Genomic DNA, 57,671 nt, shown 5'->3' on the forward strand with positions numbered 1-57,671 from the left:
TGGTAGGTATCGAAAAATGCCATACGTGCAATGGGATGATCCACCTCGCTGATCAAGGCATGCCCCTGCTCCCGCAAGGCAGCGGTAATTGCTGCAAACCCGCTTACCGGCAGGCGGAAAGCCATATGCTGCGTGCCCCCCAGCGGATAACGCTGCAGGTAATCGTGAAACATACTGCTGCCGGAAAGCGGTTGTATCAGCTCGATGAACATGCGCCCGTTATAGGCTTGTGTGGTCAGCCAGTCGCCGGGTACTACAGCGCCGTAATAGGTCATCGCCAGGTCTTCGGCACGGACATGCTCCGGCGGCGGAAAAGCGGGAACGCCCAGGGTCTGCCCGAGCAATTTGACAGCGGCTTCGATATCGGGAACCACCCAGCCGATCTGTGCCAGCTCCAGGCTCGCGGTAATGCTCTTGTTATGATCCATCGTTTGCTGTTTTAATACCCCACAAAGTTAAAACAGGCGCCGACTAGGACATGGGGGCATTTACGTCCTGTTACAGGGTGTTTCGCGACGAAATTTACCGCCGGAATTTACTGGCACTGATCATCTAAAGACAGAATGGGTTTATACGTCCTTTAACACCGGCCCCGGCCCATAACGCTCATTCGCTTCTTCGACCAATGCCCGCATCAATTCGGCAGCCTTCCTGTGTTTCAGCACCGGGGCCACCTGTCCGCCCCAGAATAATACTTTATCCCATTGTTGCTTTTCGACAGCGGCCTTCCGCAATGCCGCCATAAACCGGCTTTGTAAGGGGAACGGCATGAGCGAAGCCTCCCGGCTCTGTAACGCTTCAGCCATGTTGTTGCGGATGCCCCGGCCCAAGCGGCCCGTAAAGACCGGGGTAAGCATCGTATGGCGGGCCTGTTCCGAAAACAACATCTGCCGGTGTACCGGCAAGGCATTCGACTCTTCGCAGGCCAGGAAGGCCGTGCCGACCTGTACCGCATCGGCGCCCAGGGTCAATGCTGCAGCTATGCCCCGCCCGGTGGCAATACCACCTGCAGCGATAAGCGGCAGCTTTACCCGCTCCCGGATCAGCTGGAGCAATACGAAAGTACCGGTAACCGAAGCCGCTGCCGGTTGCTGGAAAGAGGGCCGGTGGCCACCGGCTTCAAACCCTGAGGCAACGATCATATCCGTACCCGAGGCCTCGAGCGCTATAGCCTCGTCAGGGGTTGTTGCCGCACCGATGGTTATAATGCCCCTGCTCCGGCATTGTTCCAGCACATCGGGGGGAAGCGTGCCGAATACATAACTGAACACTTTAGGCCGTATATCCAGCACTACCTGTACCTGGTTGGCAAAGCGGCTATGAAAGGGTTCCGGCTTGCCGGGCAGGTCTATGCCGGCTTCCTCGAAATAGGGCCGGAACAGGTTAGCGGCCTGTTCGTAGGCTTCATCGGTTATGGTTCCGTCCTCGCCGGCTATGTCGGTATCCGAAACCCATAGGTTAAGGTTGTAAGGCCTGGCGGTAACTGCCTTTATCTGTTGATCAATGGCTATGATCTCCTGCGGCGTGTGCGTATAAGCGCCGTAACCGCCCAGTCCGCCTGCATTGGATACGGCGGCCACCAGGGCCGGCGACGAAAGGTTGCCCCCGAAAGGGCCCTGCAATACCGGGTAGTCGATGCCCAGCAATTTACTGACGTTTGTCTGATGCCACATGGTTATCGGTTTTTATCGGTTGGTATCGCTCATCATCTTGTTGAAAAGCAGCCATCTTCCCGCTAATTTATGAAAGGAAAGGAACTCATGGTAATGAAAGTCATACATCTTTACCCTGACCTCCGCAACGGCAATCGAGTTCACAACGCGGATATCCAGGATACAGCCTTCCACGGTTTGACCCAGTGCCTCGGGGCTTTGCCGCCCAGCAACGGCATCCAGGTATTCGTCCAGCGTTTTGGCATAGGGCATGCCTTTTACATCGCCGAAGAGCAGGGCGCCCGGGTGATAGATCTTGCGCAGCTGCAGGGTATCGCCATGGTAGATGCCTTTAAAATACTCATTTTCCAATATCCCTGTAATTGTCAGGGTATCATTTGTAGTTTCCATATTCGTTTTGATTTGTGCCCCCGAGCTGTACCAACCGGTAGCTGACAAGGCAAGAAACAATAAAATTTTCATAGTATCAGCTGAGGTTATGGCCCGCGCCCATACCGCCGTCAACGTTGATGATCGCACCGTTGATGAAATTACTTTTGGCTACTGTATACACCATTTCCGCTATATCCTCCACCTCACCTACCCGTTTTACCAGGTGCAGTGCGGCCATATGATCGCTCTCTTCACCGTGCATCGGTGTACGGATCACACCCGGCGCTACGGTATTGACCCGGATATTGCTGCAGCCGAACTCCGCGGCAAGCTGCACCGTTAAAGCATGTAGGGCGCCTTTGCTGGCAATAGGCGCGGCAGCCGGCATACCGCCCAGACCGCGGTTAACCAGTGGTGTACCGATATTGATCACTACACCCTGCCCCTGGTGGAGCATTTGCGGGATAAAGGCCTGTGTCGTGAAGAAAGCGCCTTTAAGATTGGTATCGAGGAAACGGTCGAGGTAAGCCTCATCGACTTCCAGGAAAGGGCGGGTTTCGAATATACCGGCATTGTTGACCAGTACATCGGCCGAACCGAACCGCTGCAGGGCTGTGGTCAACAGGTTACGGCCTGTTTCCGGGTCGGCGACATTGCCCGGAACCGCTGCCAGGGCTGGCCCTGCACCGAGCTCGCGGTAGGCTTGCTCCAGTTTTACCGAATTGGCAGAATTGATCACCACCTGGTCGCCGCGATCAAGAAAGTAGGACGCTATGGCTTTGCCGATACCGGAGGAAGCGCCGGTCACTATAATGGTTTGCTTTTTCATAAGTTTATTTTTTATTGGCGGTTATACCTCGTTCCCGTAATACGGATACCTGTTCTCCTGCATATCCCCAGTTGTCCAGTTCTATTTCCTGGATCGCGATATGGGTCAGTTGCGGATCTTTGTGAAGTACTTCCTCTATGAGATCGGTTATACCTTTGATCAGGCGTTGTTTTTGTTCCCGGGTAACGCCTTCCCGGGTCAGCTCTATTTTTACGAACGGCATGATTGTCTTTTTTGTGCAAAGGCCTATGCAAGGGCTTTTGCGGTGAAGGTTACGTTTAAATCGAAATCGTTGTAGATAAGGGTATCGCCGAGATTTTTGAAGAAATTGCCGGAACGGAACCGGATACCATAACGCGTACGGTCTACCACGATCTTACCGCTAGCGGTGAGGGTATCCTCGTGTAGCGCCAGGGCTGCGCTGAAGCTTACCGGGTGGGTAATGCCCTTAATAGTCAGATCGCCCGTAATGTAGTCCTGGTCTACGGCGGTGATGCGGAAAAAAGCCTCGGGGTACTGTTCGGTAGCAAAGAAGTCACCGGATGCCAGGTGGCCGGCAAATTGGGCATTGGTGGCGGGATCGGTAACATCGAGGATGCGGATCGAGGCCATATCGATTGTAAAACTGCCACCGCTAAGCCTTCCGTTTTCGAGCAGCAACTGGCCCTCCTTCAGGTTAATGGTTCCGTTATGTACGCCGGTTACTTTGCGGCCTTCCCAGTCGATCCTGCTTTGTGTGTTGTCGACCTTAAACTGTTGTGTTTTCATTACGCTGTGTTTTAATTACGACACAAAGTAACGATGGCTTTACAGCCCGGTTGTGTGACCTGGATCACTTTCTTAACGGGTATGGTAAAGCCGGCTCAGGGTTTCGCGCGAAACGCCCAGGTAGGCGGCGATCAGGTGCTTGGGTACCAGGCTATACAGTTCGGGGTACAGTTGCAGCAGCTCTTCATAACGGGTACGGGCATCGTTATTCATCAGGGATAATAAGCGCTTTTGCGCCGCTACATACCCCCTGTTGGTACGCCAGCGAAAGAAATGTTCGACCTGGTGTATTTCCCTGCACAACTTCTCGCGGTCAGCATTGGACAAACTGAGCAAGGTAGCATCGGTAATACAGTCCACATTAATAGTAGCCTTTGTTTGCGTATACAGGGCGTTATAGTCGGAGGTCCACCAGGTGGGCATCGCAAACTGGAGGATATGCATTTTAACTTCGTCGTTGATATAAAAAGCTTTAAGACAACCGGAAAGCACGAAATATTCATGCTCCACCTTATCGCCTTCCCGGATCACCACTTGTCCCTTTTTAAAAGAGAGCGGCTTAAAATGTGACGCCAGGTAACTCAACTCTTCCTCAGTCAGGGAGGCGGTCTTGGAAATATGCTCTTTTAAAACAACGGCTGCTGCTTCCATGCGTTAAAATTAAGGCATATTTACAGATAAAGCGGGCCCGCCGGGTTAAACAAGCCTGGTTTACCGTTGTTATCATGATATGAAAGCAATAAAAATACCGGTAGTGATCAACGGCGAACCACATACCGTAATCGCCCGTTATTTCGAAACTTCGGAATACGGCGCTATGACCGAGCTGAAAACGGAAGGCCATTTGCTATGCCTGGACAAAGACCTGCAGCCCTTTATGGGGTTCTGCGACAGCCTCGCCTGCGGAGCATTACCGCTTCGTCCCCCATCTTCGTGTATGCATACACGCCATAATCAACTGTTCCGGTCGCCGCAGATCTTTCAAAAGCAGGACAACAATCATAAAGATCATTGTCCAAAGTCAGCGAATGCCGGGCAAAACGTTTCTAATTTTGCCCCGTCTTTTTAACGCATGACCACAACATACCCTTATGAAAACGATTATCGTTCCTACCGATTTTTCCGCCGCTGCTACAGATGCAGCGCATTATGCCATCGCAGTAGCGCAGCAGGTACAGGCCCGGATCGTGCTGCTGCACGTATTGCCGCTGCCCCTTATCGTACCGGAAGTGCCGCTGCCGCCCGATAGCTACGAACTGGCACTGACCGATGCCGGTCATACCCTGAAGGAACTTAAAGAAGAACTGGAAAACCGGGGCAACAACCAGGTACCCATTACCTGTAAGACCGTAACCGGCAGCTTCGTCGAAGAGATCCGGAAATGCAATAACGAGCCCGATGTCTTTGCCATGATCATGGGCACGAGCGGGGCCGGCGCCGCAGAAGCCTTTTTCCTGGGCAGTTTCAGCCTTACCGCAGCCGAAAACCTGGAACATCCCGTTATCGTGGTGCCGCCCGGTTACAGCTACAAAGGCATTCATAAAATAGGCCTGGCCTGCGATATGATTAATGTTGCAGAAACGGTACCCTTCGGCAGCATCAGGGCGCTGTTCGATCACTTCGATGCCCGGCTCGAAATTCTGTATGTAAGCGGACCCGGTGAACGTATGTACCCGCAGGTACTGACCGAATCTAAATTTATCCAGAACAACCTGGCCGCATTACGGCCCGAGATCAGGATCACTACGAACGATAATATACGGGAAGGATTAATGCATTTTGTACAACAGCAACAACTGGACCTGCTGCTACTGCTGCCCAAGGAACGTAATTTTGTAGAAAGCCTCTTTCACCGGAGCGTTACGAAAAAAATGGTACTGCATCCCGAAGTACCGGTAATGATCCTGCATGCATAACAAGCATACCGGGTAAGGAGCAACCGGTACTGCAACAGGATTATGCTTGCGTTTTCCGAAGCAGGCCTTAATTTTACGTACCGATCAACACAATCCATTTACAACTATGAAGCACATCCCCTATCAACAGGCAGAACAAGCCCTGCAACTCGTAAAAAGCGGCGACAGGGTATTTATACATGGCAGCGCAGCTACCCCCAGGGTACTGTTCAATAAACTGCTGGACAGGGCCGGCGAGCTTACCGACGTCGAACTGACCAGTATCAGCACCTATGGCGATATCGACTGGAACCGCCCCGAAGTGCTGAACAGCTTTTCGCTGAACTCCCTGTTTGTATCGGGCAATGTACGGGAATGGGCCAATGGCAGTCATGGCAATTACGTACCCGTGTTCCTGAGCGAAATACCGGGGCTCTTCCGGGAGGGCATCCTGCCGCTGGATGTGGCGATCGTACATGTATCGCCGCCGGATCAGCATGGCTATTGTACCCTGGGCACCTCGGTAGATGCTGCACTAAGCGCTGTCAGGAATGCGCCGATCGTGATCGCACAGGTAAACCCGCGTATGCCGCGTGTGCTGGGAGACGGCATTATCCACTATTCGCAGTTTACAGCCATGGTCGAGGTCGATAGCCCGCTGCCGGAAGTAGACTACAGTACCGGCGCCGATGCCGTGGCCGAGCGAATTGGCACCCATGTGGCCGGACTTATCGAAGATGGTTCCACCCTGCAAATGGGTATAGGCAGTATACCCGATGCGGTATTAAAACAACTTACCGGGCACAGGAGCCTGGGCATACATACCGAGATGTTCTCCGATGGCCTGGTACCGCTGGTACAAAAAGGCGTTGTTACCAATGAATTTAAAAAAGTAAGACCCGGGAAGATCGTCAGCAGCTTTATCCTGGGTACACAGAAGGTGTATGACTTCGTACACGACAACCCTTATGTAAGCTGTATGGATGTGGCTTTTGTCAACGACAGCGATATTATCCGCAGGAATCCAAAGGTAATTGCGATCAACAGCGCGATCGAGATCGACCTTACCGGGCAGATTTGCGCCGATTCGATCGGCATTTATCAATATTCGGGCATCGGCGGGCAGATGGACTTTATGCGGGGCGCTTCGCTGTCGGAAGGTGGTAAACCGATTATCGCCATGCCTTCTACCACGAAGAAAGGCATATCCCGTATCGTCCCTTTCCTGAAACAAGGCGCCGGGGTGGTTACCACCAGGGGGCATGTGCATTATGTGGTTACTGAATATGGTGTGGTCAACCTGTATGGCCGTAATATGGACCAACGGGCGCGGCTGCTGATCAGCATTGCCCATCCCGATCATCGCGAGGCCCTGGAACAGGCGTACCACGAGCGTTTCGGGAAATTGTACCGGGAGGTGCGGTAACGCCGATAAAGCCGGCTTACCGATGAGATCCTTCGCTGCGCTCAGGATGACAACGAGCCCTTAGGTGCTTGTGCTTGACATGCCTGGTGAAGCCGGCTAGGGGATGAGATCCTTCGCTATGCTCAGGATGACAATCGTCCTCTTGATGATTGACACGCTGGTAAAGCCGGCTTACTGATGAGATCCTTCGCTGCGCTCAGGATGACAATCGTCCTCTTGATACTTATTACTTGATACCTGATACTAAAAAATGAGATCCTCCGCTGCGCTCAGGATGACAATGAACCCTTGGGTACTTGTGCTTGGCACGTTGGTAAAGCCAGCTAGGGGATGAGATCCTTCGCTGCGCTCAGGATGACAACAACCCTTTAATTATCTAATATCTCATACCTAACATCTCAATACCCAATACCCAATACCCAATACCCAATACCCAATACCGCCTGCCAATAATGATCCCTGTCATAGCTGCCCATGACCGGCGTTATTGTTGCCGCGGCCAACAACAGCTACTTTTGAAGATTACGCAACATGAAACAAGAACTCCTACCGGGCAGCGGCGCTTACACAGCGGAAAGCAAAAAATGGCTGGCAACCCTTCATGAGCTGAAGACGGAGAATATCCGTTTGAAGGATCAGCTTTCACTAAGGATCAGCGGCCCTGTAAGCCCTGAATTTATAGACCTGGCAGAACGCTTCCAACAACACTTCGTCGAAAAGGACCAGGTTATAGACCTGTTGCGGCATGAGATCAATACCCTGATCCCCAGGCTCGCCGCACCGGCACAGGCCGGAGACGCGCTGTTGCAACAATGCAGGATACTGGAAAGGGACATGGAACGGCTGCTCCACGAATTTCAGCAGATGCAACGCGCTTTTGCAGCACTGCATCCGGCCGATGGCCGCGCCTGAGCGCATTAGTTGAACATCTGTTCCAGCCGGGTATAGTCCAGGATCCTGATCTTACCCCCTTCCAGGCTAACCAGGTTTTCCTCTTTCAACTCCCCCAACATCCGGATCAGCGACTCTTTAGCCACACCCGCAATGGCAGCCAGGTTCTCGCGCGACAGGTCGATCTGGAAAGCCGGATCGTTTTTAGCATTGTACTTTTTGTATAAGGTAACCAGGGTATCGGCTACTTTCTTACGCAAGGAATTATAAGCAATGGCCAGCAACTGCTCCTCCCGGTCGTCGACATTACGGGCCAGTATGCCGATAAACTTTCTCATCACCGAAGGATTACTCCCCAGCAGCTCCTCGAACTCGGTACGGGGTATGATGGCCAGTTCCGTATCCTCTAGCGCTTCGGCGGTATCGCGGTAGATACTTCCTTCCAACAAAGGAAGATAACCGATAAAGTCGCCTTCGTTAAACAGCCCTACAATCAGCTCCTTGCCGTCATCATTCCGTTTAAACGTCTTTACCTTGCCCTTTTGCACATAAAACAGGCGCGAGGGATGGTTGCCTTCGGTATAGATAACCTGTTTCTTTTTATAACGGTTGATGCTCCGGCCTTCTTTCAGCGCCTCCAGTTCATCCTTTCCCGAAGCAATACTCATCAGTTCGCTTACGCCCTGCGCGTTGCCTGGGAATTGCTGTTTCAGTTGTTCCGCCTTCTTCAGGCGCACTTCTATGGCATGCAGCAATTCGGTACCGTCGAACGGTTTGGTAATATAGTCGTCGGCGCCCATCTCCATACCCCTCCGTATCTCGCTGCGCTCCGACCGGGCGGTAAGAAAAATAAAAGGTTTCGTTTGCAGATCGTTATGCTTCTGTACCATATGCAATACGCCATAACCATCCAGTACAGGCATCATGATATCGCACAGGATCAGGTCCGGCTTTTCCCGGATGGCCCGGGCCACGCCATCTTTACCATTTTCCGCAGTAAACACGAGGTAACCTGCCAGGTCAAGGATCTCCGCCATATTCTCCCTGATCTCTGCATTATCTTCAATCAGTAATATCTTTTTCATATATACCAGTCGGTTCTTTTAAGGTAAAAATAAGCTCAAAGCGGGTACCGGCGCCCAGGCTGCTGGTACAGGTAATGGTACCGTTCATCAGTTCGGCATACTTGCTTACGATATGCAAGCCCAGGCCCGTGCCCTGGATATGGGTTACGTTGGAACCGCGGAAGAAACGTTCGAACAGGTGTTGCTGGTCTTCTTCCGAGATGCCCATACCCTTATCCGTAACGGTCAGTATAAAATATTGGCCGGTATGCCGGCTGTGCAATCCGATCACCGCGTTTTCGGGTGAGAACTTTATAGCATTGGAGAGCAGGTTCATCACGATATGCTTCATCAGTGAAGGATCCAGCTCGACCATATGACCGCCTTCGCAAACATAATCTATATGCTGCCCGCTTTTCAGCAAGCCGCTCAGTTCGCCTGCAATCTGCTGCAGGTGCTGCTGCATATCGAAAGTGCTGTAGCGCACCTGGATCCTGCCCTCTTCAATCCTACCCACAGACAGGAAATCATTCAGGATATCGGTAAGGGTATTAACTGCCGAAACAATGCGCTGCACGTGCTTTTCCCGTTTCGGGTGCTCTTCTTTGGTTTCGTATTTGGAAACCAGGTAAGCCGAAGACAATACGGTACTGAGCGGCGTGCGGAACTCGTGCGAGGCCATGGATACGAAGCGGGACTTCAGCTCGCTGAGCTCTTTCTCCTTCTCCAAAGCCAGCCGCAGGTCGGTTTCCGCTTTTTTACGTTCAGATATATCCATGGCAATACCCAGGTAGCCTTCGATCTCGTCCTGCGCATTACGCATAGCCGTAAAGGTTTGCGATACCGGTATACGGCGTTCGTCCCTGCGGATATAAACCAGCTCCCTTTCGTTGGGCTGGCCCGTCCTGGCTTTCTCTACCAGGTCGGCAAGACCGGTATCCGACTCCGCCAGGAACAAGGAAGGGCGCTCCTTACCGATCACCTCGGCTGCAGCGTACCCCAGTTGCATTTCTGCCGCGGGGTTAAACATCTTGATTATCCCTTCACTGTCCGTAACATAGATAATAGCCTCTGCATGATCCCAGATATTATTGAGAAAGATATTGATGCGGTTCAGTTCCGCATCCTTGGCTTCGGTCTGCGCGATAACGGCAGCCAGCTGACTAACCGTGCTGGTAAGGGTTTCCGTACGTTCCCCGATCTTTTTTTCCAGTTCTTCGTTCAACTGCTGCAGGGCCAGTTCCGCCTCTTTACGTTTGGATATATCACTCAGGAAAGCGATCACATATTTACCCTGTTCGGTTTCATAATTGCCCAGGCTTACTTCAACAGGGAACTCGCTCCCATCCTTCCGCACAGCATACAGGTCCATACCCATGCCCATAGGCCTGGTTTTGGGATGCTCCTTATACAAGGCCACATGATGTACATGCCGCTGGTGGAAGCGTTGCGGGATCAGCAGCTCGATACCCTGGCCGAGCAATTCTGCTTCGGTATAACCAAACTGTTTCAGCAGGAAAGGATTGACCAGCACGATATGACTCTGTTCGTCCGCTACCATGATACCCATAGAAGCGTTATTGAACAATGCGTCGAACCCGATCCCGGTAACTTTATTCATGACAGGAATTTAATGCCGCAAATATACCAATAACCCCGCTCCTATCCCGGTCTGCACCGGAAAATAACGCGTTACGGGGCCTTGCTGCACAGAAAGTTAAGCTTAGTAAACGTTACCGATGATATAAATCATTGCAGGAGCGGAAGCGGGGTACGAACTTTGTACCCGATCTAAATAATCATGTTATGGAACTGCATATCATTGAAGACGATCTTATCTGCAATATACAGCTGGCCTTCCGGGAACATTATCCCTGCCTGGACCTGTGGTTTTATAAAAACCCTTACCAGACGGGCATTACGCCCCTACAGCCGGAAAAGCTGGATCAACAACTGCCCATCGCCGAGATCACCATGTTTCATAACGGCGGTTATATCGATATCAGCCCGGACCGTTGCCTGGCCGGTGTGGAAGCCGATTTTTTTCATAAGTTCGGCCTCTGCGTACGGGTAATGCGTCTGAGCGGCGAACCGCCTTCGTCCTTGAACGGTAGCCATAACCCCAGCCTGCAACAACTGAATGATAGCGGCTTTAACAAGGCATCATCTTTAACACCGTATAACTCCGGAACGGCCCCCCGGCGGAATATCCCCTCTTCCTCATCCAATATCTGACCCTATGTCATTCGAAAAACCCTGCCGCATCTGCAACCACCTGCCCCTGGCAGCACCGGTATCCCTGCCGGCCGTTACCGCCAACCTGAAAGAAGTAAACGACCGTTACGAGTTGCGGGTAATGATACCGCAGGCCGGGCGGCGCAGTTATTTCGTGATTATTACCGGGGGTACCTTGTATGTTTACGAAGAAAATACAGCTACACCGGACCATAACTTATTGCTGGCCAGCCTAACGTTGCCTGCCAATGTGCTGCAGGCAAGGGTTATCGCCCTATACCGGCCTTACGGGCTAAAGATCCTGATGCCTATCGCCGCGCAGGACGGCGCCACCATCCAGGTGCCACTGATCAGGGGCGGCCTGGTGTAAAAAGCAGGTATTGTCTACATCACCCCAGCCACTGCATAAAATTGTCCCGGCGGGTAAAATACGGTAACTTTAGGTTGTGAATTTCCCGGGTCGCTGCAGGAGCAGCACCGGTGATGTGATATCCAACAGATCGTTTCCCCAAACCCCATACGCAGCAATGAATGCTTTCGCCAATTTAATCAATAGTAAAGAACCGGTACTCGTCGACTTTTTCGCTACCTGGTGCGGCCCCTGTAAAATGATGACCCCCATCCTGGAGCAGGTCAAGAAAAACCTGGGTGAAGCGATCAGGATCGTAAAGGTAGATGTAGACCGCAATACGGCTGTGGCCCAGCAGTTCCAGGTACAAGGCGTGCCTACACTGATCCTGTTCCGGGAGGGCAAAGTACTCTGGCGGCAATCAGGCGTTGTACAAACCCAGCAACTCATCAGTATTATTAAACAATACGGTGCTCCCGTCAACCGCTAAACTATGTCTGCCGAAAGTCTCATTTCTGGAAAAGATTCCTGTTGCGCTCCTTCCTGGTCGGATGCGGATTTTATATCCTCAGCGTATTGGTGCTGCTGCTTTTCCGCGGCCCCTTGCATATGCTGGCTGCCGATGTGTTCCACCTGGACGATGCCTCCTGGTGGAAGATCGTGCTGGCCTTCCTGATCGGGGCCAAGCTGATCCTGGTATTCCTGCTGCTTACCCCCGCCCTGGCCTTGCATTGGTGCGGTAAAACAAAAGAGAACCGGTAACCCTGTTCTCTTTTGCACATTAAAGACCTGGCAGTTCCTGGTAAACAATCAGGGTGTCGCGATCTGCAGCACAATGCGTCCTGCTATCGTACCGCTTTTCATTTGCTCCAATACGGTATTGATATCTTCCAGCCGGGCTGTATGTACCGTTGGCTTTACCTTGCCCTCAACGGCAAAGGCTATCGCCTCCTGCATATCCTTACGCGTACCGACTATAGAACCGCGTATCGTGTACCGGTTGAGCACCGTATCAAAAATGGGCAGGTCGAAGCTACCGGGCGGCAAGCCGTTCAACGAGATCACGCCTTTGCGGCGCAGCGCCGAAAGGCCCTGTGAAAAAGCAATTGGCGATACCGCAGTCACCAATACACCATGCATACCCCCGGTTTCGCGTTTCAGGAAATCGCCCGGGTCCTGCCTGGCGGCATTCACCGTAAGATCGGCGCCCAGTCTCCGTGCCAGCTCCAGTTTATCGTCGGCTATATCGATAGCCGCCACGTGCAGGCCCATAGCCTTGGCATATTGCACCGCCAGGTGCCCCAGGCCCCCTATGCCTGATACCGCCACCCATTCGCCGGGTTGGGCTTCGGTTTCCTTTAGTCCTTTATAGACCGTAACACCGGCGCAGGTGATCGGCGCCATTTCTTCAAAATTGATACCGGCCGGGAAGCGGGCCACATAACGCGCATCGGCTACTACATATTCCGCATAACTCCCGTCCACGCTGTACCCCCCGTTTTGCTGCGCCTCGCAAAGCGTCTCCCAGCCGGTAATACAATATTCGCAACAACCACAGGCACTGAACAGCCAGGGCACACCTACGATATCGCCTTCTTTAACCGGGCCCGCGTTTTTGCCCAGGGCCACGACATACCCCACACCCTCGTGCCCTGGAATCAAAGGCAGGCGGGGTTTTACCGGCCAGTCGCCGTTACAGGCATGCAGATCGGTATGACATACGCCGCTACTGATAAGCTTAACCAGGACCTGGTGCTCGCCCGGTTGTTTTACAGGAACCTCCTCGATTTGCAGGGGCGTTCCGAAAGCATGAAGCACTGCGGCTTTCATCGTTTTTGGTATCATCGGTTAATACTTTAAGGGTAGAAAAAAATACTACCGGCAAAGTAATACCATACGGCAGGCGCGGACAATGATAACGGCCATCTGTGACACTGACAGCTATCATAAATAGTTAAACGCTATGAAGCGGGCGCCATGACGAAGCGGGAGTTATAAGGCAATGTACGGAAAGCAGGTGCAGCAAACGTTTACAGCATGCCGGACCGGCTCAGGTCTTGCGAAAATCGGTAGGCCGGGCATCGGTAAATTCGCGGAAAGCATCGCTGAATGCACTGATGCTCAGATACCCTACTGCCGCTGCTATATCGCCGATGGGCCTGTGGGTCTTAACGATCAGTTCGATAGCCTTAATCATGCGGATGGTTTTAAGGAACTGCAGGAACGACATATGCAGGTTGGCCTGGAATAGCCGCGACATGGACCGTTCGCTGCGGTTAAAATGCCGGCTAATGCCTTTCAGGCTCAGCTTTTCGCCCATATTCCGTTCGAGGTAACGGATAATTTTTTGTACCTGCTCGTCATCTGTAATAGGTATGGCAATAGGTAAGGACCTGCTGTTCTGCTGCGGGAGTATATTTTTGAGCGCCACCAGGAATTCGAAATTGGTATCCCTTTCGGTGACGTGCCGGCCATCCCAGCGCTCGGTAAAATTGATCATCTGGATCAACAGTTCGCTGGCAGGATAGATGCCCAGGGTGGTATAAAAAGGATGGACAATATCGTCGTGGCTGTAAAAATAAAGCGAACGGAGTACCGTAGCCGAGTGACCGATACGGAGCACATGCGTCATTCCCTGCGGGATCCAGAAATAATGCCGGGCCGGTACGACATAGGTATGCGTATCCACCGTAATGTAGGCGATACCCCCTTCTACATAACTAAGCTGTCCTTTGGTATGCTTGTGTTCAGGAATCAGTTTTTCCGATTTTTCATGCATCACGAAAACGGAATACCGTTTCTTATCTATTTCCGGCAATGCTGCGATTAAGCCCATCTCTTCGTTTTTAAAACTGCAAAATAACACCCTGGTTTACCCGAAAATAAGCATTTGGCCGGAATGATGAAAATATTGTCCATTTCTCCTAAAATTCAGATGCTAAGCTGCAATAATTTTGCGGTTCAGAATTTATGAAAACAAAGAAAATGCCCGTCCTGTACGGTTTATGCTTCCTGGGCTGTACAGTTCATGTATACGGGCAACAGTACCCCCGGCAGGAAGACACCCTTACCCTCAGCCTGCCTGAAGCCTGGCAGAGAGCCGAAACCCATAGCCGGTTTATCGACATCAGCAAAAAGACCAGTGCCATCGCCGCCGAATCGGTAAAGGATGCGCGGATGGAGCGTTACCCGGAGCTGGGAATCAAAGGCAGTGTAGAAAAAGCGACCAATATCCCGGTGTATGAAAACGGTTTGTTTTCCCGCCCGGTGCAGCATGAGGTCATCCATACGCTGTACCGCGTCAGTACCGACTTCTACCTGGATCTTTACAACGGCAATAAGCTGAACCTGAAGATCGAAGCCGAGAAAGCCCTGCACCAGATCAGCAGGATCCGCGAAGAACAGGCTGTTTCGGATATCCGTTATAAAACCGCCGCGCGCTACCTCGAGCTCCAGAAAGCCCTGCTGTTCCGCAACCTGGTACGCGAAGACATCATCGACCAGGAAAAACAACTCAAAGAGATCAGGGCTTTTCATAAAAACGGGACCGTACTGAAAAGCGACGTACTGCGGGTAGAACTGGAACTATCGCGCCGGAAAATGGCCCTGGTAACGATAGAAAATGATATCCTGATCGCCACGCAAAAACTCAATATCCTGATCGGCGAACCGGATGAACGTATCCTTGTGCCGGCAGCCCTGGCCACGGGCGCCGACGAAGCTACGGGGTATGAACAATACCTTGCAACGGCCCTGCAGCATGCATTTGCATGGCATATCTCCGAACAGCAAACGGCGCTAAGCAGGATCAACCTACGACAGGTAAAAGCCAATGTACGCCCCAGGCTGGGCATGTACGGCGAATTTTATTACGCCAACCCGCAGATCTTTCTTTACCCCTACAACCCTTACTGGTATTCGCTTGGCGTAGCCGGCCTGAAGGCCTCTTTCCCCCTTTCGGCACTCTATCATAACGTACATAAGGTAAGGGCGGCCAAACTGGAACTGGAAAGAGAAGAGACCCTGCATAAGGATACCGAAGATAAGATACGCCAGCAGGTAAAAGAAGCCTACCTCCGCTATAAAGAGGCCCTGGTACAGATACGCGTGGCCGAGGTAAATGTAGGCCAGGCCGAAGAGAACGCACGCATCATTAAAAATACCTACTTCAGCCAGGCTGCGCTGGTAACCGACCTGCTCGATGCCGATATCCAGGTATTGCAAACCCGCTTCGAGCTGGCCGCTGCACGCATTATGGCCCAAAACAAATATTACTTACTTCAAAACACAACCGGCGTTCTTTAAAAAATCATGAAAAAGAAACACACCGTTACAGACCGGCTGATCACGAAGATCACCGGCTGGATAGCAGGCCTCGTAGTAGTTGCCCTGGGTATATGGGGCATACATACCTTATGGGGTTATTATACCTGCGAACAGACCAATGATGCGCAGGTACAGGAATACGTCAACCCGGTAATTGCAAGGGCCGGCGGCTTTATCGTTGCCGTAAAATTCGAAGAGAACCAGTATGTAAAAAAAGGCGATACCCTGCTCATCATCGACAACCGGGAATACCTGTTGCAACAGGAACAGACCGAGGCCTCGATCCGGAAGGCACAGGCACAATTGGGCGTACTCGAAAGCAATATCCATACCCTGGAAAAAACCGCAGCCTCCTCGCAGGCGCAGATCCAGGCCTCGAAAGCTAAAGTATGGAAACAACAACTGGACTACAACCGTTACCAGCAGCTATTCGCCGAAGAGTCGGCCACGCAACAGCAACTGGAACATATGCAGGCCACACTCGATGTAGACAAAAGTGATTACCGCTCGGCACAGGATAACTATAATGCCGCCAGTTCGCGCACCTTGGATATCCGCGCGGAAAAAGCGGTGGTAGCAGCAGAGATCCTGCGCCTGAAAGCCTTGCTGGACCGGCACAAACTGGATGTGAGTTATACCATAGTTACGGCGGCTTATGATGGCCGGATGGGCCGACGTACCATAGAGGCCGGGCAAATGATCGATGCAGGGGAAACACTCGCCTTTATCGTAAACAACGAAACCGACAAATGGGTAGTTGCGAATTATAAAGAAACACAGATCGCACATATGCGGATCGGCGATGCCGTAACCGTGGAGGCAGATGCCTATCCCGGCCACACGTTCAAAGGGCGGATCATATCGCTCTCCCCGGCCACCGGATCGAGCTTCTCGCTGCTGCCGCCGGACAATGCCACCGGCAACTATGTAAAGATCGTACAACGCCTGCCGGTACGGATCCGGATCGATGGTACGCGGCAGGAGACCGACCTGCTGAAGTCGGGTATGAATGTAAATGTTTATGTGCCCAAAAAGCAACATCATGGATAATGCCCTTCCTGTATTCCGGTCCTGGGCGCCCGAATGGCTGATCCGGGGTACCCTGTTCCTGCTGATCCTGCCCAGTATCGTGCTGTTCTTCCTGCCCCTGGCCAATATCAATGCTGCGGCGGGTTATTATGGCGGCGAGCCTGCCGATATCCAGTTTGCGGTAGCGCTTTTCTATGCGGGTTATGTGGGCTTTTACAGCCTGGAGCGCAGGTTTTTTGCTTACCTCGCCAGCCGCGAGTACTTTATCCTGTTTACCTTCCTGCAGCTGCTTACCAGTTTTACCTGTTATCATAGCCACGAACTGTATCTTCTTTTTCCCATACGGTTTATACAAGGTATGTTATTTGCCTGCACGGTAAACCTGTCCCTGACCCTGATGTTTACCCGCCTGCGTAGCGAACGTGCGCGGGAGGTCAGCTTTTCCGTGTTCTTTGGCCTGCTGCTTTGCGCCATGCCTTTCAATAACCTGGTAACGGCCGACCTCATTGATGCCTATAACTTCAACGTGGTTTATAAAGCCGCACTGTTTGCCTACCTGCCCTGCCTGGTATTGTTGTTATCGGCTATGAATAATGTGCGGCTGAATGTACGTTTCCCCCTGTATCAATTAGACTGGGCCAGCTTTGTACTGTATAGCATTATGCTTTGCCTGGTGGGTTATATCACCATATACGGGCAGGAGTACTACTGGCTGGAAGACCGGCGCATACGCTACAGCGCCCTATGCCTGGCAGGCCTGGCCCTACTCTGCCTGTTGCGCCAACGGGCTATGAAGCGACCCTATGTGGACCTGCGGGTATTCGGTTACCGGAATTTCAAGGTAGGTGTGCTGGTCCTGTTCGTGATGTATATCTGCCGTTTTGCTTCGGGTATCACCAATATTTTTTTTACCGGCGTACTGCGCTTCGATCCCATACACCTTTCCTATATCAACCTGTTTAACATCGCGGGATTGATTGCCGGGGTGCTGGTTGCCTGCGCTATGATCCTGCAGCAGAAAAGGATCCGGTATATCTGGCTGCCGGGATTTCTGTTGTTATTGCTTTTTCATGTGCGTATGTTCTTCCTGTTCGATATACAGGCCGATCCCTATCAATATTTCCTGCCGCTGTTTATACAGGGCTTTGGCGTGGGCCTGATTATGGTGCCTACGATCGTATATGCCATTGCTGCGGTACCCGTTAAACTGGGCGCCTCGGCAGCGGCCGTTTGCCTGGCCTTTCGTTATTTTGGCTTTTGCATAAGTATAGCCCTGATCAATTATTTTGAACTTTTTGAACGGAGCAGGCATTATAATGCATTCCAGGATCACCTGACCCGGGTAGATCCCGCGGTGCGGCAGTTCCTGCACCGGCAAACCCAGGTACTGACCGCCAAAGGCATGGCGCCGGGACGCGCCGCAAAAGCCGCGCATAAGTTACTGACGGGTAACCTGAACGGGCAGGACCAGCTTCGTTTTGCCATGGACTATTACGAGCTTATAGGCGGGCTGATCGTAGTGACCCTCTTGCTGATCGCGCTGTTCCCTTACCTGAACCGGACTACTGCTTACTTAAGATCAAGGAGATTGTCTCCGGCTTAATTTTCACCAAAATAGCATTTATGCAACCACAGATCAAAATCAAACGCGTATACGAACCGCCCCTGAAAAAAGATGGCTACCGGGTACTGATAGACCGGCTATGGCCCCGGGGCCTCGAAAAAGAAGCGGCCGCGCTCGACGAATGGGCCAAGGACCTGGCCCCTACGGCTGCGCTCCGGAAATGGTTTGGCCACGACCCGGAATTATGGGCGCCGTTCCAAAGAAAATACAAGGCCGAATTGGCGAAAAATGCTGCTGTAGCCGATTTCCTGGAACAGCATCGCAACCGGAAACTGCTGACGCTGGTCTATGGCGCCAAAGACGAAGCGCATAACCATGCTATCGTGTTACAACAATACCTGGAGCATTGGTATGCATCATCCTGAAACCACAACCGTCAACTTTACCCTGGTATACCGGGACCGGCATTACCCGGTGCAGGTTGACAGGCATGCCTGTACTTCGTTAATGGTGCTGATTGCCGACAGGCTGGGCATACCGGGCTTCGGCCTTTGCAGCGGTATGGGGAGTTGCGGCACCTGCCAGGTGACTCTTATTGATGCCCGGGGACAGGCACAATACGCTATCCAATCCTGTGCCATGTCCATAAACGAAGCCCTGGCACAGTGCTACATTTTTATTACAGAATGACCTTTTTATGAGCCTGAAAAAATTATGTTTCCTTTTGCTTCTTATTACGGCAGCAGGTTGTGCCAAGAACAACAAAACCTTTACCCTAAAGACCATCCGACTGGATGATTACCGGCACAACACGATACCTGCGCAAGGGCTTTACCTGAAAATATACGGTGACCCGGCAGCCGCAACCCTGGCGCAGACCGCATCTTATCCTTCTGAACTTACCTTGCCCGCGGTGTTTACGGTATCGCCGGCTTTACCGATGACCCTGTATAAAAATGCCTGTACCGTACAGTTGTGGGGCGAGACAACGGGTTATATCAGTTCCTGCAGCGTGGATATGCATGCCTATAAAATCGTATTTCCTATAGATATGGAAGTAAAAAGCGACAGCCTGGATATATCGCTCCAGGGGAGCTGGCAATAAACCGCCCCGCATACCGCATTATCGCGGCAGCCAGGTGATCCGCTATGCCTGGTCTTCGCCGGGCATAGCGCCCGCATATTGGTTGGCATAATCGCGGGGCGACATACCGGTTATCTTTTTGAAGTTGCGGTTAAAGCTTGTCTTTGAATTGAACCCGCATTCGAAAGCCAGGCTAAGCAAGGTATACTGCCCGCTGCCGGGCTGTAACAACAGCTCCTGAAAAGCCGATACCCGTAATGCATTCACATAGTCGTAGAAACTCTTGCCTTCCCTGGTATTGATCACTTGGGAAACCAGGCCGGGCTGCAGGTCCAGGGCTTTAGCCAGGTCCCCCAGGGTAAGTTCGGGATCTTTATACAATTGCTGTTGCTGCATCAGCGCGCCCAGCGCAAGATGGATGCGGCCGGCTTCCGGTTCTGCCAGCCGGTTCTTTTCATATTTTATCTTAATCGTAACCGGTTCCGCAGCGACGGCTGGTCCCGCCTGCTCCTGGTCCGTTAAGAGCGGTTCTTCGCCTGCTTCCTGCATTATAATGCTGGTGCTGGTCTCCACGATAGTATCCGTCGCCGCGGGTTCCGTTAGGGGTACTGCTACCGGTACAAGCTCAATAGCCCTATCCCCGGGTAACTTAGGTGAGCGCGTTTCTTCCGGCAATTGCTGATCGGAAAAGATACCCACCTGCCGGATACCGAAATACCCGATAAAGAAGATGAATAAGGTAACGGCCAGGTATAAGGCCTGTGCCGAGGGGTATAATACGACGACCGTCCATATCAGGCCCATGCCGCCTATAAGGTAGCGCATCCAGTTGAGGGTGATCTTTTCGGTGTTGGAAAACAGGCGCTTTATGTTTTTCCGGTGCCTGCTTAAAAGTACAAGCGACGCGCCCACATATACCAGGCCGGAGAGCGTGATACCATATACGATATACCGGAACAGCGGTTCGAAACGCGATGCGACGGGGTTACCCAGCTTCTCGTTGAGCGACATTTGCGGCAGCACCACAACCAGTATCCCGGCAACGATAACAGCAGGTATAAAATGTAGCGCCCAACGCCGGGGCATACCCGGTCTGCCGGTAAGCGACAAAAGATATAAATAAAGGAAGGGCCCATGCACAAAAGGGAATGGCAGTTCCCAGCCAACCAGGGCAGGTATTGCGGACCACCGGCCCGAAGCATACCAACCGATAAAGGCCTGGTGGATGAGGGCCAATAAAAGCCAGGCGCTCAATACCCGGTCTGCAGCGTTCTTCCGCCTTTTACCCAGCAGGAGCACGAACAGGAAAAAAGAAATAAAAATACCACCCGCATATATCATTTGCCCGTCCGGTGTCATAGCCTGTGTTTAACCTAAAGATAGCGCGCCCCTTCCTTTTACCCAACAGGAAAGGCTTAACGGCCACGGAATTGTCCTTTATTGCCCCCACAGCGCTTTATACCGATACCAAATTCCAGGTAAACAAGGTTATTGAGGGTACCCTGCGGGTAATACCGTATAGGACTGAAGGGCAGGTACAGCCTGGTATCAAAAGTATACCGTTTCCTTCCCAGCGACAGCCCGTACATCAGGCCATAGTCGGGTACCACGGTAGAGGTAACGGTGGTAACCCTGTCCAGGTCGGGGTGGTCCAGGCTTTCTTTAAAGGTTGCATACCGGATACCCCCGAGCAGGAACACCGTATGACGGGCCTTTCCTCCTTTGCCGTATAAAGCGTATCCCAGCCCGAATTTCTGCGTAAGGGAATAGTTATAATGGGTTTGCATATAGGTCTGCGGCTGGTTGCGGAACAGCAATAAGCTGAACAGGGAATGGGAGACTACCGAAAGCCTGTGGTTAAGCGGCAGCCGCAACATGGCCGATACCGTAGGTTTAACGATACTGCCGGTAGCGCCGATAGCAGGACTGAGCTCAAGCCCCGCGGGCGCGGCCTGTTGCGCCCACAGGCAAGGCGCTGCAACCAGGAGACTGATCGTAATAAGGATAAAACGCATAAACGGGTTATAAATGTTGGACATAAAATGCGATCGCTTTTTGCATATTGGGTGCTTTGGAACCCAGGTGATCCAGGCCTTTGGCGTTATGATACTGTTGCGCATAGCCGGTATAATACTGTTGTAACACCTGCCGGAAAGCGGCTATGGGCGCATGCATCACCTCTTCTTCCAACTCGCCCTCAGCCAGGAAAAAGATACCGGTCCGGTCCTGGTTCGCGGCCCTGTTTGCCTTTTCATTTTTAAGCACGACCAGGTCGCCCACCCAGAGTGCCGGACTTAATGCCAGGTAAGTGCCGAACAGGTCGGGGTAATTGGTAAAACAATAGGTAACACATAACCCACCGGCAGAGTGCCCCACAATGCCCCGGCCAGCCCGGCTGGCTTCCGCCTGGTAATCGCGTTCCATTACAGGTATAAGGGTCTCGCGCAGGAACCGTATAAAGTCATCGGCGCGCCCGCTTTTCCCGTACAAGGGTACCGGCAGGTAATCGTCCAGCCGGTCGTTGCCACCGCCTACGCCGATCACCATAATATCGTCGCGCCCGTTTTCCCGGGCTTGTTTCCGGCAGGCCAGGGCTACCAGGTTAAAATCCCATTGGGGATCGAGCACGTATAGTGTTTTATATTGCCGCGAAGCATTATAATTTTCCGGCAGGGCCACTTTAATAGAATAAGTAACGCCATTGTCTGCTGAAGCCAGGGAAAATTCTTTTAGCTGATCTTTTTCGATCTTTTCTTTCCGGCAGGCCGGTAGCAGGAGCAGCAGGCCGAAACAGGCCGCAATCAATATTTTCATGAAATGGATTTTAGATCAACCGGATGGATTACCCGGGTAAAAGAGACGGGTTGTGTTGTGCGCTAAAAAGGGACATATTGCTTCTGAGCAGCGCAAAATTAGGTAGCGGGCGAACCATAAACGCCCCGTCCTGTAAGGTGGCACCTTTTTTCCGGGGGACTCTTTCTATATTACAATCAACCGGTTACAGATCAAAATCAACCTGTACAAGCACACCATGATCAGCGCCTGAAGATCACCCGGGCAAAAAAGGATCAGAATGCCCGGTATACTGCTCCGGGTATCAGGTATTAATACCTGACTTTGTAATCCGGTATTTCAACGCTTACATCCAGGCCTTGCTCAAGAGTACCTTTGAGCTACCAAACATCAACTTACACCGATTATGCCATGGAATCTTGATATATCCACGATAGACGTGGGTCAGGGAGAGAGTGCGCTCGTGACCGCCACTGATGGTCTTCAGACCAGGGTTATGCTTATTGATGGCGGCAAACAGGGACAGGCTGGCACTGTGAATACCTATGTCGCAGGCAGGCTGGTCGCTACCCCGGTAGACCACATCCTCGTTACCCACTACGATGTCGACCATTCGGGCGGGATCATGAGCCTGCTCGAAGCCGATAACTTTTTTGTGATCTGTGATACATTGGCCGCGGCCGGAGCCGCACAAGCCATAGGGGCCAACCCGGGCCAGGTCGCAGCGTCGGTGGGGGCAGCGATCTGCGCCACCATACTGGGTTGCTACAATAACTTCCTGGGGCAGAACTACAGTGCACAGGCGGCTACCATTGCCACCGCTGCCCGTAATGCCTGGAACGGCGTGGGCACCGTACAGAACGCAGCCCGTTTTGGTGTGCTCTATGCCGAACAATACGTCAACTACCCCCTTAACAGGTTCCTGGTACCCACAACGATCAAACGCAGGGATTCCGCATACCTGGGCGCACTGGCCGCAGTAAATGCACTCGCCAATGGTTTGAATGTACCACAGGCGGTGTTTACCGATGTTTTCAATTGTCTGCGTACGGTAGTATCCTCCAAGCCCCAATTCATTACCGGGGGGCGCTTTAGCCGTTCGCAAATGATCGATACCGGTAACCCGGCCCAGATCCCCGGCACGTATACGGACTTCGTTGCCGGGGGTGTGTACATGAGCGATACACTGGTTCAGGCCCCGGGCGTTAACCGCCCCAGGTTGCAGGCGGCTTACGGCAGCGAGGTGCTCTGGAACTCGGGCCCCAATGCTATGCCCGCCCCTGCCGGCGCGCCCGCTATTTACGTTATGGCCCGCAATGGCCGTGTATGGGATGGTACACCCAATGGCAGCGATCCTATAGGCGGTATCGCCATAGACAATAATAAAGACAGCTATGGGCTGATCTTGCGCTTCAACAACTTCTTCTTTTATACAGGCGGCGACCTTACCTCCGCAGGCGAGGACATGGTTGCCGATGCCGTTATGGGGACCGGCCTGCCCAACCCGGCAGGCGGGGCCTATCCTATACCCAACAGGATAGCCGCTTTCAAATGCGGTCACCATGGCGCCGATACCTGTACCAGTGCCTACTTCCTGACCACGATCAACCCGCGTGCCTCTATGATCTCTACCGGGCAGAACGGCTATGGCCATCCGGACCAGGGATTGGTGAACCGGCTCAACGGCAGGAACCCTTTTTATTTCTATCTCACAGGATGTTATTACCAGCGGATGTATATCCCGGCCACTTATAACCCGGCAGGCAACCAATTGCTCGGCGCCAACAGGTCGCGGGTGGCGGGCGGCTTAGCCATACCACCAGGCAATATCCAACTCGTTATCACCCAGGCCAATTCAACAGCGCCTGCGCCCAGCTTCCAGGTAACCTATTACGAATACGATGCGCCGCAAGCCTTCCGTACCGAGATAAATCCTTTCTAAAAAAGCGATCACATGGACATTAATGCACTTTATACCTATTTGCAGGGACTGGGATCGCCGTTATGGCTCAAGACCTCAGACACCAACCTGCCGGTCGAGTTCCAGGCCTTCCTGGCGACCATACCGGGCCGGCAGATCATTATTTATACCGGCAGCGACGGCCTGCAACTGCAGGGTTCCGTTATGACCATACAAGGCGGCTGCGAAGACACCAGCTGGCCGGTACAGGGACTCGAAAACGTAACTGCGACGGTGAGCTCGGCGCTGATCACCGTCGATGCAGGGCCAACGCCCGCAACCATTACCGGTGTGATGCAGGGTACCCTGCCCTTCAGCAGTACCAATACCGTACCCATAACGCTGAGTTCGCAGAGCTCGGTCGACTTTCCCTGGCAGATCACGCTGAATGCAGATGCATCCGGCCTGACGCCGATGGAAGTGATCCTGTTCGGTAATCCCAATCCATTCCCCTTCATGATCCCGCAGGGTATGGACTTCCTGAACAGCGCCCTGGTGGTGGATAAGGACAGCTACTCCATTACGTTCTACCCCAATACCGAACTGGAGTCGATAACCGCCTTTACCTTAAATGCGCCCTCGGCCCAATGGAACCCGGTACCCGGTATCTTTACCTTCAACGGGCTGGATATTGCCGCCAATGTAAGGACCAACTCCTTCAGCGTGGTACTGATCGGGCACCTGACCATAGGCAGCACCGGTGTGGATGTGGGCATCGGCATGTCGGCGGGTCCCAACTGGTACCTGTACATCAAGCCTACCCCGCCTGCCGAAGCTTTTCCCGGCCTGGCCGACCTGGCCACCTGGATCGGCGGAGCTGCACTCAACACCAGTGTAGACAACGGTTTTGCAGGTGTAGACATTTCTACTGCGGGTTTCGATGCTGCAATATCTTATATAAGCGCGGCGATCAATATCAATACCTTCAGCCTGGATTCCCTGCTGATCAAAAGTATACTGACCATAGGCGCTTTACAGCTTGATGTAAATGTAACCCTGCCGCAACTGTATATCAACGGCGGACTGCACAACCAACAACCTTTAAAGGTAACCGACCTGCTGACATCGCTTTCGTTGCCGGCGGCCGGTGTACCGGAAGACCTGCAGGTGTCTACCGCCGACTTCGTGGCCGATCTGACCAACAGCGCTTACTCCATAGAGCTGGTGGTCGATAACATATGGGCCGCAGGTCCTTTTTCTTTCGACCAGGTAAGCCAGTCGCTGCAATACAATAGCGCGCAGGGCTTAACCGGGGCCTTCCGCTGCCAGTTTACCCTGTGGCAAACCGCCGTAGTGGTGCTGAACGCGGAATATGGCGGAACCGAAGCCGGCTGGACCTTTGCCGGCGGCCTGGCGCCGAATACCACGCTGCAGATCGGCGACATTATCAGCATGCTGGCCGCCGACTTTGGCATCAGCAATGTACCCGAGCCCATCAGTTCGCTGGAAATGACCCGGCTCTGGGTTTCTTATTCTTCGGCTAAAAACAGCTTCGTATTTACCTGTTCGGGTCAGTTTACGGTAGAAGAAAAACCCGTAATCATGTCCATCGATATCGAACTGGACCAGGGCCCGGCCCGCGAAAACGGCGTTAGCGGCTCTGCCGGCTACCATGCCTATTTCGGCGGCACCATTACCATCGACAGCTACGAATTCAGCCTGGTATTCGATACCACCGATATGACCACCAATACCTTCATCGCCGCATTCCGCAATACCGAGGAAGGCAATGTACCACTGAAGCAACTGGTGGCCGGCATCTCCGACGTAGTAGCCGGTTTTATACCACCTTCGCTGGTGATCGACCTAGAACAGGTTAAATTTATTTATTTCAAACAGAACAATGTAAGCCAGTTCGCATTTGGCCTGCAGTTCAGCGCATCGATAGACCTGAACGACCTGCCGGTAATCGGCGATAAACTGCCCGAAGGCATGACCCTCGGTATCGACAGCCTGCAGGTATTATTTGCCAATGCCGACTTCACGCCGGCACAGGTGGCCATTATCAACCCGCTGTTGCCCCAGGGCATTATTCCTTTGTTATCCGCCGGTATTGCCCGCGGCCTGATGATATCCGGTAACCTGAACATTATCGGCTACCTCCTGCCCATTAACAGCGGCACCCAGAAAGAAACACCCAAACCCGTCAACAGTATTGCCTTTACCGGCAAACTCGACGCTTCGGCAGCAGAGGCCGTAGCCCCATCGGACATTACCTGGTTCAACGTACAGAAGCAACTGGGACCGATGAACTTCCAGCGTATCGGCGTGGCTTTTGCCAACAATGTATTGTCTTTCGCAATGGATGCGGCATTGACCCTCGGCCCGGCCAACCTGTCGATGCAGGGGCTTACCGTAGGCAGTCCCTTGTCTACCTTCTCGCCGGTATTCGGCATCCAGGGCTTCTTTATGGATATCCAGACCTCGGCCTTCGAACTGGGCGGCGGCTTCCTGCGTGCCAAAACACCCGATGGCGCTACCGCCTATTATGGCGCGGTGATGGCGCGGGTAGGCAGTTTCAGCCTGCAGGCGCTGGGCGGCGATGTGCCCGCGCACGAAGCCGACGATCCGCAACACCCGGGCCAGAAGATACAGATACCGGCCTCCTTCTTTATCTATGCCAATATCGAGGCGCCGATAGGCGGTCCGCCGTACCTGTACATCAACGGCTTTGCCGGTGGCTTTGGTATCAATAACCTGCTGAAGCTCCCGACGCTGGAGAACCTGCCCGGTTATATCCTGTTGCCCGGTCCCGGATCCAAAGCGCCCGAAGCGCAATCATCGCCGGAAGCCACGATCAATAAAGTGCTGCCGCAAATGCAGCGCTACTTTATACCACAGCCCGGGCAATACTGGATGGCTGCGGGCATTGCCTTCTCCTCGTTCGAGATGATCAATGCCTTTGCGTTGCTTACCGTATCGTTTGGCGTAGACTTCCAGATCGCATTGCTGGGTAGCTGTTCGATGAACTTCCCTACCAGTGCGGCCAGCCCGATCGCTTATGTGGAGATCGACATTATGGCCTCTTACTCCACGGCCACCGGCTTGCTGGCAGTAGAAGGCATCCTGTCGCCGGCTTCGTATATCTTCGGCAGCTTTGCCCGCATTACCGGCGGTTTTGCCTTCTATATCTGGATCAACCCACCGGCAGTGTCCAATGGTCCGAAGGCGGGCGACTTCGTGGTAACGATTGGTGGTTATCACCCGGCTTATGTACCACCCGATTATTATCCGACCGTACCCCGGCTGGGCATCAATTTCAGCCTCGGCCCCTTCCAGGTGATCGGCCAGTGTTACTTTGCCCTTACCCCGGGTATGTTTATGGCCGGCGGTTCGCTCAATGCCACCTGGAACCTCGACATCGTCAAAGCCTGGTTTACCCTGGGCTGCGACTTCCTGATCGCCTGGGCGCCCTTCCATTATGAAGCCACCGTGTATGTAAGCATGGGCTGCTCGGTAAACCTGGGACTCTTTACCCTCAACGTTTCTGTAGGCGCCGATGTAGAACTGTGGGGACCGCCATTTGGTGGCGTAGCACATGTGGACCTCGATGTGATCACCTTTACCATATCCTTCGGAGAGGACCGTACACCGCCGCCACCGGTAGGCTGGACCGAATTTAAAAACCAGTTCCTGCCTGCCGACACGACCAGTTCGCAACCGGTAACATTAGCCCTGGCTGCGGCACAGGACAGCACACCGACCACCAATATCCTGAAGGCCAATGTAGCCCAGGGCCTGAACGGCGCCCAGGTTGACGGCCAGGACTGGATCCTCGATCCCGATCATTTCAATATACAGGTGAGCAGCGCCATACCGGCCAATGCACCGCAATGGGCTACCACAAGCAGTACAGACAAAGCGATATCCAACGACCCGGCGCAATACAACGTCCTGCCACCACCGGTAGACTCTGCACAATGGCCTTACCTGGTATTTACCGATACCGACAACCAGATGAGCGCCACCGAAATCTGGAACCCCGTGGTGAACATAAAACCGATGGGCCTGAACGGTGTAACCTCTACCCTGTCCATAGCCGTGGTGCGTATGGATAATGCAGGTAACTACACCAATTACATCACTTCGCTGACCCTGAACCCCGTGGTGGGCGATGTGCCGGCAGCCTTGTGGGAAGCGGATAATAACCGCAAGCCTGCGGTAAATGATCCGGCCTTCCTGGTATCTGCCCTGAACGGCTTCAACATTACCCCGATACCCAGGACGCCCAATGTGGTGAACGATATCCTGCTGATCCAGCTGCTGTACCAGCAAGGCAACAGCTATTACTTCAATTACCAGCAACAGCTTATCGACACCGCTTACCAGGTAAGCGCCGTAGGCGAGGATACCGATACCCTGACCATAACTGTAAGCGGCGCACACAACGCCACACTCGTCAACAACAATTATATACTGAGCTCGCTTGCCGATACCTGGGTAACCGGTCAGCGTAATACCATACTGGCCAACCTGGACCAGATCGGGTTCGATACCTATAACGAAGCCGTACTGACCACCTTCTGTACCCAAACGGCCCTGACCGACTGGCCCGAAGCGATGCTGCTGGCCGATACCCTACCTCAATCTTAAAGGATAAAACGGATAAAAAAACAAAAGGATATGCCCGATAATAGTAATAATCCTCAATTGAACGAACTGGTCTCCTTTATCCAGCACGACCTTCCGGGACTGGAAGACGGTCAATACCAGTTACAGGTTTCCCAGGAGGTAAAAGATGAAGCAGGTAATGTAGTCTCCGATGGCACACTGTCGGTAAACTATAAGTTTGCCGTAACCGGCGACCGCTTCAGCCTGGCGCAACCTGCGCAGACGATCTATTCCGTGTTCCCGGCCGACCTGGCCAGCGGAAAATATGATGCCGTGCTGCCGCATGTGGTCTTTTCCAAACCCACCTTTCCCTGGACCCGTTCGCCGCTTAAAGCAGGCAATGTAACGCCATTGCCTGCACCCGGACAGGATACCGATGCCGAAGTGCCCACCTGGCTGACCGTACTGCTGCTCGACGAAGACGATGTGGCCAACTATATCGGGCAATTCCCCGAATTTAGCCTGACGCCGTGGGTAGGCAGGGTCAGCGACCTGTTCCTGACCTCGGTCCTGCCTATCAGTACCTTACAGGACAATTATTCCTACTTCTACGAGGTAACCAATAACGACAAACCGTTAACGACCTATCTCGACCCGGGACAGCAGATGTCCGACAGCCTGCAAATGCTGGACATACCGGTGCCGCTGTTCCAGAAAATAGCGCCGACCACCGACGACCTGAAACTGATGGCGCATGTACGCCGGGTAAGCCTGATCAATAAACCGACCATGCAGGGTATATCCGACCAGGGCGAGCCTGTAGGCAGTTTCTCGATCGTATTCGGCAACCGGGTACCTGCAAGCAATAAGAAAAACTATGCCTTCCTGGTATCGTTAGAAGCGCTGCAGGACTTCCTGCCGCCGGCGCAGAACCAACAGCCCTCCGGCTTTAACCCGGATCAAACCAAAATGCTGCGTATCGCGGTGCTCAACAGCTGGTCCTTCTTTACCACCGGCGACAGTGCCGGCTTTGTAGCCCAGCTCAATGCACTCAACCAGGCACAGCCACCCGTAAACCACGAGGTTAATACCGACCTGAGCCTGGTTACCAACCTGCGCCTGCCACCGCGCACGGGTGCATTGCCCCAGGTAGCCAATGCCCTGGAAATGGGTTATGTGCCCCTGAACCATAACCTGCGCAGCGGCACACAAACGGGCAATACTTTTATACCTGACAAGACCGTATCCTGGTACCGGGGACCGCTATTGCCCTACAAGTTGAATAAACCGGCCTTAGAACTGCCTATCGCATCGCCCGACCAGGTGCTGGTATTCGATCCGACCACGGGTATGCTCGATACATCCTATGCAGCCGCCTGGACCCTGGGTCGACAGGTAGCCCTGCAGGATACCGGCTTTTCGACCCAACTCTATAACTGGAAAAAAGGCCTGGAGCTGGCGGTGCTGAACAGTGCCGAACTGCAACTGCTGACCGAACACTTCGCCAATGTATTCCACGCTGCACCCAGGGCCGTGCCGCCTATGGCACTGAGCGCCGATCCTTCCCGGAAACGAAACAACAACAAAAGGCAAAAAGGCAATTTCCTCCGCAATACCCTTCTTTCGCTGCACACTCAAAAACGATAAGTTATGCTATCCAGAAGCCCATTTCAGCGCAGGCTGAATTTACTATACCGCTCGCCGCAACAATTGCAGCAGGAAGTAGAAGACAACGCAGAGCTGCCGGCAGAACTTGCCGCATGGCTGGGCCGGCTGCGGCTGCTAAACGGTGTGCCCATCAATTACCTGGTACCCGACGAAGGCATGCTGCCACCAGAATCGATCCGCTTTTTCTACCTGGATCCCAACTGGGCTGCAGCCTTGCTGGACGGCGCTTACAGCATTGGCCGCAACCTGACCATATCCGGCGATACCAACAGTATGGCCCTGGACCGGGCATCAGCCCCGATGACCAATAAACACCGCGACCTGGCGGCCGCCGCTATGCGTCCCGGTCTGCTGGGACAGGAAGAACCGGTGATCGACTTCAATACCGTATCGGGTTTTATCCTGCGGTCTTCGCTGGTACAGAACTACCCGGGCATGGGCGTTAACCCTTATCCCCTGGGCGGTACACCGGACAACCCCGATCCGACCAAAGTAGTATTGCTCAATATCCTGCGTATGGAACAGCTTGGTCCCAACTCCGATACCCTGATCTGCCTTATCGAAGGTGACGCTTACCGTATAGACATACACGAAGCGCCGGAAGCCTTGCACTACGGGCTCGACAGCTATAAGGATGAAAATGGCCAGGTAACCAGCAGCAAAACCATTTTTCCTTTTACGAAAACGGGCAACCCGCAACATCCATCCGTAACGATGGATATGCAGAACCCGCAATTCCTAAACCTGGATACCTATTTCCGGACTTCTGATCCCCGTACGCTCAATATGTCGGCACTGGCGGCCCTGATCGGCTCCAAACAAACGCCGGCGCTGGCTTCGATCGACGCAGCCGAAATGGGTTTCGAAATGACAGAAGGTGTGGGTATGGTTAGCTTTTATAACAAACAAAACTAAGAGAGATGAACGCGATTGTTCCCCTGAATATAACCGCCTTAAGGGTAAGTCCTACCGATAACACCAATGTGGTGCCCAGCTTTAAAGGCCGGGTGGCTTACTTCGACAATATGCCGTACGGCAGCCCCTCCTCGCGCACCAGTACCGGCGACACCGTAGTACGGTTGCTCGAAAGCCCGGACAACGCGCTGGCGCCGCTCAATACCGGTATTCACCTGCATTGGGAGCTCCCCGATTATTTCCGTAAAGGCGTACAGGCCTTCGGCAGTTCGGAGGTCGTGTTTCCACAGGTGCCCAATCGCTGGCTGGTAACCCGTTACCTGAATATGTATGATCCCAATACCGATACCTGGTCGGATGCAACAGCCTTTAGCTGGGTGGTAGAAAGCGACTATATCTCTACTTCGCAGCTGCGCGACAGCGATGGGATAATACGGCCATCGGTACCCGTACCCTTGCCGACACAGACTACCTTTGGCCAACAGCCCTTCCGCTTTATGGGCCGCGTGGTACCGGCATCCGAATGGCCGGCCACTGCCCCCGGCGACCAGTACCTGCCCGACTTCAATAACGAAGACGATAAACCTTATTACCTTACCTCTATCGGTTTTCTCGGGCCGGGCTTCGCAGCCTACTACCCGGATTGCTGCAGCGTGTTCGGCTTTTGCGACCGTTTCCTCGACAACAGCACGATCGCCAATGCCCTTAAGAACAGCACGCCGATACAGTTTAAAGCCAGCTACCAGGTAATCGGCTGGATCGACGGCGCCGACCCGCTGGATGATGTAACCGCCGCGGTAACGACCAAATACAATGACTATGTGGCCCAGTGCCAGGAGCAGCAAACGGCCGTAACACAGACCCCGGCCGACTTCTTCGAAGCCTATGCGCTGCAGCAGTTCAAATGGATCTTCGATAAAGACGAGATTACCTATACCCTGGGCAACAACTATGAACTGGAAACGCTGAACGTACCGCAGAAAACAATCTGTAACGGCATTATGCAGGAGGTGGTATGGGACATGCTGGAAAGCCCGGGCACAGAAAGCTTCCTGGGCAATCCCGATACGCCGACCACACCGGCCATTTGGACTGATGACGAGGTAACCATTGCCGTAGGTAACACTTCGATCGAAGCCCTGTCGGCCCTGTTGAAATACGACAACGACAATACCGATAACGATCCCAACCTGCTCGAGAATTACGAGTACCTGCTCGATGCCCTGCAACTGAGTATGCTCAACAACCTCGAGAACGAGGGCAATAAAGTGATCGGCCTGGAAGAAGCGCTGCACTCCGCAGGTTTTGCCCGCGAGCAGGGCGGCCTGTTATGGATCGTACAACAAAAGCCCAAAGACCCTGCAGACAAACAACCCGTCAATGCATCGACAGAGATCAACCTGCCGCTGTCGCTGGCCGAAGAACTGTCCCTGCTGAACGGCGCGCAAAAAGCCTATGATACGGGTCGCAGCGCATTAGGGCTTGTACGCAAGCAACTGTACATGGATTGGTACCGGTATATAAAAATGTATGCTGGCGGACAGACAAGTCCCAACGTGGATACCAATACCCTGGCCAATTTCCTGAGTGCCGGCGGAAGCGGCGCCATCGACCTTACGATCGCACAGGGCCGCAGTACCGGTATCCTGAATTATATTACGGCCACCGATGGATCCGGCGCTATTTACGGTGTCGCCCAGCCTTCGCCCGACAATGATACCTCGCTCGCTTATGCCGTATGGCAGAAGTACGACGAGTTTGCACAGGCTATGACCCTCTACCCCGACTGGCAGATGCTGGCAGTACCGGCCCCGCCCTTCTGGAAGCCTACCGACCCGGTAGCCATGATCGAAGGCAACCGTATAGAATGTGTAAGAAGGAACGGTCTGGCAGAAGAGATACCGGTACGCTTATCACCGGGCCTGCTGAACCTGCTGGATATTACCAGCGGCGACCAGTCCTTTGGTGTGGCCACTTCGGATATCCCTACCATACCGGTAGTAAATAACCAGGTACCCAACCTGCAGGATTGCCAGGCGCTTATTGCCGAAGCCTTTTTGCTGGTGCCTTCGCTGGCCACCGCTGTGGCTACCGCGCTACAGGATAAGGGTGGTACCGGCAACCCCGCCGTATCCGGTTACACTACATTCGTTACGACGCTGACGCAGCTGCAGGGCGGGCTCAGTGGCCTGGAAAGCAGCCAGACCACCGGCGGGCTTTTCGATATGATCAGGGCCACGAACTATGTACCGGCGCCCAACGCGCAGCAAAGCACCAGTACGCCTATATCGCTCGGCCTTACCTTTACCAATGCGAACGACCGCGGCTGGGTGATGGATGCCGTAGCCTGGAACACGCAACAACACTATCCTGAATTCGATGCCGACCGTTATGATCCTTTCCTGCCGGTCCATATGATGTGGGACGTTACTTTCGATCCGCTGACCAGGGACCAGGATCCGAGGAATTACAGCAGCACCAACCTTACCGACTATTTCTCGCTGGATGAAGAAGCGGTAGATAACCAATATAATCCGCAGCACAACTTTACCACACAGGAACCGGTAGTTTATGACGGCTCTGTGGTGTTATCGAAGAAAGCCACCTTCAGCCTGATCTACCAGATCGAAAGTTACGAACGCAACTATCCCGACGATCCGGCCAATCCTGAACTGAGCGCCATTGCTGAGAACTACCGAGGCCGCAATATCCTGTCGCAAACTATGAGTGGTCTGAACAACGGACAGCTGCTGCGTTACTATATCCCGCAGATCACCGTAGAAGACCTGACCATAAGCCCGGGCAGGGACACCATTACACCGGCCGTGAACAATGCCGCCCTGTATGGCAACCCCGGCGACAACTGGTATGATGGCGGCTTTAATGCGGACGCCCCGGTACCTACAGGTCCTATGGCACTGGGTAACTTTGGCCCGCTGCGCAGCGGCTTCCTGGCGGTAAACGGCCTGGAGATCGTCGACGTATTCGGACAGCGCATGACCTTAAGCACGCCCAAACTCAACAGCGACGGTTCTATGGATGTGATCGCCGCCATGACGATGGCGCCTGCGCAAGGCGATACTGCAAACGAAGGCAAGATGTACCTGCCCCCGCGTTTACTGGCCCCTTCACGCATGTGGTTCCGCTGGCTGAGCGCCAGTTACAATAACGATGTGCCGGGTATCAGCGACGATTTCGTGGAAATGAATACCCACCCCGCTACCTCGCCGGTATGCGGCTGGGTAATGCCCAACCACCTCGACAACGACCTGTTCTTTTACGATGCCAACGGCGCCGCAATAGGCTCGTTCGGCATAGAACACAATAGTCTTAAATACCGTACCCGCGCCGGTAATCCCAATAACCCATCCGATTCGCTGGCCGTAGATATCGGTCCGGAAGGATCGCCCACGGTAAATGCACACCTTGCGGATTTTATGTGGTATGTGAATAACCGCAGTGGTACCGGTACCGACAACTCCGGTTTCCTGGCCGACCTGATGCGGGCCATACTGGGTTCGGATAAATACATCAGCCCCGAAAACTTTGCACAGGATGGTTCGCTGGCCGTACTGGTAGGCAGGCCCCTGGCCATCGTACGCTCGGTACTGGGCATGGAAAGCGCAGGAGGTTTGCTGCCGCTTAACCAGGCCGATGTAACGGCTACCGATCCATGGCCCACCGACATCAATGCACAAACTCGTGTTTATACCGACCGGATGCAGAACGGCAGCGCCAACCTGGCCAATATACAAATACCCGTACGCCTGGGCGACCTCTCGAATATGGACGACGGCCTGATCGGTTACCTGATCGAACAGGAAGGCAATGATCCTTATGGCAACGGCAACTTTTATGCTCCTGCAGCGCCGGCCAATGGCAGCAATGGCGTAGTAGCGCCGGCAGCAGATACCCTGGAGCTTAACCTGAATGCCGCAGTAAAAATGCTGACACTGCTGATCGATCCGAGGGCCGGCGTACATGCCACAACCGGCGTGCTGCCTGTTGAAGAGCTGGCGGTACCGCCCGATCAGTATAAAGCAGCCATGAACGCGTTACAGATGACGTTCGTTACCCTGCCCATATTGCAACAGCGGCAACAACTGACGGTACCGCTGCCCGATCAGAACGGGTATGTATGGTCCTGGGTAATGCCGGGCAACCAGCAGGAACTGCCCCTGGCGCCCAATGCAGGCAACAGCAATACTGCCTGGGGGTATACGCCGCAGACGCTGCTGGAAGGCTGGCTCGAACTGAGCCCTGATCCGAATACAGCGCCGCTGCCGCCCGAAACGCCGTAATACGCAGGGGCACCCGATTTGAACATTAGGCATTCATCCTTTTAAAATAAAACCATGGCCGACAATAACGGAATAAACCTGAGTGTGCTGAACCCGCAGGGACAGCCGGTAATCTATAACAACTCCGCAGCGGTAGCCCTGCAGGTGAACCTCACCAATAATATCGGCAGCGATATCACCTTTGCCACAGGGAGCGCCGCTTCGGTATTGAAGATCTTCCTGCCCTATGCCATCACCTTGCAGGAACTGCAGGCGATGAGCATCACCCTGGCAGGCTGGGAGTTCAGCGTAAACGCTACCGATATATGTCTGCAACTGACCTGTACGGGCGACAGCAGTACCTGGGCCAATGGCACAGCTTTCGATTTCTCCATAAACGGTGTAGCTACCCAGGCCTCCGCACAAAGCGGTTTTGCGCAAGTCAATTTTGTGCGTTTCCCAACGGGTACCCCGGCACAGGTTACGGCGCCGCTCGCTATTTCCAAACCATCGGTGCCCGGCAATGCCGACCTGACCAAGGTTTTGGCGCTTTCGCTCGACAACCAGGGACTTATTATCGTTTCCCCTACGGGCGATCCCTTACAGAATACCCTCTTTTTAAATATAAAGAATACCGGCGATACGCCATTATACAACGGCAGCAATATGTGGAGCGGCTCGCCGCAGATAACGGCCAGTTTCGTGTATGGCAATGGTACCGGCAGCCTGGCGCCCGACGATAAAAGCCAGTCGGGGCCCGGCAGCGGCTCGGCCTGGAACATTGTAGCCGGCCTGCCTTACCAGCAACCACAAAACCAGTGGAATACCACCAACCCCTCTGCAGGCTCGGGCGCAGCACATCCGCAATGGATACTGGCGCCCTCCAACCTCAACCAGGGTATTATCGGTACGGGTGCAAATGCCAATATAACATTCAGCTTCTCCAATATCATTTCCTTTACCCCACCGGGCCACACGCAGATCATGCTGCAGTTTACCGGCTTCATGAAGGACGAAAACACCCCTTACGATGATGCCGTTTTCGTACTCGATATCGTAAAACAGAATGCACCGGCTACCCGTGGCCTGTTCAGCTTCTTTAGCCAGACGGCCCTCTACGCCGTAGACCAGCCGGTTACCAGTATACCCATTTCCCTGCGCTGGGCCATGTTCGATGTCGCTTCTGTAAATATCATTACCAGCTTCCCCGGTATCGACCCCATTACCGTCAACTATCCCAACCCGCAGCCTATTGCTTACGATGAAATAGTGATCACTATCCCGGGGGTAACCCAGAGCACGGCGGTAACGATAACGGTACAGGCCTATTCGGGCTCAGGCGGCTTTCTCAACAGCATGCAGTTTACGGCCTTTATACAGGCAAATATGTTTGTAGACCCGAGAGACGGCAAAGTGTATCCCGTTGTAAAGATCAACAACAAAATATGGATGGCCGCCAACCTCGACTATGTAGCACCTTCAGGATCGGTGGTAAGCGGTCCGGAAGCACAGTATGGCAGGCTCTATACCTTCAATGCCGCCCTGCCGCAACAAACACTGGGCGGCGGATGGCGACTGCCCAACGAACAGGACTGGAACGACTTAGCCAATTCGGACAGTTATGCCCAACTCATCTCCGGCGGCAGCAGTGGTTTTAACGCCATGCTGAACGGCATGGCCATCAGCGGCGGCGGACTCACAGACTTCGGCATTTACGGTTACTACTGGAGTTCCATCAGCAATGGCAGCAATGCACAATACCTGTCCTTCAGCAGCCGCTCCAGCACTGTAACTTATATGAGCGCCGGGGTGGATCAACAATCCGGACTTTCGGTAAGGTTTGTAAGAGATGTCAATTAATAACCTATCCTTTCACGATAAACCACAGTGTTATGGAACCGGTATGGAAAGAATTTTATGATAAAGCAACCCTGTTGGGTCACGACATGGAATTGCTGGAACAGGGCGAAGCCGTAGAACGCTATTTTACCTTCGCCACGCTTACGGAAGGCAGTCTGCTGCTTTCGGTTGCAACACCGGAGCAACGCCGGCAACGGCAGGTCACCTTTTTTACCCCGCCTGTAGCCGCAAGGCAACGGCTGGGCCAGGGCAAGCATGACCGGGGCGAAGCTATTCTCTTTGCCGAAGGGGCCTTTGACGATGGCGACGAACAAGGCGTCAACAACCATTTGCCCGCAAGGATCAAAGCGGTCAGCATTAAAGAAAAACGGGTACCGGCCGGTACCACCTGGGACATCAGCGTAAGGGGCGCCCAATGGGGCATTGACGACCTCGAAGAGTTATATACCACCATCAATGTAGGCCGCCTTATACTCGAACCCGGCGCCCGCATTACCGTACAGGGCAATGTATGCTCGATGCTGATCCAGGAACTGGTGGTACTGCCGGGCGTTACTGCCGGCATGCAGCAAGACTTCCATATCGGTATCCTGCCTACTCCTTTCTCCGTAGACCTCAAACACGGTCCTATGGATGGCGCACATGGCACACATGGCGGCAACGGGATTAAAGGCGATAACGGCGAAGCCGCGCAGGTAAGCAGTACTATGCTGGGCCACGTACTGATACAGGACATAGACCCGCTGAAGATGAACGGCAGGCACGGTACGGACGGACATAACGGAACGGATGGTACAGACGGACGCAATGGCGGCATGTGTAAGATTGCAGAGATCACCATCCGGCGCCTGGAAGGCAACCTGCGTATATACGCCCAGGCCGGCAGCGGCGGCAATGGCGGACATGGCGGGCACGGTGGCGACGGCGGCGATGGCGGCGACGGTAGCCGCGGGTATAAACTCATGGGCGGCATGCTGGGCGCGGGCGATGGCGGCAATGGTGGTAACGGCGGGCACGGCGCAAAGGGCGGACATGCCGGCAACGGAGGCCTTAGTTCCAATATCTATATCACCATTCCGGACAAATACGAGCACCAGGTACGTTGTCTTTCGCTGGACGCCCCGGGCGGTAAAGCAGGCAAGGGCGGCATAGCCGGTAAGGCAGGTGCAGCAGGCCTGGAAGGCACACTGCCCCAACCCGCAACAGCAGGCATACCGGGACGGGACGGACAGGAAGGCAAACCCGGCAAAGACGGGCGGTCGAGACCCGGCGCCTACATATTCCTGAACGAAACATGCGTACAGGGCGACTTACAAGTTACAGCACCACAACTGCAAAAGATATAAAACGGGTGTTACCCACCCGCTACATTTTTCCAAATACCAATTTATCAAAACACCTTAAACAACAAACAAAATGAAAAAAATGAATTTTTTCGAAAGGGCCGAAAAGCTCGGGCATTCGGTAGACGCGCTGCAAAAAGGACACCAGATCAGTTCTACGATCTCTGTGCCCAACGTTGACGAATTAAAAGCCCTGCTGGACGATGGCGCCGGGGAAGACGTGCGTGCCGAAAGGGAGCAAAACATGCTGGCTGCTGTACCGGCAGGTACCAACCAACCTTACGATGCAACCCTGCTGCGTAAAGTACAATCTTATGTTTATGGTAACGGTACGCTGGATTATAATGATCACCAGCAACTGGGTAAAGTATTCCCGGTACAGGTATTGGCTGTATCTGCAGCGAATATTACCTATAACGGTCACGTAGACCTGGGTAAATCGCAGGTGATGATCGTACTTAACTATGGTACCGTAACCATGAACGACCAGAGTTATGTAACCGTAGAGAACTCTACCCTCACGTACACTGCCGATGTGCTGATCCGTAATGGCAGCGCCCCAGCCGGTTACGGCGACTTCAACATCCTGGGTGTAGCCGGAACTCCCGGTACTACAGGTGCTACAGGCGCTACAGGCGGCAGCGGTTCTACCGGTAAGAATGGTAACTGCTCCAGCGCAGGTATTGCCGGCGATTCGGGTCAGAATGGTAATGCCGGTGCAACCGGTGGTACAGGCGCTCCCGGTACACCTGGCGGCGATGGCCTGCCCAGCATGCCCGCTACGATTACCATTACACAAAGCATTCAGCAGGCCAGCTCACTGGTAATCTATACAAGCTCCGGCCAGGGCGGTAATGGTGGCCAGGGCGGCAACGGCGGTCCTGGTGGCCGTGGCGGTAATGGTGGCAACGGCGCTACCTGCGGTTGTACCGGTTCCGGCGCCGGCAACGGTAACTCCGGCGGCCAGGGCGGCAATGGCGGCCAGGGCGGCCAGGGTGGCAACGGTGTAAATGCCAACGGCACTGTTACCATCTATGTACCCGGCAACTTCGTCAACAACGTGCATAACGTATCCGTACCGGCAGCACCGGGCATGGGTGGTGCAGGTGGTAATGGCGGCGCTGGTGGCGCAGGCGGCAGCGGCGGTAGCGGCGGTAAACACAACGGTAACGGCAGCGGCGGCAGCAGCGGCGGTGTAGGTAATACCGGCAGTGTAGGCGCACAGGGCTCAAAAACCGGCCAACCGGCAGTAATCTCCGTAAAGCCATACTAACAACAAATCAATTCTAAAAAAACCTGTCAACGCCCGGTCCATGGACCGGGCGTTGTTTGTATACGCCCCGCTCCAGGCACGGCGGCGCAAAACATTAAACATTATTACAACACTTAATTATTTATATTCGTCCCTACCCCATACCGGCAACAAGCATCCCGGGAATCCTTAACAAGTAACCGGCATAAACAGGCCATAACCAGCATTAGCGCATGCAGCAGTTCTTTTTCAAACCCCACCCGGCACTCGAAGCAATCGTCAGTTCTATCGGCATTATGGATGCCGATTTTACCCATACCATCCATCCCTCGTCGTATCATTATCCCTGGTCGGCGCAGATACGGTTATGCTTTTATATCCGGGGCAATTTTATCGGGGTAAAGAAAAAAGCAGGCGATCCGTTCCGGGTGCTGACCTCCAGCTTTGTGGTTGGTCCGCAACTATCCGATACCTATCTCGACTTCGGCAAAGGCATGCTTACCGCCGCGGTCAGCTTCCGCGCCGGGGGCCTGCAACGCCTTACCGGTGTGCCCGTAGCCGAATTGATCAACCAGGAAACGGAAGCCGCTTTGTTATTCGGGCCCGGGATTGCCCTCGTGGAAAGACAGCTGCAGGATGCCCTGGGTCCCGAAGCCGTTGCTGCCGTGCTCCAGCAGTTCCTGCTGCAACGCTTGTCGCAGGCCAAAGCGCTGCTGCCTTTCGATTATGCGATCGGCGAGCTCGTGCAACAAAACGGCAATATCAGCGTGGAAAAGACCGCGGCCCTGAGTTGTCTCAGCAAACGGCAGTTTGAACGGAAATGCATCGAACGCCTGGGTATGCCGCCTAAATTATTTGCAAGCCTCACCCGTTTTTCCAGGGCCTATATGTACAAAGAAGGCCATCCTCTATTGCCCTGGATAAAGATCGCGCACGAATTCGGCTACCACGACCAGATGCACCTGATCCACGACTTCAAACGGTTTACAGGTCATACGCCCTCTGTAATCGACAAGGATCTTACCAGCTCCCTGAGCCTGGTCAACCTGTTTGAACGCGGCACCTGAAAATGTCGCATTTATACTATGCTTCCCCTTATATCCCATCTTATTTTTGATCCCGGGACAGCCTCTAACCAACCAAGCGATCACACCGCTTTTTGCTGAAGCTGCCAGGACACCGTCCGTGCCGGAACCGGCCAGGGGCGCATAATTCCTGCTACTTGTCCCTAACCGTTTTTAAAGCGGGTTTCCCGGCTACCGGCCCGGCCCCTGGCCTGGTCATGTCCCGGAAAAGCCCGCGCATTCCGATACGCATACCACAGTACCTGCCCCGTTTTACAACAGGCATTTTTAAACACGCATACACTTACCGAATACCATACCGGCCCCTGAACACGAATCACCTTGCGGTCCTGACCCTTTTTTGTTCCCTTTAAAAACTCCAGATTATGATGAAAAAAATGTTGCTGCTGGCGCTGCTACCTGCATGCCCGGCTTTTGCCCAGACTCCTATGCACGAGGAAGATGCTCCGCCCCCCGTGATATCGGTATTGAACCAGGAGCTTAAAGATACCCGGATGCGGCTTGCATTGCCTGGTAATAAAGAAGCCTCCATACAGCCCCTTCAGTTCTCCCCGGCCCGGGAGCTGGAACAATTGCGGGTATCGGGCGCCTATCATGAGCCGGAAGCGTTGCTGCAAGCGAAGGCCACAACAGGCAATAACCTGCAGGAGGTAAGCCGGCAACGTTTTAACGGGGTAAGCCTTAACCTCGAAGGGGTTATCTATGACCAGCTCGACTGTTACGTAGTACACGATCAGTACGAGGTAGCATCCGGCAACGAACTGCCCGGAAATTTCAGTTACGATAACACCTACCTCGTATATAAGGACCAGGCAGGCACAACAGTTGCAGAGGTGATCTATATCCAATGCAGCATCGGCAACGCAACCACGGAAAAGAAAATTGTACGGCAGGCCAAACCCGCATTGGCAACCCATTCATTTACCATTGCGCCCAACCCCGCACAAAAAAACATCAGGGTCAGCTTCCGTAATACAGACCAGGGCAGTTATACCCTGCAGATCAGCAACCCGGAAGGCAAGGTGATAAAAACCCTGATAGACCGGCAAATACTGGAATCCGGCGCTCACACCTTCGATTTCACACTTGACCTGCAGCCCGGCTTTTATATCGTGAGCCTCAGCTCCGGCAAAGCCATCCCGGTAAGTCAGAAATTAATCATCAAATAAAAACCACGACACTCATGAAGCATATACTCCTTATACTTTGTACCCTGGTAACCGCAATCAGCGGTTACGGACAATGTCCTAACGGTGACCTGGAAATGGGCACCTTCGTCAACTGGCGCAGATACATCAACACCGCTCCCAGTACGGGTACGCTCAACCCGGCAGCATTCACGGAAGTAAGTGTTCCCGACCGCCATATGATTACAGTAGCGCCCGGTGTGGATACCATTGTAGGCAGCGAAATCCCCGTGGTTGCAGCCGGCAAGTTTGCCGCCAGGCTGGGTAATTCGAGGACCGGCAAACAATCCGAGATCCTGTCCTATACGTTTACACTGACGCAGAACTTCTCGTTCATGTATGCCCTCGTATTCCAGAACGAACACCCCACGCTGCCTATAGCCAACCCCTACTTTACCTATTGGATCAGTGTTACCAACGACCTTCCTACCAGTACCTTATCCGGCAACCTGCTGGCGATGCAGGAATACCGTGCCGACAGCTCCCCTTTCTTCCAGCACAGCGGCAGCATTGCCTACAAGCAATGGACCAAGGAATGCGTCATGACCAAATTCCCCTCGTTGTATGCACGTGTAGGACAAACAGTAACCATCTATTTTGCAACTGCCGATTGTAATGCCAACGGGCACTACGGGTATGCCTATATCGACGAATTGTGTAAAGCCAATACCGTTACCGCTTCCTTCACCATGCCCACCTCTATCGGTAACCCGGAGAGCTTCCCTATCAATGCAGACGCCACCGCTTCGACCAATGAAGCTGAGTACTACTATACAGCTCAGGAATGTAATGCCGCAGGCACTACCCTGTACGGCAGCCCGGTAAGTACCGCCATCTACCCAGGTACTGCAGGCGCCGAAAACATAAGGACGCTCTTCCTGCCCGGCACATTCGTACACGGCAAGTATTACCGCATAACGCTTTATGTGCGCAACTGCGATGGCTATTGGGTATCGACCTGGAAAGTATTGTACGTCAATTAACACCAGTAGCGGATTACAACAGTTGAACCCTGTGCTGCCCCCAACCAACGCCCGGTCCATAGACCGGGCGTTTTTCATCAACCTGTTGCTGACTGTAGAGGAACACCTCCGGTGAGGCAAAAAAAGACAAAGAAGCATATTGGGTCCGGAAAAGCGATTCGTTTAATCTGTCCTGTTTTATTTTCTCGCGGCGCTGCGAGAAAACAGGAAATTCAGGGGATCACATTCGCCCGCAAGGACCTGGTATTGCAGTATCTATCCCGGATAGCTTAAGCGCGCTCTATTTTATTCTCCCTGAATAAATAAGGGAAGAACATAGCTGCAGGCTCGATTTTTAATATCCCCCGGAAATTTCCCTTGATCCGTTTGACCCGTACACTGTCCAATAATGTCGGGAATGGCCCCATTCCCGGGTTGCCCTAAGCGCTACCTTTGACAAGCAAGCCGGCACTGGCACCGGATACCACGGGACCAGCGAACGAATAACACAGGCCGGTTGTTATCCATAACATTAAACCAATACAGATCATTACTAAAACAGCTTTATGAAGACTAAAAAAATATGGGCCAACATGGCCGTAAGCGACCTGGCAAGGACCACGGCATTTTATACCGCCATAGGCTTTAAGCCCAACGGCTCCTCCCAGGACCTGACCAGTTTCAGGGTGGGCGACGACGACTTCATCATTCATTTCTTTTTGAAAAATGCCATCGAACCCAATATCGGCGGCAAGATGGCCGACCCGGGACAGGGCAATGAAGTGGTCTTTACCCTCTCGGCCGATAGCGAAGCCGAAGTGAATACCTGGAGGCAGGAAGTGGCAAAGGCCGGCGGGGCCATCATTACCGAACCGGAAGCATTCGGCCCCGGGTATTACGGCTTTGTATTCTGTGATCCGGACGGGCATAAGTTCAATGTTTTTATGGGCGGATAGTGAACAGACGCATACCAGGACAGCGGCATAGGCCACCGGAACAACTGTACCTATCGAAATAATTTATCACTACTAAATAGACAATACAGTCTATTTAGTAGTAGTTTTGTTACCCGGGATACAGCGTAGCCTGTTCGCCTGCAACAAAGCCAGTAACCATGGAAGCACATACCCAGCTCGTATATAAAGACATGCCCGCCCCGGTAGGCCGTATCCGGATGATCGCTACCGGTAAGGGGCTTGCAGCCATCTTATGGGAAGGCGAAGACTATAGCAGGACCAAACTGCCGGTACCGGAGCAGGAAGACCAGCACCCGGTGCTGTTGCAAACCAGGCAGCAGCTGCAGGAGTACTTCGATAAAAAGAGAACCGACTTTTCCATCCCGCTCGATCTGCGGGGAACGGCATTCCAGGTAAGGGTATGGGAGGCCTTGCTGCGTATACCTTATGGTGCAACCCGGACCTATGGCGAACTGGCCCGGCTCCTGGGCGATAGCAAAGCGGTACGGGCCGTAGGCGGCGCATTGAACAAAAACCCGGTATCGATCATCGTGCCCTGTCACCGGGTTGTAGGCGTATCGGGTAAACTGGTGGGGTTTGCCGGCGGGCTGGAAAACAAATCAATCCTGCTGGACCTTGAGCAGCAACATAAAATACCCACACTCTTTTAATACATGAACCGGGAATACGACCATGAAAAAAGCATACCCGGCGCCAACGCCGGCAACATTCAACGAAGACAACTACCAACAGCTCTGCGACCATATGGCAGGCGGGGATCCGGACCTGAAGCGCATCCTGGACACTTATGGTTACCCGCCTATGTGGACCCGCCCCAATACCTTTGAAACCCTGGTGCACATTATTCTCGAGCAACAGGTATCGCTGGCTTCGGCCTTGGCTACCTTAAACAAGCTGAAAGAAAAGTTGCAGGACATTACCCCCGATAATATACTGCGGCTTAACGACGAAGCAATGAGAGCCTGTTTCGTAAGCCGGCAAAAGGCAGGATACCTCAGGGGATTGGCCGAAGCCCTGAACGATAACACCATAAAGCTCGATGCCTTTGCCGGTATGCCGGACGATGCCGTGCGGCAGGTGCTCGTTAGCCTGAAAGGTATCGGCAACTGGACCGTAGATGTATACCTGATGTTTGCCCTGCAACGAGTCAATATATTCCCGGTAGGCGACCTGGCCGCAGTAAATGCCGTAAAACGGCTCAAACAACTGCCGGCAGGCATTTCCAGGGAGGAGATCCTGGCGGTCAGCGAGGCCTGGAAACCTTTCCGGTCGATAGCCTGTATGCTGCTCTGGCATTACTACCTCTCTCATCCGCGTAAAAAGACGCTGCCTGCAGCAGGCTAAAATGCATCCCCCCTGTAATCATAGACTACGGTTTAAAATCATATCCAGGCAAACGCTTACCACAAATGCAGCAGCCTGGCTATAGTACCGGGCTGTGCTGGTTCAGACCGGCAACAATACCTGTACACCGGGCCAGGATATACCCGCTGAGCCGCTGAGCAATACAAACATGGACGGTACAGCAAGTAAAAATAAGGGTAGCCGGCCGAGTTTTGCCTTATCACTTTAAACAGGATAAACATGAGCAAAACCATTTTAATTACCGGCGCAGCAAGCGGCTTTGGAAAAATAGCAGCCTTCGACCTGGCGCAAAAAGGACACCACGTAATTGCCACGGCACAGGTATACCCGCAGGTGAGCGACCTGATGCGCGAAGCCGCAGCAAAAGGCATCAGTCTTACCGTAGATAAACTGGACGTGACCGACCAGCGGGACATTAACTATACCACGCATAAATACGATATCGACCTGCTGATCAGCAATGCCGGTGTTATGGAGGGCGGCCCTATAGCAGAACAGCCGCTGGACCTGGTCCGGTCGATGTTCGAGGTCAATGTATTTGGCGCCCTGCAGCTCGCCCAGGGCTTTATTAAAAAGTTCGTTGCGCAAAAAAAGCCGGGCAAGATCGTCTTTACCTCTTCTATGGGCGGCTTATGGACGGTACCTTATGTGGCAGCCTATTGTGCCTCCAAACACGCACTGGAAGCCATTGCCGAAGGACTGAAAACCGAGCTCGCTCCCTTCAATATCAAAATCGCCACCTGTAATCCCGGGGTATTTGGAACGGGCTTCAACGACCGCGGCGTAGACAGTATTTTCCGTTGGTACGATCCGGCTCGCAACTTCACACCGGCCTCGGCATTCGACGGCGCGGCAGAGTCGCTGGCCCACCAGCTGGACCCGCAGTCCATGGCCGATTGTATCGTAAAAGTAGCATTGGATAACGATGCCAATTTCAGGAATGTACACCCGAAAGAAACCGAAGATTTTGTAAAACAATTACAGGCCGATGCCTGGACCGCCAAAAGCTAGTATAACAAAGCACGGATGCAGATCCGTGCTTACTATTCCCTTTAAAAACAGCAACAATGAATATTACTTATCAGGAAGCGGCGCAGGCATTAAACGCTGCTATAGCAAAAGCAAAAACACTGGGTATCCCGGTAAGCATCGCCATTGTCGATCAGGGCGGCCACCAGGTTGCCTTCGCAAGACTGGACAGCGTATACGGCGTTATCGATTTTGCGATCAAAAAAGCAAAGACCGCTGTGATGTTCGGCGTGGACAGCGATGTGATGGGTACGATCATCCATGCTGCAAACGGGCAAAACTCAGGCATGATCCAGGCCAATGACGGATTATTAACCCTTGCAGGCGGTGTAGTCCTTAAAAACAAAGCAGGTATTATGATCGGGGCCATAGGCAGCTCGGGCGGCACGCCGGAACAGGATAAAGCTATTGCCGCAGCAGGTGCAACAGCCATTCAATAGAATATAAGATATTTGCAACATGGAAGCAAAACAGGAGCTCATTTTTGATAAGCTGGTATATTCCTGTGCTTTTGAAAAGCATAGGGGCTATGAAGAATTCATCCCGGAGCACTTCCTCGGCTTCCAGCTATCAGGGGAAACACATGCTTTCCTGGGCGATAGTACCACCGTGATCCGGGAAAACTCGGTGGTGCTCGTCCGGAAAAATCAATTGATCCGGACCATTAAATACCCATCCAAATCGGGCAAGTACCAGTTCCTGTCCATTACCCTCGACCAGGAAACCCTGCGGCAATACGCCCTGGAAAACAAGATCACGATCAGGACGGCTTATACCGGCGGGCAGCAACTGTTCTTCGAACCCGACGATTTCCTGCATCATTACTTTATGTCGCTCGCTCCTTATGTGAATAAGACCAAAGCGGTTACGCCCAGGCTATCGGATTTAAAGATCAGGGAAGCGATCGAGCTATTGCTGCAAAGCAACCCGGATTTCAGAACGATTCTTTTTGATTTTTCGGAGCCGCACAAAATAGACCTGGAAGTGTTTATGAACAGCAATTTCAGGTTCAATGTGCCTATAGGATCGTTTGCACGCCTTACCGGGCGCAGTCTTTCGGGTTTTAAGCGCGATTTTACCCGGATCTTTAATGCACCGCCGCAGCAATGGCTGCGCGAAAAGCGGCTCGAGGAAGCATTTTATTTAATCAAACATAAAAAGCAAAAACCCGCCGACTTTTACCTCGATCTGGGTTTTGAAAATCTTTCGCATTTTTATTTTTCCTTCAAACAGAAATACGGTTTGACTACCGGTGAAGTTTAAGAGCCGGGTATGCTTCCGGAAGTCCCACACCCTTTGCGCTATAAGGGTTACCACCCTGAGCACCGTATGACCGGGCTTATATCATAAAAGTCATTAAATACTCAATGCGGCCCGTTGTTCTTCGAGCTTCAAGGCGATCGCTGCTATAAGCCCGGGATCAACCTGCTTATCAGCGGCATGTTCATAAGCAACGGCCCGCAGGTGCTGTTCATCGTCTTGTTCATATACGATCTCAACGCCCTGCACCTGGACAAAAAACTTGTATTCGTAGGCAAAAGTTACCAGGCGGCCTGTAAAGGTCATTTCTTCGTCTTTATAAGTTACCGGTAGTTCAAAGTGGTGTTCCATATTCTTAGTGCTGCCTGCGAATGTATTCAAATGTTTCGTCAGTTTCATAAAAGTTTTTTCTATACCCGGACGCATATTGCCCAGAGCCATTACCTACCAGACCACTGACGGGACAGCATAAGCGTTTCAGATATTAATAAATCGTTTTTAGTAGTTTTTGCTATGTTTAATTTTTAAATTTACATCCATCTGTAAAAGATACCCCTTCTATCCGTAACAGGCTAAAAACATAGCGATGTACCATTACCCTATCGAATTTATCCCTGAAGGCAAAAACTCTGCAGCATACTACAGTGCCGATCCGCCCAAAAACCTGGTGGTATTCGTACATGGCTTCCGGGGCGCTTCGGTCGAAACCTGGAACGATTTTGCCAATGCCCTGCCCCTCACACCGGGATTCTGCCGGAGCGATATTATTTATTACGGTTACGACAGTATGGAGGGACAGGCATTTGACCAGGCGGCCGATTTCCTCGCCTTCCTCGACCGGCATAGTACGCCACGCTCCGCCTTACGCCCCGATAATCCGCCGGTTTATGAAAAGATCATTATCTGCGCGCATTCGCTGGGTTCCATTGTAGCGCGCTTCGCCTTACTGGAAAGTATAAAGGCCGGTTTTGCATGGCGCAAGCAGTGTAAACTGGTGCTTTTTGCTCCTGCTCATAATGGCGCAAGGGTACAAAGCCTTCTGATGTTAAGCCTGCCGGGCTTTTACAAAGTACTGGGCAGTCTCCTGATGTATAACCGGCCGGTTATCGACGATCTGCGGCCCGGATCGCCGGCATTGGTAAAGCTCGAAAGCGAAACGCAAAAATACCGGGATACCGGGGAGGCGCCCATACTCAGCGCACAGGTATTACATGCCTTTGGTGATAAGGTCGTCCACAACGCCCCTTTTTGTTATGATACGTTCTGCACAGGTAATCCCGTCCGGGGCCGATCGCATGTTTCCATCTGCAAACCTGAAATGGGCATCTATGATACGCCCATTCAAATTATTGAAGCATTATTATGAACCAACAGATCAATGATATCCGGTTTAAAGCCCTGGCACTGAATTTCAGGCAACTGCCCTATATCGGCCGGGCTGCTGCGGCCTTCGAAAAAGCAAAGGAAACGGGCGAACTGGCAACCTTGCTGCGGTTTCATGGGGATGAAGCCATCAATTTAACGGAAGAGCTTTATTTCCGGGATGATATGGACTTTTTTATCGGCTACTATGCTATCGTCACTGCGGCCCTGCTGACCGGTTATGTAAGCGCACCCGCACCCGCAGACCTGGTAGCCGAAGGTATGGCCCTGCTGGGTAACGAACATGTTGCCCGGTATTATACCGAATATTACCCCTTAATCCTGCCGCAGGTTTTTAAAACAGCGGTGCTTTCCCCGGCCGCTACCGGCAAGGATCTGGCGCAACAGGAGCTGGACCGGCAGTTTGAGCTGCTCCTGCTCCTGCTCAGGTCCCGGATGAAAGATGAAGACATCGACAGCTTCCTGTTTCTTTTAGACGATGGCGCCTTCCGGGTCGGCAACCTGGGATGGGTAGATATTGCCAGGCTATGGGACCTGATCGGCGATAACCGGGAACTGCAAAAAATCCGGGAAGAGCCTGTAAAGTACCAACAGGTACTTAGCCTTATCTCCGGCTTCTCCAAATTTATCAACTACCTGAATGAATATGCAGCTTTATTAAAACGGGCCAGCTACAACCCGCTGTGGCATGCCGTGGCCTGGGAGTTGGAAGGCTATTGGTTTACCCGGCTGAAAACCAAGTCGGGCGACACCTTGAAGCAAGGCCTGCAACGGCTTGGCGAATTGGTCCGTGCGGTTTCGATGTCCGGCAATGAAAGCAATGAACCTTTAGAGGAGTGGCAAAGCGCCTCGGCCGGGGAATTGGTACAGGCCGGCGAAAGCCTGAACTACCTGATGCAGGAGGAGCACCAGTCACTCGCGCAACAATTGAACCTCTGATTATATTAATAACGCCACAAACGCCGCCAGGCCAAGCATACACCTTATGCCTTCAAATTTGATTTGAAGGCATTTTTAATTCGTGTGTATAAGCCCTTGTCCAGGCAGCTATGATAAAATATAAGTTCCGTCGTTTTTGGCTAAGACAAAGATAGATTTGGCTAGTTGCGCGTTGCGCCGCTGACCGAGTTTTGCAGGAACAAAAAACACAGGAAAAATGAATATCGTTTTAACAGGCTCTATCGGCAATATCGGCAAACCGCTTACCCAACAGCTCGTACAACAGGGGCATACCGTAACCGTGATCAGCAGCAATGCAGAGCGGCGGCAGGCTATAGAAGCCCTGGGTGCAAAAGCCGCTATAGGCAGTATGTTTGATGCCGGCTTTCTTACACAGACCTTCGCAGGCGCAGACATCGTATATTTAATGGAAACCATGGAGGCTGCAGGGGATATGTTTGATACCTCGGTCGATTTTATCGGCGCCATAAACCGCATCGCTGAAAGCTATAAAACGGCAATCGAACAAGCAGGGATCACAAAAATAATCCACCTGAGCAGTATAGGCGCCCATACCGACCAGGGAACGGGCATACTGGTGTTCCACTACAATGCAGAGCGCATCCTGGGCGGGCTTCCTGATGAGGTGGCCATTAAATTTATACGGCCGGCCAGTATCTATTTCAACCTGTTTGCGGCTATCGACCGTATTAAAACAACAGGAACCCTGGTGTCCAACTATGCCGGCGATCAGCCTGAGCCCTGGGTTTCGCCCCTGGATATTGCCGAAGTCATTGCCGGAGCAATGGAACAGCCTTTTGCCGGCAGGCAGGTTCGTTATGTAGCCAGCGATGAAATTTCGCCCAACGAAATAGCCCGGGTACTGGGCGAAGCGATCGGCAAACCTGAGCTGAAATGGGAAGTGCATACAGATGAAGCACTCTTAAAATCCTGGCTGGATATAGGTTTCAACGAACAAATCGCCAGGGGATTTGTAACCTTCCAGGCCAGCCAGCGCAGCGGCGTATTCTATGAAGATTACAACCGGCACCGGCCTGTACTGGGTAAGGTAAAATTTACCGACTTTGCAAAAGAATTCGCACAGGCCTATAACCAGGATTAAACGATAATGCCTGCACGAAGTAAACGCTTCGTGCAGGCATTATCTAAATGGCAATACTTTTTACAAATTACCGGTATGGAACAACGCAAGACCCAACGCATAACAAGCATCACGGAATTTCACCGTTTAAGAGGCCTGCCCCACCCCGAGCACCCCTTGATCAGTGTGGTGGATTATAAAGCCGTGCAGCGCCCTGCCGATATCGATGCGGTGAACTGGGTATTCGATTTTTACCAGGTATCGCTGAAGCGGGGTATGACCGGCAAACTGAAATACGGGCAACAGGAATATGATTTTGATGAAGGGATCATGTTCTTTATCGCGCCCAACCAGGTTTTCCGGATCGAGGCCGGGCCCGGCAAAGCCACCCGGCAATCGGGCTGGATCCTGCTCGTACACCCGGACTTCCTCTGGAACACAGCACTGGGCAAGACGATCAGGCAATACGACTTTTTTGATTACTCTGTAAACGAGGCCTTATTTCTCTCGCAGAAAGAAGAAAAAACGATTAACGGTATCGTCGCCAATATCAGGCAGGAATACCATGGCAATATCGATAAATTCAGCCAGCACATTATCATCTCGCACCTGGAGACCCTGTTGCGTTATGCAGAACGGTTTTATGAAAGACAGTTCATTACCCGTAAAATTACCAACCATGGTATACTCCAACGCCTGGAAGCATTGCTGGACGATTACTACAAACAGGATCAACCCCTGGCCCGCGGGTTACCAACGGTGCAGTTTGTAGCGCAGGCCCTGAACATATCGCCCAACTACCTGAGCAGGCTGCTACGCAGCCTGACGGGGCAAAGCACCCAGCAGCTGATCCACGATAAACTGATCGAGAAGGCCAAGGAAAAGCTGTCGGCAACCGGCTTATCCGTAAGCGAGATTGCCTATGAACTGGGCTTTGAGTATCCGCAATCGTTTACCAAACTGTTTAAAAGCAAAACCAACCAATCGCCGCTCGCATTCCGGGCGGGCTTTAACTGATCAGCCGCTTTATACTGCCGCAGCCATCTTCCGGCATGAGGGAATTTGTGATGCGGATAATAATAATTGCCACGCCGCGTTTTAACCCGGTACACATCCATAACCGGCACCCATGCAACCCGTAAAAATAAACCTGGCCACCGCAAACGATATCGACCTCCTGGTTGAACTGCGTATCCTGTTTGGCAACGAGCTTACCGGCAAACAGGAACCCGCCATCGAAGCCAACCTGAGGGATAACCTCCGTCAATATTTTACAGAAGAACTCAACCAGTCCTATATATGCAGTTATGCGGAGCTGGAGGGCCAGGTAGTTTCGGTTGCAGGCCTGGTGATCCGCAGGCAGCCCGCCAGTCTTAAAAACCCATCGGGGCGCTGGGGTTATGTTATGAATGTATTTACCCTGCCCGCTTACCGGGGCAGAGGTTTATCCGCACAGGTGATCCGGGTATTGCTCGATCATGCCACAAGCCTTGGTGTTCCTGCATTTGAGCTTCATGCAACGCCGCAGGGCGAATCCGTTTACCAGAAACTGGGTTTCGAAATACACCCCGAACCCACTTACCGTAAGTTTGCAGGGTAGTACCATAATGCCCCGGGCATAATCGTTCCCAACCGCGCAGCATCCTATTCGCGGTATATTGTCGTATATTTACCATGCCTCCCTTACTAAGGACGCACCTGTAAAGCCATTGCCCATGGATATTCCGGCCCACCTGAACTGCGTATACAATACCCTGAGTTTTATCGAAAACAACTACGACAGGGGCATTTCGGTTAAAGAGCTGGAAGCCGTATCCCATTACTCGTACCGGAACATCCAGCGCATATTCCGGTATACCTGCGGCGAAACCATCGGGGCTTACCAGAAACGGTTGCGGGTTGAGCATGCCTACAAAATGATCCTGTATGGCAAGGATACCCTGTCCTCGATTGCGCTCACCGTCGGGTTTGCCAACCTGGCCTCCTTTTCCAAGGCTTTTAAACAACATTACCAGGTATCGCCCGGCGAAGCCAGGGCGCAAAAGACGCCGCTACTGGCTCGGGCAGGCATTTTGCCGATCGAAGCAGGACTGGTGTTACAACCCCGGCTCGTTTATATACCGCCGATAACTGTTTATTACAAGAGTTCATTTATCCCCTATGCAGATACAGCGATCGAGGCGCAATGGGAAAGCTTTATGCAGCACCAATTCCCGGGGCACGACGTCGTATACTATGGCGTGGTAACCGATGAACCCCTGATCCGGGAGCAACTGGACTGCCGGTATGATACCTGTGCTTCGGTACAGGCCTGCGATGGCAGCCTGCCCTCCAAGACCATTGGCGGAGGCCGGTATGCGCAGTTTATCCACTATGGCAGTTATGAAACGATCGAGGAAACCTACACGAATATCTATGCAGGCTGGATCCTGACCACCCAACTCCGCTTCGGCACTTCGCCCGTTATCGAACAATACACCAAGCACCCCGACAATACGGGTAGCATCGCCGAACAGGTCACTTATATCTGGTTACCATTAGCCTGACAAATAAGATTGTCAATTCCGGACAACAATCTGCTTTTTTAGCCTGGTAGTTTTGCCCTAACAAAATCGTTATCCTAAAATGACTTACAAAATGGCAAGCACATTCCTGATCTTATCCAGCCTCTTTTTATCCTGCACGAAAGGCGCAGACGTGCCGGAACAAATCCCGCCGGCAGACACAACCGTTGTGTACCGCATGCCCGAAGAAGGCGCTTTACACGAAGGCACCTGGCTGCAATGGCCCCATGAGTACCAATACGGCAAAACATTCAGGAACCGGCTGGATGCCACCTGGGTCGCCATGACCAGGGCCCTCGCCGGCAGTGAAAAGGTACATCTTATTGTATACGACCAGGCCGAACAGGAAAGGGTAACCGCGCTGCTGCAAGCGGCCGCCGTGACCCTGGACCGTATCGATTTTACCATCAGTCCTACCGATGATGTATGGGTACGCGACAACGGGCCTGTTTATGTAAAAGACAAACAGGGCCAATTATTCGTAGAAGACTGGGGCTTTAACGGCTGGGGCGGCAAAGCAGACTTTGCCCGATGCAACCGTATACCCGCAGTGGTTGCGGGGCAGCAACAGACGCATGTCATCAACCTCAACGAGGTTATGATCAATGAAGGCGGCAGTGTGGAGATCGACGGGCAAGGCACACTGATGGCCTGCAAAAGCTCGGTACTGAATAACAACAGGAACCCGGGTATGACCCAACAACAGGCGGAAACCCTCTTTGCCCGTTACCTGGGCACTACGCGGTTTATATGGCTGGAAGGCAAAGCCGGCCTCGATATCACGGATATGCATATAGACGGCTTTGCCAGGTTTGCCAACAGCGCAACGATCGTTACGATGCAGGAAGACGACCTGTTGTACTGGCAGGTACCGGGTAACGATATCCGGACTCTATATAATGCCGTTGACGGTAAAGGCGCACCTTATATCTTTGTAAAGGTACCCCTTACACAAAATGAGGTGGTAACTACCTATGGTAAAAATGTGGGTAAAGCCTCCTATGTCAATTATTATATCGCCAACAAAGTGGTATTGGTGCCCAATTATAACGATCCCAACGATGCCGTGGCCAATGCGGCGATCCAGGCCCTGTATCCAGGCAGAACCGTTATCGGCATCGATTGCCGCAATTTGTTTGCAAACGGGGGCATGATCCATTGTGTTACCCAGCAACAGCCGGCCTTATAGCCATTAAACTCGTCGCAAGCAGCCCCCTAATTTGTCGTTTCCGCACATTTTACTGCTGCCGGCCGTGTCGTACTTTTGACAAAACAACAAAAGAGAACAACTATGACAACGCAAATTTTCGTGAACCTGCCCGTTAAAGACCTCAACCGGTCTGTAGCATTTTTCACTCAATTAGGTTATACCTTCAACCCGCAGTTTACCGACGAGAAAGCAACCTGTATGATTATCAGCGATACCATTTATGTAATGCTGCTGACGGAGCCTTTTTTCCAGACGTTTACCAAAAAAGAAATCGTAGACGCCCATAAAGCCACGGAGAGCCTGATCTGCTTATCGGCAGGCAGTAAAGAAGCCGTAGACGAAATGATCCATAAAGCGACAGCGGCAGGCGCCACCATCCCTAACCCGGCCACCGATCACGGTTTTATGTACCAGCATTGCTTCGACGATCCCGATGGCCACCGTTGGGAATTTGTATGGATGGATCCTAACGGCATACCGGAACACCAGGGTTAAGCCTGTAAGCCGAAAAACATTTTATCCCCTGTGCACAAGTCCCCCGGTCTGATACCGGGGGACTTGTTGTTTAACCTGCAGGGCAACAGGTGCCATACCGTTTGGCTTGCGACCTTCAGCAACAGATAAAACCATTTATATAAAATGTTTAATTTCAGCGCCTGCCACCTGGCGTTGCAGGCATACAACCAGGAGTAGCGGCGATACAACCAAGAGGAGCGGCCGTTTTGATGCTTGCCGGAACGCGGGGAGATACCTTTGCTGAGTAAAACAGCGAACAATAAAAAAGTACTTATGGATACAAAAATGATCGGCAGCAAAATTGCCAAAGCACGCAAAGATAAAAACATGTCGCAGGCGCAACTGGCCCAACTCCTGTTTATCAGTCCGCAGGCCGTAGGCAAATGGGAACGCGCCGAGTCCATTCCCGACATCGTTACCGTTAACCGGCTTGCAGAGATCTTAGGTCTCGATCTTAACTATTTTTCGGAGCAGGGTCAACCGGTACCCGGCAACCTGGTGGTAAAGCCCACCGGCGACCATGACCCTACCAGGGAAGGCCCGGAGGCGGTACCGGCGCCTGCAGCCGACGAACGGCAGTTATTAGTTGATTTCAACGGGGGCAACCTGGCGGGCAGCGACTTTGCAGGGGTTACTGCACCTAAAAGGAAGTTCAACGGCAGCGCGTTACGCGGTTCCGATTTTGCCGGCGCCGACCTGGCGGGCAGTTCATTTACCGGCAGCGATGCCCGGGAAGCCAATTTCGACGGGGCCAACCTGGCGGACTGTACTTTCTCTGCAAACGACCTGAGCCAGGCCAGCTTCAGGGGCACTACGCTTGTCCGTACGGTATTCAATGCATCGGGACTGGCAGGCGCCACATTTGCCGATACGGAACTGGTCGACGTTAAGCTGACCAAAACCGACCTCAGGCAAACGGTATTTGAAAACTGCGGGTTCAAAAACGTAGACTTCAGGTATTCGGATATGCGGGGCCTGTGCCTCGACGGGCTGCGTTTTACCGGCGTAAAATTTGACAAGACGGCTCTGGATGAAGCCACCTTTAATAACGCTACCTTACAACAGGTTTCCTTTCGACCAAGCTATGCACTGACCAATAAATATTACCGGGCGATTAAAACCATCAACTTCGACGGCGCCAGGATGGATAAACTGACCTATGCGGAACTGAAAGGCATGGGCGCCGACTTATCGAAAGTATCCTTTTTATAATCGCCATACGAGACAAAAACAATCTGACCTTAATATATCACCCAACCCGCAGTGTAAAACGGGCGGGACAATCAACGATCTCATGCAACAAAAAAGAACACTATCCTTCGTTTTTATAATTATCGCGATCATCATTGGCGCGGCCCTGTACCGCAATTTCGACTTTCAAAATTCAAGGTTTAAAAAGCCGGCGCTGGCAGCGGTTTACCTGGTCACACTTGCGATCAGTATGGGGTTTATCTTCGGGAAAAAGAAAACGCAAAACAACTAAACATCCCCCGAAGCCCTCCCTGCCGGAGGGCTTTAGTATTCGTCCTCATGCTCACCGGTTTTATGACTGCGGTGCTTACATAAAGAACTGTTCGGAAACGATCTTACCCTCTTTAACGGTATAGACACAGAGTTCCTGCAACTGTTGCCGGTCGCCGCCTTTCATTTGCAGGTCCATAGTCAGCACGAAAGTAAAGGCATTGCCGGCGATCAGTGGTTCGGATACCGTAGTGCCGTACCGCGCAGCAACCATTGCGCTGAACTGCTTATCTTTTTCCATCAGGGCCTTCAACCCCCTGGTTTCCTTATCAAAACCAGGCGTTTCAACAGGTTCTATACTAACTGCATCGTCGGCATAGAGTTCTTTTTGTGCGGTGCTAAACTGTTCGTTGCGGCAATATGCGGCCAGGCGGCCGGCAATCTCTGCGGTAGTCATAGCTATAGTTTTAAGGGCTGACAATCGGGAGCTGTTTTTGTTCACAA

The 57,671-nt window shown here is 52.8% G+C and carries 57 protein-coding genes (1 of these 57 running past the window's edge); 41 read left to right on the plus strand and 16 right to left on the minus strand.

Annotated features, from left to right (window positions below; genetic code table 11):
- From B0I18_RS16270 to B0I18_RS16300, 7 genes are all read right to left on the minus strand, one after another.
- Positions 1 to 428, minus strand: the 5' portion of a protein-coding gene (locus tag B0I18_RS16270; protein ID WP_106523789.1) for a VOC family protein. Its footprint begins 82 nt before the window's first position; 428 of the gene's 510 nt are visible here — the first part of the coding sequence; the start codon lies at positions 426 to 428; its stop codon lies beyond the left edge, outside the window.
- A gap of 141 nt (positions 429 to 569) precedes the next feature.
- Positions 570 to 1,673: an NAD(P)H-dependent flavin oxidoreductase gene (locus B0I18_RS16275; RefSeq protein WP_106523790.1), complete on the minus strand. Its 1,104-nt coding sequence runs from the start codon at positions 1,671 to 1,673 to the stop codon at positions 570 to 572.
- A gap of 12 nt (positions 1,674 to 1,685) precedes the next feature.
- A complete protein-coding gene (locus B0I18_RS16280) occupies positions 1,686 to 2,063 on the minus strand; it encodes a nuclear transport factor 2 family protein (RefSeq protein WP_245882105.1) in 378 nt (125 codons plus the stop codon).
- Positions 2,064 to 2,139: 76 nt separating this feature from the next.
- A complete protein-coding gene (locus B0I18_RS16285) occupies positions 2,140 to 2,874 on the minus strand; it encodes an SDR family NAD(P)-dependent oxidoreductase (RefSeq protein WP_106523792.1) in 735 nt (244 codons plus the stop codon).
- Between the two features lie 4 nt (positions 2,875 to 2,878).
- Complete coding sequence (locus B0I18_RS16290) at positions 2,879 to 3,097, minus strand: tautomerase family protein (protein WP_106523793.1); 219 nt, start codon at positions 3,095 to 3,097, stop codon at positions 2,879 to 2,881.
- Between the two features lie 23 nt (positions 3,098 to 3,120).
- Complete coding sequence (locus B0I18_RS16295) at positions 3,121 to 3,642, minus strand: YceI family protein (RefSeq protein ID WP_106523794.1); 522 nt, start codon at positions 3,640 to 3,642, stop codon at positions 3,121 to 3,123.
- A gap of 72 nt (positions 3,643 to 3,714) precedes the next feature.
- Positions 3,715 to 4,293 (minus strand): Crp/Fnr family transcriptional regulator, encoded by a 579-nt coding sequence (locus B0I18_RS16300; protein ID WP_106523795.1) that lies wholly within the window; start codon positions 4,291 to 4,293, stop codon positions 3,715 to 3,717.
- Between the two features lie 79 nt (positions 4,294 to 4,372).
- Here B0I18_RS16300 and B0I18_RS16305 point away from each other — a divergent pair, with 79 nt between their 5' ends.
- From B0I18_RS16305 to B0I18_RS16320, 4 genes are all read left to right on the plus strand, one after another.
- A complete protein-coding gene (locus tag B0I18_RS16305; RefSeq protein WP_106523796.1) occupies positions 4,373 to 4,711 on the plus strand; it encodes a hypothetical protein in 339 nt (112 codons plus the stop codon).
- A 22-nt stretch (positions 4,712 to 4,733) separates the two neighbouring features.
- Positions 4,734 to 5,558 (plus strand): universal stress protein, encoded by an 825-nt coding sequence (locus tag B0I18_RS16310; protein WP_106523797.1) that lies wholly within the window; start codon positions 4,734 to 4,736, stop codon positions 5,556 to 5,558.
- Between the two features lie 106 nt (positions 5,559 to 5,664).
- A complete protein-coding gene (locus tag B0I18_RS16315; protein WP_106523798.1) occupies positions 5,665 to 6,963 on the plus strand; it encodes an acetyl-CoA hydrolase/transferase family protein in 1,299 nt (432 codons plus the stop codon).
- A gap of 531 nt (positions 6,964 to 7,494) precedes the next feature.
- A complete protein-coding gene (locus B0I18_RS16320; protein WP_106523799.1) occupies positions 7,495 to 7,875 on the plus strand; it encodes a hypothetical protein in 381 nt (126 codons plus the stop codon).
- Positions 7,876 to 7,880: 5 nt separating this feature from the next.
- Here the strand turns inward: B0I18_RS16320 and B0I18_RS16325 are convergent, their stop codons facing one another.
- Positions 7,881 to 8,939, minus strand: a complete 1,059-nt coding sequence (locus B0I18_RS16325) for a response regulator (protein WP_106523800.1) — start codon at positions 8,937 to 8,939, stop codon at positions 7,881 to 7,883.
- Entirely contained in the window at positions 8,917 to 10,539 is a 1,623-nt protein-coding gene (locus B0I18_RS16330; protein WP_106523801.1) for a sensor histidine kinase, read from the minus strand. Before B0I18_RS16330 ends, B0I18_RS16325 begins: the two co-directional genes overlap by 23 nt.
- Before the next feature lie 185 nt (positions 10,540 to 10,724).
- Here B0I18_RS16330 and B0I18_RS16335 point away from each other — a divergent pair, with 185 nt between their 5' ends.
- The 4 genes from B0I18_RS16335 to B0I18_RS16350 all read left to right on the plus strand — a co-directional run bounded on the left by B0I18_RS16335 (position 10,725) and on the right by B0I18_RS16350 (position 12,264).
- Positions 10,725 to 11,153 carry a hypothetical protein gene (locus tag B0I18_RS16335; protein WP_106523802.1) on the plus strand — a complete coding sequence of 143 codons (429 nt, stop codon included), beginning with the start codon at positions 10,725 to 10,727 and terminating at the stop codon, positions 11,151 to 11,153.
- Positions 11,154 to 11,157: 4 nt separating this feature from the next.
- Positions 11,158 to 11,523, plus strand: coding sequence for a hypothetical protein (locus B0I18_RS16340; RefSeq protein ID WP_106523803.1), 366 nt, complete (start codon positions 11,158 to 11,160; stop codon positions 11,521 to 11,523).
- A gap of 157 nt (positions 11,524 to 11,680) precedes the next feature.
- Positions 11,681 to 11,992: a thioredoxin gene (trxA, locus tag B0I18_RS16345; protein ID WP_106523804.1), complete on the plus strand. Its 312-nt coding sequence runs from the start codon at positions 11,681 to 11,683 to the stop codon at positions 11,990 to 11,992.
- 41 nt (positions 11,993 to 12,033) lie between these two features.
- Positions 12,034 to 12,264, plus strand: a complete 231-nt coding sequence (locus B0I18_RS16350; protein ID WP_106523805.1) for a hypothetical protein — start codon at positions 12,034 to 12,036, stop codon at positions 12,262 to 12,264.
- 48 nt (positions 12,265 to 12,312) lie between these two features.
- On the opposite strand, the gene adhP is transcribed toward B0I18_RS16350, so the two are convergent.
- Positions 12,313 to 13,347 (minus strand): alcohol dehydrogenase AdhP, encoded by a 1,035-nt coding sequence (gene adhP, locus B0I18_RS16355; protein ID WP_106523806.1) that lies wholly within the window; start codon positions 13,345 to 13,347, stop codon positions 12,313 to 12,315.
- A gap of 205 nt (positions 13,348 to 13,552) precedes the next feature.
- Positions 13,553 to 14,338, minus strand: coding sequence for a helix-turn-helix domain-containing protein (locus tag B0I18_RS16360; RefSeq protein WP_106523807.1), 786 nt, complete (start codon positions 14,336 to 14,338; stop codon positions 13,553 to 13,555).
- 134 nt (positions 14,339 to 14,472) lie between these two features.
- On the opposite strand from B0I18_RS16360, the gene B0I18_RS16365 reads away from it, so the two are divergent.
- Genes B0I18_RS16365 through B0I18_RS16390 form a run of 6 tightly spaced genes read left to right on the plus strand, consistent with a single transcriptional unit; the run spans position 14,473 to position 19,526 of the window.
- The gene (locus tag B0I18_RS16365; protein WP_245882106.1) at positions 14,473 to 15,807 is read left to right on the plus strand and encodes a TolC family protein; all 1,335 of its coding nucleotides are present in this window, start codon (positions 14,473 to 14,475) and stop codon (positions 15,805 to 15,807) included.
- A 6-nt stretch (positions 15,808 to 15,813) separates the two neighbouring features.
- Positions 15,814 to 16,878 (plus strand): HlyD family secretion protein, encoded by a 1,065-nt coding sequence (locus tag B0I18_RS16370; protein ID WP_106523809.1) that lies wholly within the window; start codon positions 15,814 to 15,816, stop codon positions 16,876 to 16,878.
- Positions 16,871 to 18,460 carry an efflux MFS transporter permease gene (locus B0I18_RS16375; RefSeq protein ID WP_106523810.1) on the plus strand — a complete coding sequence of 530 codons (1,590 nt, stop codon included), beginning with the start codon at positions 16,871 to 16,873 and terminating at the stop codon, positions 18,458 to 18,460. Before B0I18_RS16370 ends, B0I18_RS16375 begins: the two co-directional genes overlap by 8 nt.
- A 20-nt stretch (positions 18,461 to 18,480) precedes the next feature.
- Positions 18,481 to 18,846, plus strand: coding sequence for a DUF488 domain-containing protein (locus B0I18_RS16380; protein ID WP_106523811.1), 366 nt, complete (start codon positions 18,481 to 18,483; stop codon positions 18,844 to 18,846).
- A complete protein-coding gene (locus B0I18_RS16385) occupies positions 18,833 to 19,111 on the plus strand; it encodes a 2Fe-2S iron-sulfur cluster-binding protein (protein WP_181358495.1) in 279 nt (92 codons plus the stop codon). The genes B0I18_RS16380 and B0I18_RS16385 overlap by 14 nt, the downstream gene beginning before the upstream one ends.
- 34 nt (positions 19,112 to 19,145) lie before the next feature.
- The gene (locus B0I18_RS16390; protein WP_146146772.1) at positions 19,146 to 19,526 is read left to right on the plus strand and encodes a hypothetical protein; all 381 of its coding nucleotides are present in this window, start codon (positions 19,146 to 19,148) and stop codon (positions 19,524 to 19,526) included.
- 42 nt (positions 19,527 to 19,568) lie between these two features.
- Here B0I18_RS16390 and B0I18_RS16395 read toward each other — a convergent pair whose 3' ends face one another.
- Genes B0I18_RS16395 through B0I18_RS16405 form a run of 3 tightly spaced genes read right to left on the minus strand, consistent with a single transcriptional unit; the run spans position 19,569 to position 22,319 of the window.
- Entirely contained in the window at positions 19,569 to 20,864 is a 1,296-nt protein-coding gene (locus B0I18_RS16395) for a helix-turn-helix domain-containing protein (RefSeq protein ID WP_106523813.1), read from the minus strand.
- A 56-nt stretch (positions 20,865 to 20,920) separates the two neighbouring features.
- Positions 20,921 to 21,520, minus strand: a complete 600-nt coding sequence (locus B0I18_RS16400; RefSeq protein WP_146146773.1) for a hypothetical protein — start codon at positions 21,518 to 21,520, stop codon at positions 20,921 to 20,923.
- A gap of 7 nt (positions 21,521 to 21,527) precedes the next feature.
- Positions 21,528 to 22,319, minus strand: coding sequence for an alpha/beta hydrolase (locus B0I18_RS16405; protein WP_106523815.1), 792 nt, complete (start codon positions 22,317 to 22,319; stop codon positions 21,528 to 21,530).
- Positions 22,320 to 22,704: 385 nt separating this feature from the next.
- On the opposite strand from B0I18_RS16405, the gene B0I18_RS16410 reads away from it, so the two are divergent.
- The 17 genes from B0I18_RS16410 to B0I18_RS16490 all read left to right on the plus strand — a co-directional run bounded on the left by B0I18_RS16410 (position 22,705) and on the right by B0I18_RS16490 (position 47,995).
- Positions 22,705 to 24,240, plus strand: a complete 1,536-nt coding sequence (locus B0I18_RS16410) for a ComEC/Rec2 family competence protein (RefSeq protein WP_106523816.1) — start codon at positions 22,705 to 22,707, stop codon at positions 24,238 to 24,240.
- A gap of 12 nt (positions 24,241 to 24,252) precedes the next feature.
- Entirely contained in the window at positions 24,253 to 28,851 is a 4,599-nt protein-coding gene (locus B0I18_RS16415; protein WP_106523817.1) for a DUF6603 domain-containing protein, read from the plus strand.
- A 30-nt stretch (positions 28,852 to 28,881) separates the two neighbouring features.
- Entirely contained in the window at positions 28,882 to 30,456 is a 1,575-nt protein-coding gene (locus B0I18_RS16420; protein WP_106523818.1) for a hypothetical protein, read from the plus strand.
- A 3-nt stretch (positions 30,457 to 30,459) separates the two neighbouring features.
- Positions 30,460 to 31,392 (plus strand): hypothetical protein, encoded by a 933-nt coding sequence (locus B0I18_RS16425; RefSeq protein ID WP_146146774.1) that lies wholly within the window; start codon positions 30,460 to 30,462, stop codon positions 31,390 to 31,392.
- A 5-nt stretch (positions 31,393 to 31,397) separates the two neighbouring features.
- The gene (locus tag B0I18_RS16430; RefSeq protein ID WP_106523820.1) at positions 31,398 to 35,693 is read left to right on the plus strand and encodes a hypothetical protein; all 4,296 of its coding nucleotides are present in this window, start codon (positions 31,398 to 31,400) and stop codon (positions 35,691 to 35,693) included.
- Between the two features lie 54 nt (positions 35,694 to 35,747).
- Positions 35,748 to 37,532 carry an FISUMP domain-containing protein gene (locus B0I18_RS16435; RefSeq protein ID WP_106523821.1) on the plus strand — a complete coding sequence of 595 codons (1,785 nt, stop codon included), beginning with the start codon at positions 35,748 to 35,750 and terminating at the stop codon, positions 37,530 to 37,532.
- A gap of 32 nt (positions 37,533 to 37,564) precedes the next feature.
- Entirely contained in the window at positions 37,565 to 38,878 is a 1,314-nt protein-coding gene (locus tag B0I18_RS16440) for a hypothetical protein (protein WP_106523822.1), read from the plus strand.
- A 70-nt stretch (positions 38,879 to 38,948) separates the two neighbouring features.
- The gene (locus B0I18_RS25425; RefSeq protein WP_106523823.1) at positions 38,949 to 40,148 is read left to right on the plus strand and encodes a hypothetical protein; all 1,200 of its coding nucleotides are present in this window, start codon (positions 38,949 to 38,951) and stop codon (positions 40,146 to 40,148) included.
- A gap of 212 nt (positions 40,149 to 40,360) precedes the next feature.
- Positions 40,361 to 41,194 (plus strand): helix-turn-helix domain-containing protein, encoded by an 834-nt coding sequence (locus B0I18_RS16450; protein WP_106523824.1) that lies wholly within the window; start codon positions 40,361 to 40,363, stop codon positions 41,192 to 41,194.
- Between the two features lie 383 nt (positions 41,195 to 41,577).
- Positions 41,578 to 42,381 (plus strand): T9SS type A sorting domain-containing protein, encoded by an 804-nt coding sequence (locus tag B0I18_RS16455; protein WP_106523825.1) that lies wholly within the window; start codon positions 41,578 to 41,580, stop codon positions 42,379 to 42,381.
- A gap of 14 nt (positions 42,382 to 42,395) precedes the next feature.
- Positions 42,396 to 43,382, plus strand: coding sequence for a hypothetical protein (locus B0I18_RS16460; RefSeq protein ID WP_106523826.1), 987 nt, complete (start codon positions 42,396 to 42,398; stop codon positions 43,380 to 43,382).
- Positions 43,383 to 43,927: 545 nt separating this feature from the next.
- Complete coding sequence (locus tag B0I18_RS16465) at positions 43,928 to 44,317, plus strand: VOC family protein (RefSeq protein ID WP_106523827.1); 390 nt, start codon at positions 43,928 to 43,930, stop codon at positions 44,315 to 44,317.
- Positions 44,318 to 44,475: 158 nt separating this feature from the next.
- A complete protein-coding gene (locus tag B0I18_RS16470; RefSeq protein ID WP_106523828.1) occupies positions 44,476 to 44,988 on the plus strand; it encodes a methylated-DNA--[protein]-cysteine S-methyltransferase in 513 nt (170 codons plus the stop codon).
- A gap of 22 nt (positions 44,989 to 45,010) precedes the next feature.
- Positions 45,011 to 45,682, plus strand: coding sequence for a DNA-3-methyladenine glycosylase family protein (locus B0I18_RS16475; RefSeq protein WP_106523829.1), 672 nt, complete (start codon positions 45,011 to 45,013; stop codon positions 45,680 to 45,682).
- 240 nt (positions 45,683 to 45,922) lie between these two features.
- Complete coding sequence (locus B0I18_RS16480; protein WP_106523830.1) at positions 45,923 to 46,714, plus strand: SDR family oxidoreductase; 792 nt, start codon at positions 45,923 to 45,925, stop codon at positions 46,712 to 46,714.
- A 56-nt stretch (positions 46,715 to 46,770) separates the two neighbouring features.
- The gene (locus B0I18_RS16485; RefSeq protein WP_106523831.1) at positions 46,771 to 47,172 is read left to right on the plus strand and encodes a GlcG/HbpS family heme-binding protein; all 402 of its coding nucleotides are present in this window, start codon (positions 46,771 to 46,773) and stop codon (positions 47,170 to 47,172) included.
- Between the two features lie 19 nt (positions 47,173 to 47,191).
- Positions 47,192 to 47,995 (plus strand): helix-turn-helix domain-containing protein, encoded by an 804-nt coding sequence (locus tag B0I18_RS16490; RefSeq protein ID WP_106523832.1) that lies wholly within the window; start codon positions 47,192 to 47,194, stop codon positions 47,993 to 47,995.
- A 93-nt stretch (positions 47,996 to 48,088) separates the two neighbouring features.
- On the opposite strand, the gene B0I18_RS16495 is transcribed toward B0I18_RS16490, so the two are convergent.
- Positions 48,089 to 48,391, minus strand: a complete 303-nt coding sequence (locus B0I18_RS16495) for a hypothetical protein (RefSeq protein ID WP_146146775.1) — start codon at positions 48,389 to 48,391, stop codon at positions 48,089 to 48,091.
- A gap of 187 nt (positions 48,392 to 48,578) precedes the next feature.
- Between B0I18_RS16495 and B0I18_RS16500 the strand changes: the two genes are divergently transcribed.
- The 10 genes from B0I18_RS16500 to B0I18_RS16550 all read left to right on the plus strand — a co-directional run bounded on the left by B0I18_RS16500 (position 48,579) and on the right by B0I18_RS16550 (position 57,189).
- Positions 48,579 to 49,358, plus strand: coding sequence for an alpha/beta hydrolase (locus B0I18_RS16500; RefSeq protein ID WP_106523834.1), 780 nt, complete (start codon positions 48,579 to 48,581; stop codon positions 49,356 to 49,358).
- Entirely contained in the window at positions 49,355 to 50,314 is a 960-nt protein-coding gene (locus B0I18_RS16505) for a hypothetical protein (protein ID WP_106523835.1), read from the plus strand. Before B0I18_RS16500 ends, B0I18_RS16505 begins: the two co-directional genes overlap by 4 nt.
- 217 nt (positions 50,315 to 50,531) lie before the next feature.
- The gene (locus tag B0I18_RS16510) at positions 50,532 to 51,437 is read left to right on the plus strand and encodes an NAD(P)H-binding protein (protein ID WP_106523836.1); all 906 of its coding nucleotides are present in this window, start codon (positions 50,532 to 50,534) and stop codon (positions 51,435 to 51,437) included.
- A gap of 75 nt (positions 51,438 to 51,512) precedes the next feature.
- Positions 51,513 to 52,433, plus strand: coding sequence for an AraC family transcriptional regulator (locus B0I18_RS16515; RefSeq protein WP_106523872.1), 921 nt, complete (start codon positions 51,513 to 51,515; stop codon positions 52,431 to 52,433).
- A 112-nt stretch (positions 52,434 to 52,545) separates the two neighbouring features.
- Complete coding sequence (locus B0I18_RS16520) at positions 52,546 to 53,016, plus strand: GNAT family N-acetyltransferase (protein ID WP_106523837.1); 471 nt, start codon at positions 52,546 to 52,548, stop codon at positions 53,014 to 53,016.
- Between the two features lie 115 nt (positions 53,017 to 53,131).
- On the plus strand, positions 53,132 to 53,962 hold the full coding sequence (locus B0I18_RS16525; protein ID WP_219905993.1) for an AraC family transcriptional regulator: 831 nt from the start codon (positions 53,132 to 53,134) through the stop codon (positions 53,960 to 53,962).
- A 91-nt stretch (positions 53,963 to 54,053) separates the two neighbouring features.
- Positions 54,054 to 55,169 carry an agmatine deiminase family protein gene (locus tag B0I18_RS16530; RefSeq protein ID WP_219905994.1) on the plus strand — a complete coding sequence of 372 codons (1,116 nt, stop codon included), beginning with the start codon at positions 54,054 to 54,056 and terminating at the stop codon, positions 55,167 to 55,169.
- Positions 55,170 to 55,271: 102 nt separating this feature from the next.
- Complete coding sequence (locus B0I18_RS16535; protein ID WP_106523839.1) at positions 55,272 to 55,685, plus strand: VOC family protein; 414 nt, start codon at positions 55,272 to 55,274, stop codon at positions 55,683 to 55,685.
- A gap of 294 nt (positions 55,686 to 55,979) precedes the next feature.
- Positions 55,980 to 56,918 (plus strand): pentapeptide repeat-containing protein, encoded by a 939-nt coding sequence (locus tag B0I18_RS16545; RefSeq protein ID WP_106523841.1) that lies wholly within the window; start codon positions 55,980 to 55,982, stop codon positions 56,916 to 56,918.
- A gap of 82 nt (positions 56,919 to 57,000) precedes the next feature.
- On the plus strand, positions 57,001 to 57,189 hold the full coding sequence (locus B0I18_RS16550) for a hypothetical protein (protein ID WP_106523842.1): 189 nt from the start codon (positions 57,001 to 57,003) through the stop codon (positions 57,187 to 57,189).
- 75 nt (positions 57,190 to 57,264) lie between these two features.
- On the opposite strand, the gene B0I18_RS16555 is transcribed toward B0I18_RS16550, so the two are convergent.
- Positions 57,265 to 57,624, minus strand: coding sequence for a nuclear transport factor 2 family protein (locus tag B0I18_RS16555; RefSeq protein ID WP_106523843.1), 360 nt, complete (start codon positions 57,622 to 57,624; stop codon positions 57,265 to 57,267).
- Between the last annotated feature and the right edge of the window lie 47 nt (positions 57,625 to 57,671).

This window comes from Taibaiella chishuiensis, assembly GCF_003014535.1.
GTDB lineage: Bacteria > Bacteroidota > Bacteroidia > Chitinophagales > Chitinophagaceae > Taibaiella > Taibaiella chishuiensis.

Excerpts from the sequence above, each read along its gene's own strand:
- B0I18_RS16275 (WP_106523790.1), bottom strand. The coding sequence starts at position 1,673 with ATGTGGCATCAGACAAACGTCAGTAAATTGCTGGGCATCGACTACCCG.
- B0I18_RS16280 (WP_245882105.1), bottom strand. The coding sequence starts at position 2,063 with ATGGAAACTACAAATGATACCCTGACAATTACAGGGATATTGGAAAAT.
- B0I18_RS16285 (WP_106523792.1), bottom strand. The coding sequence starts at position 2,874 with ATGAAAAAGCAAACCATTATAGTGACCGGCGCTTCCTCCGGTATCGGC.
- B0I18_RS16290 (WP_106523793.1), bottom strand. The coding sequence starts at position 3,097 with ATGCCGTTCGTAAAAATAGAGCTGACCCGGGAAGGCGTTACCCGGGAA.
- B0I18_RS16295 (WP_106523794.1), bottom strand. The coding sequence starts at position 3,642 with ATGAAAACACAACAGTTTAAGGTCGACAACACACAAAGCAGGATCGAC.
- B0I18_RS16300 (WP_106523795.1), bottom strand. The coding sequence starts at position 4,293 with ATGGAAGCAGCAGCCGTTGTTTTAAAAGAGCATATTTCCAAGACCGCC.
- B0I18_RS16305 (WP_106523796.1), top strand. The coding sequence starts at position 4,373 with ATGAAAGCAATAAAAATACCGGTAGTGATCAACGGCGAACCACATACC.
- B0I18_RS16310 (WP_106523797.1), top strand. The coding sequence starts at position 4,734 with ATGAAAACGATTATCGTTCCTACCGATTTTTCCGCCGCTGCTACAGAT.
- B0I18_RS16315 (WP_106523798.1), top strand. The coding sequence starts at position 5,665 with ATGAAGCACATCCCCTATCAACAGGCAGAACAAGCCCTGCAACTCGTA.
- B0I18_RS16320 (WP_106523799.1), top strand. The coding sequence starts at position 7,495 with ATGAAACAAGAACTCCTACCGGGCAGCGGCGCTTACACAGCGGAAAGC.
- B0I18_RS16325 (WP_106523800.1), bottom strand. The coding sequence starts at position 8,939 with ATGAAAAAGATATTACTGATTGAAGATAATGCAGAGATCAGGGAGAAT.
- B0I18_RS16330 (WP_106523801.1), bottom strand. The coding sequence starts at position 10,539 with ATGAATAAAGTTACCGGGATCGGGTTCGACGCATTGTTCAATAACGCT.
- B0I18_RS16335 (WP_106523802.1), top strand. The coding sequence starts at position 10,725 with ATGGAACTGCATATCATTGAAGACGATCTTATCTGCAATATACAGCTG.
- B0I18_RS16340 (WP_106523803.1), top strand. The coding sequence starts at position 11,158 with ATGTCATTCGAAAAACCCTGCCGCATCTGCAACCACCTGCCCCTGGCA.
- trxA (WP_106523804.1), top strand. The coding sequence starts at position 11,681 with ATGAATGCTTTCGCCAATTTAATCAATAGTAAAGAACCGGTACTCGTC.
- adhP (WP_106523806.1), bottom strand. The coding sequence starts at position 13,347 with ATGATACCAAAAACGATGAAAGCCGCAGTGCTTCATGCTTTCGGAACG.
- B0I18_RS16360 (WP_106523807.1), bottom strand. The coding sequence starts at position 14,338 with ATGGGCTTAATCGCAGCATTGCCGGAAATAGATAAGAAACGGTATTCC.
- B0I18_RS16365 (WP_245882106.1), top strand. The coding sequence starts at position 14,473 with ATGAAAACAAAGAAAATGCCCGTCCTGTACGGTTTATGCTTCCTGGGC.
- B0I18_RS16370 (WP_106523809.1), top strand. The coding sequence starts at position 15,814 with ATGAAAAAGAAACACACCGTTACAGACCGGCTGATCACGAAGATCACC.
- B0I18_RS16375 (WP_106523810.1), top strand. The coding sequence starts at position 16,871 with ATGGATAATGCCCTTCCTGTATTCCGGTCCTGGGCGCCCGAATGGCTG.
- B0I18_RS16380 (WP_106523811.1), top strand. The coding sequence starts at position 18,481 with ATGCAACCACAGATCAAAATCAAACGCGTATACGAACCGCCCCTGAAA.
- B0I18_RS16385 (WP_181358495.1), top strand. The coding sequence starts at position 18,833 with ATGCATCATCCTGAAACCACAACCGTCAACTTTACCCTGGTATACCGG.
- B0I18_RS16395 (WP_106523813.1), bottom strand. The coding sequence starts at position 20,864 with ATGACACCGGACGGGCAAATGATATATGCGGGTGGTATTTTTATTTCT.
- B0I18_RS16400 (WP_146146773.1), bottom strand. The coding sequence starts at position 21,520 with ATGCGTTTTATCCTTATTACGATCAGTCTCCTGGTTGCAGCGCCTTGC.
- B0I18_RS16405 (WP_106523815.1), bottom strand. The coding sequence starts at position 22,319 with ATGAAAATATTGATTGCGGCCTGTTTCGGCCTGCTGCTCCTGCTACCG.
- B0I18_RS16410 (WP_106523816.1), top strand. The coding sequence starts at position 22,705 with ATGCCATGGAATCTTGATATATCCACGATAGACGTGGGTCAGGGAGAG.
- B0I18_RS16415 (WP_106523817.1), top strand. The coding sequence starts at position 24,253 with ATGGACATTAATGCACTTTATACCTATTTGCAGGGACTGGGATCGCCG.
- B0I18_RS16420 (WP_106523818.1), top strand. The coding sequence starts at position 28,882 with ATGCCCGATAATAGTAATAATCCTCAATTGAACGAACTGGTCTCCTTT.
- B0I18_RS16425 (WP_146146774.1), top strand. The coding sequence starts at position 30,460 with ATGCTATCCAGAAGCCCATTTCAGCGCAGGCTGAATTTACTATACCGC.
- B0I18_RS16430 (WP_106523820.1), top strand. The coding sequence starts at position 31,398 with ATGAACGCGATTGTTCCCCTGAATATAACCGCCTTAAGGGTAAGTCCT.
- B0I18_RS16435 (WP_106523821.1), top strand. The coding sequence starts at position 35,748 with ATGGCCGACAATAACGGAATAAACCTGAGTGTGCTGAACCCGCAGGGA.
- B0I18_RS16440 (WP_106523822.1), top strand. The coding sequence starts at position 37,565 with ATGGAACCGGTATGGAAAGAATTTTATGATAAAGCAACCCTGTTGGGT.
- B0I18_RS25425 (WP_106523823.1), top strand. The coding sequence starts at position 38,949 with ATGAAAAAAATGAATTTTTTCGAAAGGGCCGAAAAGCTCGGGCATTCG.
- B0I18_RS16450 (WP_106523824.1), top strand. The coding sequence starts at position 40,361 with ATGCAGCAGTTCTTTTTCAAACCCCACCCGGCACTCGAAGCAATCGTC.
- B0I18_RS16455 (WP_106523825.1), top strand. The coding sequence starts at position 41,578 with ATGATGAAAAAAATGTTGCTGCTGGCGCTGCTACCTGCATGCCCGGCT.
- B0I18_RS16460 (WP_106523826.1), top strand. The coding sequence starts at position 42,396 with ATGAAGCATATACTCCTTATACTTTGTACCCTGGTAACCGCAATCAGC.
- B0I18_RS16465 (WP_106523827.1), top strand. The coding sequence starts at position 43,928 with ATGAAGACTAAAAAAATATGGGCCAACATGGCCGTAAGCGACCTGGCA.
- B0I18_RS16470 (WP_106523828.1), top strand. The coding sequence starts at position 44,476 with ATGGAAGCACATACCCAGCTCGTATATAAAGACATGCCCGCCCCGGTA.
- B0I18_RS16475 (WP_106523829.1), top strand. The coding sequence starts at position 45,011 with ATGAAAAAAGCATACCCGGCGCCAACGCCGGCAACATTCAACGAAGAC.
- B0I18_RS16480 (WP_106523830.1), top strand. The coding sequence starts at position 45,923 with ATGAGCAAAACCATTTTAATTACCGGCGCAGCAAGCGGCTTTGGAAAA.
- B0I18_RS16485 (WP_106523831.1), top strand. The coding sequence starts at position 46,771 with ATGAATATTACTTATCAGGAAGCGGCGCAGGCATTAAACGCTGCTATA.
- B0I18_RS16490 (WP_106523832.1), top strand. The coding sequence starts at position 47,192 with ATGGAAGCAAAACAGGAGCTCATTTTTGATAAGCTGGTATATTCCTGT.
- B0I18_RS16495 (WP_146146775.1), bottom strand. The coding sequence starts at position 48,391 with ATGAAACTGACGAAACATTTGAATACATTCGCAGGCAGCACTAAGAAT.
- B0I18_RS16500 (WP_106523834.1), top strand. The coding sequence starts at position 48,579 with ATGTACCATTACCCTATCGAATTTATCCCTGAAGGCAAAAACTCTGCA.
- B0I18_RS16505 (WP_106523835.1), top strand. The coding sequence starts at position 49,355 with ATGAACCAACAGATCAATGATATCCGGTTTAAAGCCCTGGCACTGAAT.
- B0I18_RS16510 (WP_106523836.1), top strand. The coding sequence starts at position 50,532 with ATGAATATCGTTTTAACAGGCTCTATCGGCAATATCGGCAAACCGCTT.
- B0I18_RS16515 (WP_106523872.1), top strand. The coding sequence starts at position 51,513 with ATGGAACAACGCAAGACCCAACGCATAACAAGCATCACGGAATTTCAC.
- B0I18_RS16520 (WP_106523837.1), top strand. The coding sequence starts at position 52,546 with ATGCAACCCGTAAAAATAAACCTGGCCACCGCAAACGATATCGACCTC.
- B0I18_RS16525 (WP_219905993.1), top strand. The coding sequence starts at position 53,132 with ATGGATATTCCGGCCCACCTGAACTGCGTATACAATACCCTGAGTTTT.
- B0I18_RS16530 (WP_219905994.1), top strand. The coding sequence starts at position 54,054 with ATGGCAAGCACATTCCTGATCTTATCCAGCCTCTTTTTATCCTGCACG.
- B0I18_RS16535 (WP_106523839.1), top strand. The coding sequence starts at position 55,272 with ATGACAACGCAAATTTTCGTGAACCTGCCCGTTAAAGACCTCAACCGG.
- B0I18_RS16545 (WP_106523841.1), top strand. The coding sequence starts at position 55,980 with ATGGATACAAAAATGATCGGCAGCAAAATTGCCAAAGCACGCAAAGAT.
- B0I18_RS16550 (WP_106523842.1), top strand. The coding sequence starts at position 57,001 with ATGCAACAAAAAAGAACACTATCCTTCGTTTTTATAATTATCGCGATC.
- B0I18_RS16555 (WP_106523843.1), bottom strand. The coding sequence starts at position 57,624 with ATGACTACCGCAGAGATTGCCGGCCGCCTGGCCGCATATTGCCGCAAC.